Origin of the sequence: Secundilactobacillus pentosiphilus (assembly GCF_002217985.1) — a bacterium.
GTDB lineage: Bacteria > Bacillota > Bacilli > Lactobacillales > Lactobacillaceae > Secundilactobacillus > Secundilactobacillus pentosiphilus.
In genome coordinates, this window is record NZ_BCMI01000006.1 from 1 (window position 1) to 57,671 (window position 57,671).

The window sequence follows — 57,671 nt, forward strand, 5'->3', positions numbered from 1 at the left end:
TGAGCCGTTAGCTCAGTTGGTAGAGCATCTGACTTTTAATCAGAGGGTCGACAGTTCGAGACTGTCACGGCTCATTGGGCCGATATCATATTGACAATAAAAGTCAGATTTGATACTATGTTTATTGTGTTGCCGACTTAGCTCAGTTGGTAGAGCACCTGTCTTGTAAACAGGGGGTCGGAAGTTCGAATCTTCTAGTCGGCATTTTCAATTTAATATGCGGAAGTAGTTCAGTGGTAGAACATCACCTTGCCATGGTGGGGGTCGCGGGTTCGAATCCCGTCTTCCGCTTATGCCATATACGCCGGGGTGGCGGAATTGGCAGACGCACAGGACTTAAAATCCTGCGGTCAGTGATGACCGTACCGGTTCGATCCCGGTCCTCGGCATTTAGTTTTAAATAATATTTTGCACCCATAGCGCAATTGGATAGAGTGTCTGACTACGAATCAGAAGGTTGTAGGTTCGACTCCTACTGGGTGCATTTAAACGGGAAGTAGCTCAGCTTGGTAGAGCACCTGGTTTGGGACCAGGGGGTCGCAGGTTCGAATCCTGTCTTCCCGATTTAAATAAAGTTTCTAACAGTTTTATTTAAACACCATCGCGGTGTAGCTCAGCTGGCTAGAGCGTCCGGTTCATACCCGGGAGGTCGAGGGTTCGATCCCCCCCGCCGCGATTTGATCTTTGACTCGGACCTTTAGCTCAGTTGGTTAGAGCAGACGGCTCATAACCGTCCGGTCGTAGGTTCGAGTCCTACAAGGTCCATATGGTCCTTAGTTGTTGATCATTAATTGAGTTTCATTATGGAGGATTACCCAAGTCTGGCTGAAGGGAACGGTCTTGAAAACCGTCAGGTGGGTCAAACCACGCGAGAGTTCGAATCTCTCATCCTCCTTATTATCGCGGGGTGGAGCAGTCTGGTAGCTCGTCGGGCTCATAACCCGAAGGTCGTTGGTTCAAATCCAGCCCCCGCAATTGTATGGTCCGTTGGTCTAGCTGGTTAGGACGCCTGCCTGTCACGCAGGAGATCACGAGTTCGAGTCTCGTACGGACCGTTTATATGGCTCGGTAGCTCAGTCGGTAGAGCAACGGATTGAAGCTCCGTGTGTCGGCGGTTCGATTCCGTCCCGCGCCATTTGCTCAAAAGATCCATGCGGGTATAGTTTAGTGGTAAAACCACAGCCTTCCAAGCTGTTGTCGCGAGTTCGATTCTCGTTACCCGCTTTTTGGGCCTATAGCTCAGCTGGTTAGAGCGCACGCCTGATAAGCGTGAGGTCGATGGTTCGAGTCCATTTAGGCCCATTGGAGAAATACTCAAGTGGCTGAAGAGGCGCCCCTGCTAAGGGTGTAGGTCGCGTAAGCGGCGCGAGAGTTCGAATCTCTCTTTCTCCGTTGGTTTTTGTATTTTAAGTTTTGTATTCATAAAGCTATGACCCGTTGGTCAAGTGGTTAAGACACTGCCCTTTCACGGCAGTAACATGGGTTCGAATCCCGTACGGGTCATCATCATAACTTTTATATTATCGCGGGGTGGAGCAGTCTGGTAGCTCGTTGGGCTCATAACCCAAAGGTCGTTGGTTCAAATCCAGCCCCCGCAATTCGAATGGTCCGTTGGTCTAGTTGGTTAGGACGCCTGCCTGTCACGCAGGAGATCACGAGTCCGAGTCTCGTACGGACCGTCCATTTTGTTAATCGCCATTAAGGCGATTTTTTTGTTTCTCAAGGTTTACAGGCTGATGTGAAAGGACGGGCCAGTAACTTAAGTCTATCTCGATAAGGATTTCGGTTGATTTTTTGACTAAAGCACAACGTAAGATTCACTCCTTTAATGTAGTCTTAACCCGCTTCATCGCTCAGATTCCGACCACTTGACACCCAAAAGCGCTCTCCCAATCAAAACCATTGGAAGAACGCTTTTGGGTGTTAAATTCTGCTTTGTCTTTTCGGCTAGTTTTGCTGATTAAAACGACCGTATTCTTGAGATAATTTTTGACGTAAAGCTGGGTCGTGAGCAAAAAGATAAAGTCCCATTACGCCGCGTTTCATTAAGACATTAATGGCGTTTAAGGTAAGCTGTACTTTAGCTGCCAAGACTGTTTGGGAATTGACCATATCAGCACGATACTTAAAGGATTCACTATCAGTAATTTTGCTGGTATCAATCGTAATTTTTTGACCATCCGCAGACAGTTTAACTGGCGGTCCCAGAATTAAGCCAACGTAATTTAAATCAAATCCTTGGCAGGTGTATATCGATCCTACTTCATTAATTGTTTCGGGAATTTCGGCCCAGGGAGTTGCTGTATAGTTATATTGATCCCAAGGGAGCCTAAAATTGCCTTCAGTGATAAAGTGGCGACCACCGTCTAAAGTGGAGGGATAACCAGTTGTTGAAACAATTCGGGAAAGGCCGACGCGCTTATTCTGACTGACAATTGCCTGGCGCATTTTTTCAGCATCTGAAAAGATACGAAAATCATAGTGGTGCCGAAAACTAGCTTGCAGCGGTAACAGCGTTCTATCACCGGTAAAGTGATCGATCCAGTCAATGAGGCTGTCATCAGCCTGCATCCGAAATTGATGATCAAGGTGAACCCATTTTTGCGTGTAGGGAGCTAGCAACCTTTTTAGACGGTCTTGTGTCCAATAAGTCTTCAATCGCAGTACTTGGTGTGCATCGAAAACAATCACTAGTACGTGGCATAGTTTTAATAATGATAGTAGATGATTGTGGCCATAATAATTATTGTAGTGATCCGGCTGAGAAAGCAGCAGGTGCGACTCATCTATCACGCCCACGTCGAACGTTTCGTGACGTTTATTCATTCGGTTAATTAATGAAGTGGGCCGTTGAAAACTTTTCTTCAGCAAACCTGGCAACTCACCGGCGATATTGCGGTAGACCTTCAGCAGTTCTGGATGATTAACCATAAAATAATTCTGAGTATTTGCCATCACACTGGTACGATGATTTGCTGCTTGTTGAAGGTCGTAAAAGAGCTGACTTAAAACGACACTCTTGCCCGTACCAGCATCCCCGGTAATTACAAATACGGCTGGTGTCGTATCGTGAAGGTGTGCGCGGACGAAGTCTTTGGCCTGGTCAATTAATGCAGCTTGTTGGCTAGTCGGCTTTTTAAAGGGTGATAATTTTTTTGCTGCTTGGTTTTGCAAATTGATCCGCCTCTTATTTCAATAAAAATAAAATAATCCATACGGTTAATGGCCATATGGATCATGCTGAAAATAGCTGGTTACTTCTCTTCAGGTGTGTAGAAATGATAGCTGGCTTCGTGATAGTTGTTCTGTCCAGAAAGAAAGTAGTTAAAGGGTTTAAACGAACTGCTGCGCTTCCAGATAGAGAAATTATCTGAGTTTTCCCAAGTGGATAACAAAATATTGTTTGACCGGTTCTTTTCGTCCTTCATAAAATAGATTGATCGCATTCCATCTGGCATGGGATCAGTTGTTACAAAATGATTAGCCTTTGAATTAAAGGTTTTTTGGTCGTCAGGAGATAGATTATCAATGTAGATAAAGTTGATAAATCCCTGCCAATCGGTTGTCCCACGGTGGAGTTTGATGTCATAATGAATGGGTGAGCTAAACACGGATTCTTCTCCGGAAACATCCAGCAGTGCAAGCTGCTCGCCAGAGGTGGAAGAATCCAGCATTAACAATTGTCGGTCTGGATAACGGGTCTGGAGCTTTGATAAGACTTGCTTGGTGCCATAGGTAATGCTAATTCGAGTAATCATAGTTCATTCCTCCTGACTTATCACTATTATTATACAATTTGCCAGACTAAAATGGCAATTTAAGGGGCCTGTTTACCCTGAATAAAAATAGATTTGAAGGGAAGTATTAGTATGAAAGTAACGGTTTTGGGGTACTATGGCGGTTACCCGGCAAATGGAATTGGAACGAGTAGCTATTTGATTGAATCAGGAAGTTACCATTTATTAATGGATTGCGGTAGCGGCGCACTCTTGAGCTTAGAGAAGGTCTTGGATCCACTGCAGTTGGATGCGGTAATCCTGTCCCATTATCACCATGATCATATCGCTGATGTGGGGGTATTACAATATTACTGGCAGTTGCACGAACAACGGCCTAATCAAAAGACGCTGCCAATCTATGGGAATACTGCTGACCCGTTAATGGTGGGGAGTCTGACTTGGCCGCACGCTTCTGAAGGGAAGGGGTATGCGCCTGCTGACACGTTGCACCTTGGGCCGCTGACCATTTCCTTTTTACCGATGAAACACCCGGTACCAGCGTTTGGAATGCGCATTGTGGAGAACACGACTGGCGAAACCCTTGTCTTTACCGCTGATACGGCCTATATTCCAGAGTTAGTACCGTTTGCTGATCAAGCAGATCTGTTGATGACGGATACCAACTTCTTTAATGATAAAACTGGTACAAAGTGGCATATGACTGCTGGGGAATCCGGTCGGTTAGCTGCTGATGCCCACGTTGGTCAGCTGATGCTGACTCATCTGCCCCAAATTGGAGATTTGGCAGTGTTGAAACAAGAAGCCCAGGTTGCAGCCGGGGACATACCGGTTGCGTTAGCAGAGCTCCGAAAAACCTTTAGGGTTAAATTGTGACGAATAACTGATATGTTCGTGATGTTTTAGTGAATTTCATTCTCAGTGTACGGGGAATTTGTTATAGTTAAGATAGTAAATAAATTGATGATAACTATCCCCCAGGTCGCATAAGTTTGGAGGCAATTCCTATGACAGTCACGCTATTTACATCACCGAGTTGTACATCATGCCGCAAAGCTAAAAAATGGCTTAAAACACACGAGGTCGACTTTGCGGAACAAAATATTTTTGTGCAAGCACCAAGCATCAAACAGCTTAAGTTGATCCTCCAACTGACTGAGAATGGGACTGAAGACATTATTTCGAAGCGGTCTAAGGAATATAAAAAATTGACCGTAGAAATCGATACCCTTCCAGTGAGCGAACTGCTCAACTTGATCACCCAGCATCCGGGCCTGCTGAGACGGCCGATATTATTTGATGAAAAACGGCTGCAGGTTGGTTTTAACGAGGATGAGATTCGCCGATTTTTGCCACGGCACATCCGCGTGCTTGAACTGGAGAAAGCGATTGAAGCTGCGGATGCCGGCTAAACCGGTAATGACCGGGCCAGTGTTTTGGTGCAAAGGAAACGCGACTTTTCAGGCTACCGTTAAATTCATAATATTTTAAAAAAATTAAGCCAGATACTTTACAAACTGCAAAAATTCTTTAGTATGGAGATAGGTAAATCTTGGTGCGGGCAGGAAGAGGTGTTGGGTCATGGAAATGGAAAGAATTAATGAGAACACAATTCGCGTTTTAATTGGAAACGATGATTTAACCCAACGGGGCATTACCGTCCTTGATCTGCTTGGTAACCACAAGCAAATTGAAAGCTTCTTTTACAGTATTTTGGAAGAAGTCGACGTTGATCACCAATTTCAGGAAACCGATGCCGTTACCTTTCAAGTTCTACCTAACCGGAACGGACTTGAGCTATTTATTAGCAAGGGTGGTGCGGATGAAGAGTCAACGGACGTGGATGATGAAAATGGTGCAGGTTCGCCAGATATCGAAATGGTTAACGAAGACGAAGTGCCAGACTTCTTAAAGAAGCAGCTGATGCAGACTGATAGTGACGCAGTTCAAGACAAGTCGTCGACCGAGTCAGCAGATCACGAATCGTCTCCCGTGACCAAAACATCACCACTCCATACAACGGTTGTCCGTCTCCATAATTTCGAGGATATGATTTCGATTGCGGAAGCACTGAAATTATCTGACGCGACTTCTAATTTGTATCACTATAAAAATGCTTATTACTTAGAACTGATTTTTCGGGTTAACGAAACTTCACCGGAGAGTATTAAAGATGAGTTAGCGATTGCTTACGAATATGCAGAAAAAACGAAGATTACCGCCGATGTTCTTGATGAACATGGGAAAAAGATTATGGCGCAAAGCGCGCTGCAACTAACCCGCCGTTACTTTACTGCAGACTAGTTAATGGGTTATCAGAATAAAAACGTTAAGTTGAATTTATCAGCTTAACGTTTTTTTTGTTTTTCCTAAAAGTGGGAATCATTCAAGATAGTAAAAATTACCGCCGCTTTTTTGACGTAGGTAACTTTAACCTCCTAAGAGAGCAGGGAATCGTATGTTAACCGCACAGACCGAACAAAATCAGCGCGTGGCCGCCAGTGACGCCCAGCGCGGAATGCCTTATTTTTGTCCCAGTTGTCGAGAACAGGTCATTTTAAAGCGTGGCACCCGGATGATGGCCCACTTTGCTCACCGTCCCAATTCGAACTGCCGGCCGTTCAGTGAGTCTGAAAGTCAAAAGCACTTAACGGGTAAGTGGCAGTTAGCCGCTTATTTTGGCCGGAAACACGTTGAATTGGAGCCTTATCTTCAGTTGCTGGCACAGCGGCCAGATTTACTGGTGAAACGGGAAGCTCACCAATTGGCGGTTGAGTACCAGTGCTCGCCGATCTCTGCTGGCAAATTGCGGCAGCGTAATCAGGGATACCATGCCTATGGCCTGGAGGTCATCTGGATCTTAGGTGAGGCTTATTTACAAACGATCACGTCGGTTCGTCACGCCGAAAAATGGCTCCAATACTCCGATAAGTTAGGGTGGTACCTCATTTTTTGGGAGACTCGTCAACAGTGTTTGATCGTTTGGCACCACTTAACTATCGATGGTTTAGGCGGTTTGCAGGGGTGGGCTAGAACTAGCACTGGCAATCAAGTGGGGAAAAGAACCCCCAAAACTTTAGCGTCAGTTCAGAAACTGATTCAACGGCGGATTCAAATGGGATTGCACTACAAAAATGCTAAGTGGCTAAAACTGCAGCAGTTCTGTTATGAACACCAACGTTTATTGCAGGCCATTCCACCGGTGTGTTATCAATTCACTAATGCTGAGCCGTTAGTTTGCGAATCCCCCATTATTTGGGCGGCACTGATGACTGTTTTGTTAAGTGAAGTACCTGTGGGGTCGCTGATTCGCCAACTTGATCTAGAAAAGTGGGCGGCTAAAATCAGCACGTTATTTGATGGTGCGCAGTTAATTCAGTGCACGACACAACAGCTTGCTAATAGCTGGGGAAGACAACTGCAACGGTATGCTGATCTTTTAGAACAGCACGGGATTTTAAAGGAACTGGCTAAAAAGTCGTGGCAATTGATTGCTTCACCATACTAGGCATGTGGTAAGCTATGAACAGTATCAAATTTCGATGAGAAGGAAGTGCTGTCGTTGGCAGATATCAAACAATTACCAACCCGTGAACAGGTCGATTCAAGCTTAACCTGGGATTTGACCCCCATTTATCAAGATCGTCAGGCTTTTAATCAAGCTTTTGATCAGGTGGCGAAACAAATTGAAGCTTTACCAGAGTTACAGGGTAAACTGGCACGCAGTTCAAAAGACTTGGTGCAGGTGATCGATGCCATGATGGCGGCCATTCGGCCAGCAGAGAAGCTGTATGTTTACGCTTCTTTGAAGCATGATCAGGATACAACCGATGCCGACAACCAAGCCTTAAGCGGCCGGACCCAAAGCTTACTGACAAAGTTAGAAAGCAACCTGGCCTGGTTTGAGCCTGAGTTATTGGCAGTTGAATCCAAGACACTGGATCAATGGATACAGACCGATTCAGGATTAAAACCATATGAACACTACCTGCGGACCATTACGGATGAACGTGAACACGTGTTGACGCCCGCTGCAGAAAAGCTGTTGGCGCAGGCAGGAGATGCTTTAAATGCTTCCAGCAACACGTTTGACGTTTTAAACGATGCCGATTTGGAATTCCCGGTTGTCGAAGATGATGATGGTGGCACGGTGCAGTTGTCGCAAGGGATCTATGATCAGCTGATTCAATCCACTAAGCCTGAAGTCCGCAAAATGGCGTTTAAACAGCTTTATGCGGTGTATCATCAGTTTAGGCATACGTTAGCCGCCACGCTGTCTGGGAACGTTAAAACCCACAATTTTGAAGCGTCCGTTCACCACTATCAGGATGCCCGGCAAGCTGCCATGAATGCTAATCACATTCCTGAAAGTGTGTTTGATTCACTAGTAACGAGTGTTAACGACCATTTACCGCTACTGCACCGTTACGTTGCTTTGCGAAAGCAGATTTTAAAACTGCCAGAATTGCATATGTATGATCTGTACACGCCGATAACCGGCGAGCCAAAATTATCCTATACGTTTGATGAAGCTAAGGCTGAGGCGTTAAGGGCACTGGCAGTCTTAGGTCCGGACTATTTAAGCCACGTTCAAGAAGCGTTTGATTCCCGCTGGATCGACGTGGTTGAAAATAAGGGGAAGCGCTCGGGTGCTTATTCTTCCGGTATGTACGACACGGCACCATACATTTTACTGAATTGGCAAGACAACCTTGAGAGCTTGTTTACGCTGGTACATGAAATGGGTCACAGTATGCACAGTTACTACACCACCCACAACCAGCCGTATCAGTATGGTGACTACTCCATTTTTGTGGCTGAGATCGCATCGACGACTAATGAAACCCTGTTAACGGATTATTTACTGAACAAGTATGATGACAAACAAGTTCAGGCGTTTGTTTTAAATCATTACCTGGATGGTTTTAAGGGAACGGTGTTCCGTCAGACGCAGTTTGCTGAATTTGAGCACTTCATTCATCAGCAGGATGCTGCCGGACAACCCCTAACGGCTGATTATTTGAGTCAGTATTATTTGGAGCTGAATAAGAAGTATTACGGCAAGGACGTTATTTCAGACCCAGAGATTGCCGACGAATGGGCTCGAATCCCGCACTTCTATTACAACTATTACGTGTATCAGTATGCCACCGGTTTCGCGGCTGCTAACATGTTGGCTCAGCGAATCAATAGTGGTGAGCCAGCCAAGCGGGAGGCTTATTTGAACTATTTGAAGTCCGGAAGTTCTGATTATCCGATTAACGTCATGCGTAAAGCTGGTGTTGATATGACGCAGACAGCTTACCTTGATCAGGCGTTTGCCGAATTTGAGAAGCGTTTAAATCAGTTTGAAACCTTAGCCAAAACCATGTAGGTTTCGGCCACCGTAAACAAAAAGCGACCTGCATTGAATGCAGATCGCTTTTTGAGTTTAACAACTCACATGCTTTAGAGAATATGTAAGTTAGGTGCTGACTTTTGGTGCGCCAGTGCTTGTTTGGCAATCAAGCCGTTGTTTTCGCAGATTTCGTACAGTGCCTGATAGGTGACGTCTGGCAGCATTAAGCCACAGTCCGAGACGTCAGCATTATATAAAATCGCCGTAGAAGGTGCGGCAACGTTCATTTCGGATGCTAACCGTTGATCCGCTTGAAAAGCGCGGCGGGCCAATTCGGATTGGCGATCCTCCTTAAACATAGCGAGGTCTAAGTGCACGTGTTTGGCAACTTCTAAGACGAGTTTCTCAGAATAAGGCTGGGCTTGTTTAACCAGTTGATTTTGCAGGTTCAACAAAAACAACCGTCCCTTTTTCTTTCCTTGAAAGAGGGCAGCCTTGTAGTCTAAAATGATACGATAATGCAGATTAAATTGTTTATTACGTAAATTTAAGTTATGGCAGTCTTGATTGGTCGCCTTTAAATGCTGATCAATCATTTGCGGATTAAGTAGCGGAATAAATTGATAGGAAATATCACCGAAAATTGGATCGGCGAGACGTAAGATACACTTTTCCGACTTCATACAGCGACTGCCTAATGGGTTGATAAATAGATATACTTCTAGCAAAGTAATTTCCTCCATTAATTAGTCGTTAATTAGTAAACGACCTTTCAGTTCAAAAGTAATCATAAAGCATTTTGAGTGAAATGCAAGGATTTAGGCTATGTAAATACCGTCGGATAAGGTAAAAACGGTTCCAAAGACCGTCGGAATAGGAATAATGTTTTCCGCTATTATACAGTAAATTGTGTTCTTTTAGGTTTCTGTCAATTAAGTTGGTCAATTCTTCTGTGTTCAAACAGCCCACCTAATCGAAAATATGCTAAAATGAAGTCTGTTTGTAAAACAAAATACAAGCAATTGAAACCATATCGAGGTGAACAGCTTGATTGAAAATTGGAATCATTTTTTGCTGCCGTATAATCAGGCAGTGGATGAATTAAAGGTAAAGCTACGGGGAATGCGCAAGCAATTTCAAAACAAAAATCAGCGTTCACCCATTGAGTTTGTGACTGGTAGGGTGAAACCAGTTGACAGTATTAAGGAAAAAATGAACCGCCGGCACGTATCGGAAGAACGGCTGGAACAGGATATGCAGGATATCGCAGGTTTGCGGATCATGTGTCAGTTTGTGGAGGACATTTATCAAGTTGTTGATCTGCTTAGGAAGCGTTCTGATATGACAATTCTTGAGGAACGTGACTATATCCATAATGAAAAGCCCAGCGGGTATCGTTCTTATCATATCGTAATCGAATATCCCGTTCAGATGGTTACCGGCGAAAAGAAAATTTTGGCTGAGATTCAAGTTCGGACACTTGCAATGAACTTTTGGGCAACGATTGAGCACTCTTTGAATTACAAGTATCAAGGGGAATTTCCCGAAGAACTCAGTGCCCGGCTGCAGCGGGCTGCAGAAGCAGCTTTCAAGCTGGATACCGAAATGTCTGAAATCAGAGAAGAAATCGAAGAAGCACAGCATTTATTTTCATACGGCAAGGGAGCCACTCCGCAGCCGCCTAATAAGAAGGATGATCAGTGATGAAAATTGGAATTTTTAGTAATCCAGGTTCAGATTCAACGCGGGTTTCGAACGCGTTGAAGTCAAAAATTAAGGCCGAACATCTCACTTTAGATAATGGCCATCCCGATATTCTGATCACTGTTGGGGGTGATGGTACTTTACTTTCGGCCTTTCATCACTATGAAGATCAGCTCGCCAGTATCCGTTTCGTTGGTATTCATACCGGCCACTTAGGCTTTTATACGGATTGGCGTGATTATGAGGTCGACGAGTTAATTGACAGCTTAGCACATGATAATGGTCAAAGTGTCAGTTATCCGCTGTTAGATATGCTCATTGAGTATAGTAATGGTGACCGCGAGTCACGGTTAGCCCTGAATGAGTCGACCCTTAAAAAGGTGACCGGCACCATGCTGGCCAACGTTTATATCAAGGATCAGCTATTTGAACTTTTTCGTGGAGATGGCCTATGCGTTTCAACCCCCACCGGTTCAACTGCCTATAATAAATCAGCTGGCGGTGCGGTCATCAGTTCCGAACTTAACGTTGTTCAGGTTTCAGAAATTGCTTCAATCAATAACCGGGTCTTTCGAACTTTAGGTTCACCGATCATTATTTCGCCGAGTGAATGGGTTCGCATCGAACCGGTTCAACTAGATAAAAGTCAGGTGAATGACATTTTAATGACCTGTGACCAGAATATGGTAGAAAATCACCGCATTAAGTCGGTGACTTACCGGATTTCAAAGCAGCGAATTGCATTTGCTGAGTATCGTCATACGCAATTCTGGAAACGGGTCTCCGAATCCTTTATTGGGGTGAAACCGATTGATTAAGTTTGACTGGCAGTATACTGGTGATGCGCCGATTTACGTTCGTACTTTTATGCGTCAGCAGGGTATCAGTAGAACCCTTTTAAAACAGATCAAGTTTTCTGGCGGTCGAATCTGCGTTGATGGGACGCCGGTTCGTGTGACGTATAAAATGCAGCGGGGCCAACGACTGGAAGTGACTCTGCCGCCCGAAGTTCCCAGCGACCATTTGCAAGCTTCCGAGACGCCGTTAGCGATCCTTTACGAAGATGACCATTTTCTGGTGGTTAATAAGCCAGCCAAAGTCGCCTCAGTGCCTTCCCACCTCTATGCCGATGATTCAATGGTCAACCGGGTGAGGGGTTACTTGATACGTACTCAAGCTGCCAGTCAGGTGACTCACATTGTGACCCGTTTGGATCGTGAGACCAGTGGTATCGTGATTTTTGCCAAACACCACTTTGCTCACACCGTGCTGGACACTCAACTGAAACAGCATCGCTTGAAGAAAACGTATTTTTGCGTGGTGACAGGGGTGGTCGACAGTAAGCACGGGGTCATTGACGCACCCATTGGCAGGGAGCCGGGTTCCTTCATTAAAAGGATGGTTCGTCAAGATGGCAGACCGGCTCAAACTGAGTATTGGTTAGCCAAGCGGATGCCCGCTTCAACGTTGTTGCGGGTTCGTTTGCATACTGGAAGAACACACCAGATCAGGGTCCATATGGCGAGTATCGGCCACCCATTAGTGGGGGACTTTCTGTACGGGCAGCAGACGAATCCATGGATTCACCGGCAGGCACTGCACTGTGCGTCAGTGAGTTTCTATAACCCGTTTGCACAACGGCAGATTACCTGTTACGCACCGATGCCAGCGGATTTTGCAGCGGTGATCGAACATGAAAGCAGCCTTTAAGAGGCAGCAAAAAAGAACCCGTTACTTTGCGTTGAAAACAAAGTAACGGGTTCTTTTATAGAACAAATGGTTTTAGAGTTCTTGAAGAAAGTAGGTTAAATCCAGCTGCTCGTTTAATTGCGTGCTTTTGGATTCATTAGGACTGAGGACGGTGAGCTGCAACCCAGCAGCCTGAGCAATGTTGTTTAGTTTGGATAACTGAGCAGTGTCGGCCTTGTCGGTTAAATGGGTCAAGACTTTTTCCACACCGTTATCAGCCAGCCACTTAAGTGAGCTGGCCTGTTGACTGTCGGCAAGTTCATCGATCGCCGTACCAAAGGTGATCGACATACCGCCAGCCGCTGCGATCAGGTTATTCATAGCCTCAATGTCTAGTTGGTGATCGGCCGTTAGGGCTGCAATAATCACACCGTCAGCTCCCAATTGCTGCGCTTCTAGAATATCGGCTTCCATAATTTTCAGCTCTGGATCGCTGTAACAGGCAGCACCAGTTCTCGGCCGTATGAGAACGGTCAGGGATAGATCGTGTTCGTGGGCGTATAGCGTTGCTTCAGCGATGGTTCCCTTGCTGGGGGTCGTTTGGTGATTGCCGATCGTGATTCGGGTCGTTTGGTCGTTAACGGCCTGCGTCAGTTGATTATAGTTATTAACAAGCGGTTCGATAAATTTCAAGGTCAGTCTCCTTTTTCTCTGTTTATAGTCTATGTGCCATTATAGCAATTTTTTCTTGGAATGTTGCTTTAGTTGATTGTATTTATCATAATTATTTTTAGGTAAACGAGCTGAGAGATTATAGTTCCAAACTAATCAGTAAGGTAAATGGGATCATTGCGGGCTAAAAGGTCAGCATTTAAATGCTATAGACCGATTTAGCAATCCCTTGCATTCTGTACTCATTCGCGGTATATTACTTGTTGAGAAATCATTCGGGAGTGGATGTCGAGCAATCGTCAGCCGCTGTCGAATTTGCACTTCATTAACGCAGTTCCTCGCCGTGCTGACACCGAGGGGTTGCGTTTTTTTATGTGATCAATTTTTTAAGACTAGCTAATGCATTTTGGGGGAATTGCCTATCGTCACGGTAACGAATATAATAAATTGGTAGCAAAAAAGCAGTTTGTCAGCGTTAGGCAGCACTGGCACGGAACGTGCCAAAGTAAACGGCCGTCACTTCGCGCCCAAATTTGCGTGTGAGTCAGCGGCGTTTCTAAAAGCTCGTGATGTTAATCATGAGCAGTTCACAATTTATAATTACGAGGAGTTTCATTATGTCCAATCATATTGTTTTATTTGAACCTTTAATGCCAGCTAATACTGGTAACATCGCCAGAACCTGTGCCGGGACTGATACGATTTTAGATTTAATCGAGCCTTTAGGCTTTTCAGTAGACGATGCACATTTGAAACGGGCCGGCTTAGATTACTGGGATAAAGTTGATATTCGCTATCACAAAAATCTGCAAGCGTTTATGAGTACGGTACCAGACGTTAAACGGCTGTTTTTAGTTTCTAAGTTCGCCGAATTTGCGTATACTCAACACGATTATACCGATGTTAAAAACGGTGACTACTACTTTATGTTCGGTAAAGAAACGACGGGATTACCGGAACCGTTTATGCGCCAGCATACAAAGCAAGCTATCCGGATCCCGCAGGACGATACCCATATTCGTGCTTTGAATCTCTCAAATTCTGCGGCCATCGTGATTTACGAAGTCCTTCGGCAGCAAAGCTTTCCTAAGTTGGAACTTAGTCATCGCTATGAGCATGATAAATTAAAGTAGTTTAAATCTATTATAGGAGGGGACATTTTGGCACAAAAGCGAAAGACCACGCGGCGTCGAACAACTAAGTCGACTAAACGGCGCAAAAAAGGACGTCAAAACAGCACGTCCTATACTGCCAATGCGGTGGGCCTCGTGATGCTGGCTTTGTGCCTTTTGGCGTTTTTTAAGGCCGGTTTTATCGGCAACCTGATGGCTAATCTGATTCGGTTTGTCGTCGGGGATACGTATCCACTTTTGAGTTTAGTTGGTATCGCCGTGGGACTAGCTTTATTGATCACGGGTCAACTGCCGCGAATTTCTCGCAGGTGGCTTTGGAGCTTGGGGACGATGTACTTGGGTGCGTTACTCTGGCTGCACGTTGACCTTTTTTTATCTGAAAATCAGCATACTGGTTTTTTGAGTTATACCTGGCAGCTGCTTAGCGGTGACTTAATGAATAACAGTGTTAGTACGGCCGTTGGCGGCGGTACGATCGGTGCTGTGCTGTTAGCAGTCACTCATTTTTTGGTGGCTTTTGTTGGCGCAAGGGTGATCGCTGTGTTACTGATATTGATCGGGTTGATGATTGCCTTTAACGTATCGGTTGCGCAGGTCCTAAAGTGGCTTCAAATGAGCGGTCACTGGCTTGGTGAAGGAATCAAAAAAACGAGTCAGTTATTAGTTAATGGTTTTACTAAACTTAAACGAACTCAGTTTAGTCCGCCTAAGCCTGCGGTAAAGGCTAAACCCAAAAAGGTGGTTTCGGCTGAAGAAGAGGATTTGCCGACCCCTGTATCCGAGCGGCATTCGGGCCCTGAAAAGGCAGCTGATAAAGCGCCAAATGCGATTCCCATCAGCGTAGCTACGCGGAAGGACGAACCGGCAACGACGCCTGAGCCAACGGGGGCAAAGCCTGATGAAGATGCCGAACCCACTATGATTTCGAATGTGGGCGACGATCCGAATTATCAGCTTCCTAAAACTGATTTGTTAACGCCCATTCCGCAAAAAGATCAGCAAGACGATTACAAAACGATTGAAAAGAATACGAAGATCCTCAAAAAAACGTTGGACAGTTTTGGCGTTGACGCTGAAATCAAACACGTTAATTTAGGGCCTTCTGTGACTGAATACGAACTTCATCCGGCGATTGGCGTCAAGGTTTCTCGGATTGTCAACTTAGCGGATGATTTAGCGCTTGCGCTAGCTGCCAAGGAAATTCGGATTGAAGCGCCGATTCCCGGTAAATCGTTAATTGGAATTGAAGTGCCCAATCGAGAAATTTCAACCGTTTCGTTTCGTGACGTTAGCGAGGCCGTTCCCCACGGACCTGCTCATCTATTGCAGGTACCGTTAGGGCGGGATGTCACCGGTAAAGTGATTACGATGGATCTCACCAAGATGCCCCACTTACTGATTGCTGGGTCAACGGGTAGTGGGAAATCAGTTGCAATCAACGGCATTATCACTAGCATTTTAATGAATGCTAAGCCGAGTCAAGTCAAGTTGATGCTGATCGACCCTAAAAAGGTGGAGTTAAGTGTCTATAATGGTATTCCGCACTTATTAACACCCGTTGTTTCAGACCCGAAAAAAGCGGCTAAGGCCCTGCATAAAGTGGTGCACGAAATGGAACAGCGTTATGATCTTTTTGCCAAGGTAGGCCAGCGTAAGATTGCCGGGTATAACCAGTTTGTTCAAACCCAGAATCAAACTGCTGATAAGCCGTTACCCACGTTGCCATACATTGTTGTGATCGTTGATGAATTAGCTGATTTGATGATGACGGTTTCTAACGAAGTTGAAGATGCCATTATCCGGCTGGCTCAAATGGGCCGGGCGGCTGGAATCCATATGATTCTGGCGACTCAGCGGCCTTCAGTTGACGTTATTACCGGTTTAATTAAAGCCAACGTGCCTTCCAGAATGGCGTTTGCCGTTTCCAGCGGGGTTGATTCACGAACGATACTGGATTCTAATGGTGCCGAAAAACTGTTAGGACGGGGTGATATGCTCTACATGCCAGTTGATCAAAACTCGCCAATTCGAATTCAAGGGGCCTATATTCCTGATAAAGACGTTCAGCACGTGACCGACTTCATTCGTCAGCAGCAAACGGCAGAGTACGATGAAAGCATGATGGTCACCGACGAGGAGATTTCTGAAGATGCCGCACAATCTGATGATGAGCTGTTCAACGATGCGTTGCAGTTTGTCGTTGATCAGCAAAAAGCCAGCACTTCACTACTGCAGCGGCACTTCCGAATTGGCTATAATCGGGCAGCTAGGTTGATTGATGACCTGGAACAGGGTGGCTTTATCGGTCCTCAAGACGGCAGTAAGCCGCGTAAAGTCTATAAGCAAAAGCATTCAGGTGCAAATTAACTACCAGCGAAAATCATATTAAATGCATACTAAAAGCTCCTGAAGCAAATGAGCTGCTTCAGGAGCTTTTTAGCATTTTATTAAGGGTTGAATCCCCACCGCTTATTTATCCGAACATGCCAATGGCCTGTAGGGCACTTGCAACGAGGGATCCCAAGGTTGCAATGATCATGATCCATACGAGGACCATTGTAATTTTTTGGAAGGTTGATTTTTTCTTTTTCTGCATGATAGCACCACTTTTCATCTGTTTACTTCAAATAGTTTAACGTGGACGATTAAGAAATGCAATCGGTTTGGAAACTTTCTTGATTTTAACGGGCCGAATGCGGTAGAATTTCGGTTGTGTATAATCAAAGGGAACCATAATGGCTTGAGGAAAGGACAGACGACGTTGAATCAAATTATTGTGCAAATTATTATCCTGATAGCGGTCCTGTTCATTTTAAGGCTGTTTAGGGGGTTCATTCCTAAGCGCAAACGACCCAAACTGCACCCAATAGACTGCTTGCCATTACTCAGCCTCTTTTTTATCTGGCAATTATCACGTACTTGGGCTAGTCCTTGGTTTGCCTTTATAATCTTTATTTGGATGATTATTTCGATTGGTTTGACGCTTTGGTGGGGGTTATCTAAAGGTGAACTGCTTTGGAATAAGTTCCTGCTTTTTTACTGGCGATTGACTGATATTTTACTGCTGATTGCTTACTTGATTACCGTCATAATTGCCTTACTTAAATAGAAATATATATGAAAGAATATGAAGTATCCCAACCTTTCCCCGTTCAAACATAGTTTGGACGGTTTTTTTTAAATTTGATAGATTAATATTTGGGGAGTTGTGGTAGAAAGTGGGGAGCTGTGGTAAACTTTAGTTAAATTAGTTGATTTTAGGAGGCGATTCGAATGTTCATGGGTGAATTTGAGCATTCGATCGATACTAAGGGGCGACTAATCATTCCAGCCAAATTTCGTGAGCAGCTGGGAGAAGAATTTGTGATCACTCGCGGCATGGATGGCTGCCTGTTTGGCTATCCGATGTCTCAGTGGGAGGTCATGCAAAAACGGTTAAGTGCATTACCATTAAATAAACGGGATGCACGGGCTTTTGTCCGGTTCTTCTACTCAGCTGCAACGACGTGTTCGTTTGATAAGCAGGGGCGGGTAAATCTCCCCCAAGCGTTGATCAAACATGCTGAACTGGATAAACAATGCGTCATTGTTGGCGTGTCAGAACGTTTTGAAATTTGGAGTCAGGAACGCTGGCAGACCTTTGCTGATAAAGCTGAGGAAAGCTTTGACGACATCGCGGAAAACTTAATTGATTTTGATATCTAAGACGAGGGAAATATTATGGCAGAGTTTCATCATCGAACAGTATTATTAAACGAAGCCGTTCACGAACTTAACGTTCAGCCGGATGGGACATATGTGGACTGTACACTTGGTGGCGGCGGCCATACGCATAAGATCCTAACCGAATTGACTACCGGTCATTTGTATTCGTTTGATCAGGATCAAACAGCCATTGACTTCAATAAAGAACAGTTAACTGATGAGATTGAGGCTGACCGACTAACACTGATTCACGCTAACTTTAGGGACTTAAAGCAGGCACTGGCAGAACAGCAAGTTGATCGAGTTGACGGTATCCTTTATGATTTGGGTGTTTCCTCACCCCAATTTGACGATGCTGATCGGGGTTTCAGCTATCGTTACGATGCGCCACTGGATATGCGTATGGATCAAAGCGCACCGCTGACTGCCCAAACGGTAGTTAACGAGTGGTCTTATCAAGATTTGGTTCGCATCTTCTACCGCTACGGTGAAGAAAAGTTTGCTAAATCGATTGCAAGACGAATCGAAGCTAGGCGGGCCGAAAAACCGATTGAAACGACCGGTGAACTGGTTGAATTGATCAAGGAAGCTATTCCAGCGGCTGCCCGGCGTCATGGCGGGCATCCCGCGAAGAAGGTTTTTCAGGCAATTCGCATTGCTGTAAACGATGAACTTTCGGCGCTTGAGGCGTCACTGGAACAGGCACTCACACTATTGAATCCAGGGGGTCGGATTTGTGTGATTACCTTTCAGTCTTTGGAGGACCGGTTGGTTAAAACCATGTTTAAGGAAAAGAGCAGTTTACCTGATTTACCTGCAGGCTTACCAGTTATTCCGGATAACATGCAACCAGATTTTAAACTCGTGACTCGTAAGCCCATTTTACCAGCTGAAGATGAGTTGGCAGCAAATCATCGTGCACACAGTGCAAAGCTACGGGTAATTGAGCAAAAATAACGATATGATGATTTAATATTTTAAGGGATAGGATGATGATTAAGTATGGCTCAGAATAATTTAGCGACTCAGTTTCAACCGCAAGCGCTTCCGAAACAACCAGCAGTACCACTACATAGTCATTCAAAACGGGTTGTTAGCACACCGAAAGCACTGCCGGTTTCTAAATTTGAAAAATGTCTGTTAGCAGTTGGGGGGCTGATGCTAGTCGGAATGATGCTGCTGTTAGTCAGCACTAAGATTGGTGTCTCAAATGCACAGCAGCATTTACAAGATGTTAATAGTCAGATAACTAGTCTTGAGAATAAGAACACCAGCGATCGTCAAACCATTAACGAATTAATGAACCGTTCTAGATTAGAAAAAGTTGCTAAGCAGAACGGCATGACACTTTCAAACAGTAAAGTAAGGAATGTGAATAAATGAAACAATCACCTAAACGAACGGTGACTAGCAAACAAGTGCGACGTAATCAGCGGGTTTTTGGACGAAGCCTGTTGGTCCTCTTCACCTTCGCACTCGTGCTATTCATTGGTCGTTTTTCTTATATTGCGATTGGCAAGAACGTCCAAGACGTGAATTTAAGTTCCCAAGCCAAAAAGCTGTACACGGCTAACCGTACCTTGAAGGCGCAGCGGGGCACGATTTACGATGCCTCAAATCAGCCAATTGCTGAGGATACCAGTACCTATTCGCTCTATGCAGTTTTAGACAAAAGTCAGCGAACGGTTGCTGGTAAACCGATGTACGTGACAAACAAGATCAAAACGGCGCGCGTCTTGTCCAAGTACCTGCCGATCAGTCAAAAAAGGGCTTTAGCTTATCTTACACCCAGTAATTCAAAGGCTTTCCAAGTTGAATTCGGAGCTGCGGGTCAAAACGTTTCCTTAACGACGAAACAAAAAATTGACCGGGCGCACTTGACCGGGTTAACGTTTGTTCAACGGCAAGCTCGTTTGTACCCTAATGGCGTATTTGCTTCTCACTTGATTGGTAATGTCACGTCTACCGCTAAGGGACAGTTAGTCGGTACAATGGGGATTGAAGGAGCTGATAACGACCTGCTGAAGGGGAATGACGGGTTTAAAAAAGTGAGTCAGGATAACAACGGCTACCAAATTCCCGGTGCTAATCAGGAAGCTAAAAAGCCGCGTAACGGCGATAACGTGTACACAACTCTGGATAGCAGACTGCAGACCTTACTAGAAACGCAAATGACGTCGTTGCAGAACAAGACGCACGCAAAGACCATGAATGCGGTGTTGATGAATGCTAAAACGGGGGCTATTGTAGCTGCAACTCAGCGGCCGACCTTTAATCCGCAAACGGGTGAAGGCTTAAATTCCGTTTGGCGAAATACGCTGATTCAGGATGCCTATGAACCTGGTTCGACCATGAAAGTCTTTACCATGGCGGCCTCTATTGACAGTGGCCACTATAACGGTAACGCAACTTATCAATCTGGCCGTTATGAAATTGGGGGTCGTACCGTACCGGACTGGAATCCTGGCGGCTGGGGGACAATCACCTACAATAAGGGGTTCGCACTTTCTAGTAACGTTGCTATGGCACACCTAGAACAGCAAATGGGTGCGGCGACGTGGAAAAAATATATTAAAAGATTTAAATTTTTACGGCCGACTAACTTCGGCTTACCCGGCGAGCAAGGTGGCAGTATTGCCTTTAATCATACGATTGAACAGGCAAATACGGCATTCGGACAAGGGATTCAGGTCACTGCAATTCAAATGATGCAGGGGTTATCTGCAATCGGGAATAATGGTAAAATGTTAAAGCCTTACCTTGTTCGCAAAGTCGTTGATCCAAACACCGGCAAAGTTGTCAAAGCGTACCGTCCGCAGGTGGTTGGTCACCCCATTTCAGCTGCCACGGCGAAATCAGTTCGCGGTCACATGGAAGATGTGGTGTACAAAAAGTACGGCATCGGGTCTGATTATAAGATCAAGGGGATCCGAATCGCGGCAAAGACTGGTACTGCACAAGTGAGTGATGGTAAATCGGGCTATTTAAACGGTGATAACAGTTACCTTTATTCAGTTGCTGGTATGGCACCAGCCAAACACCCGAAGTATATTATGTACATGACCATGAAGCAGCCCACGCTACCCGGGACAGAAACGCCTACGCAGTTGATGGCGGACGTTTTTAAACCCGTGATGAAGCGGGCCCTGCAGGAGGATACTTCTTCGGGTGCTGATCAGGCTTCGGATAAAATGCTGTCCTACGTTAACCGATCAGTTTCAGGAAGTAAGAGTGATCTGGTTTCTAAGGGGTATAAAGTAACCGTGATTGGTGACGGCAACCGGGTTTTAAAACAGTCGCCAATATCCGGACAAGTCTTAATGTCTCACCAACGGGTGATTTTAATGACTAGCGGTACCCCTAAGATGCCGAACTTAACCGGCTGGTCAGCCAGTGATGTTTTACGGCTGGGTAAAATGCTTGGATTGAACGTTTCAACGAAGGGTAATGGATTTGTGACAAAGCAAAGTATTACTGTTGGCAAGCAGGTGAGTCAATCTGATAAGCTAACGGTTCATTTAAAGTAACTCACTTTCGTGGGTATAAGAGGAGAAAGTCATGAGCTCGGTTTTATCGTTTCTAATTAGTTTTGTGATTACTGCGGCGTTTTTACCTGCATTGATCCGTTATTTTCGTGCTAAACACGAAGGCCAAATGATTCGTGAAGAGGGGCCTTCCTGGCACGAAAAAAAGTCAGGCACACCCACTATGGGGGGCTTGATGTTTATTTTGGCAATTATTGTGGCTACTCTGATTGCCGGTTTTATCTATGGCCAACTGAATCCAGTGGCGTTGATTTTATTGTTTATTTTGATTTTATACGGACTGTTAGGGATGTGGGACGATTCCATTAAACTTTTCCGGCGCCAAAATGAGGGGCTGAAAGCCTGGCAGAAATTACTGGGACAGATCATTGGCGGTGCGGTCTTCTTTGCGGTTTACCTGCATGAAGGGCTGCCGTTATTGCTGAAGTTACCGGGATTAGGCGCAGTTCATTTAGGTCTGTTTGGATACTTCTTGTTTATTTTGTTCTGGCTGGTTGGCTTCTCTAATGCGGTGAACTTAACCGATGGGTTAGACGGATTGGTAGCTGGAGTGGCTTCCATTTCGTTTATTGCTTACGGGATCATTGCCTACCACCAGCACCAAGATAACGTGGCAATGTTCTGCTTAGCAGTGGTCGGCGGTTTGCTGGCGTTCTTGATTTACAACCACAAGCCTGCCAAAATCTTTATGGGCGACATGGGGTCTCTAGCATTAGGCGGTGCCTTAGCTGCGGTCTCAATTTTGGTGCACCACGAAGTATCACTGTTATGGATCGGCTTGATTTACGTGATCGAAACGGCAAGTGTGATCCTACAGGTCCTGTCGTTTAAGACAACTGGGAAGCGAATCTTTTTAATGTCGCCAATTCATCATCATTTTGAGATGAAGGGCTGGAGCGAGTGGCGCATTGATATCACGTTCTGGTGTATTAGTGCGGTAACAGCAATTACCGGTATTTGGGTAATGTGGTAATTTTTTGGAGAACAATAGAAATTAAATAGGTGGCGGACAAGGTATGAAGCGAATCAAAACGTATGAGGGTAAACGAGTGATCGTTGTCGGTTTAGCTAAGAGTGGTTTGAATGCGGCACGACTGCTAAAAAAATTAGGTGCTGAGGTCACGGTCAGTGATCAGCAGCCCTTAGAAAAAAATTCGGAAGCGCAAGAATTGCAGGCTGAAGGCGGCTACACCATTTTGACGGGTGAACAGGATCCTTCCCAACTGGATGCCGGATTTGATTTAATGGTTAAAAATCCGGGCATCCCTTATGATGTCCCGTTGATAAAGGCGGCGACCGAAGCTAAGCTGCCAATTATTACCGAAATTGAACTTGCTAGTGAGATCGCGGATGCAGAATTAATTGCGGTCACGGGCAGTAACGGTAAAACGACAACGACGACCATGATCACCAAGATGATGAATCAGGAACGGCAAACAGGCAAGAGTGCGTACGCGGGTAACATCGGTGTGCCAGCCTCGCAGGTGGCCCAAAAGCTGACGGATCAGGATACCATGGTGATGGAAGTCTCCAGCTTCATGCTGCTGGGGACCACTCAGTTTCACCCGCATATTGCCGTTCTAACGAACATTTTCGCTAATCACCTTGATTATCACAAAACCCGTGAAAACTACGTTCGGGCTAAAATGCGGATTACCCAGAATCAAACGGCTGATGACTACTTTGTCGTTAACTTTGATTCGGAGGAACTCGTTGGCTTAAGCCAGCAAAGCAAGGCACAAGTGGTGCCATTTTCGCGTTTAGCGAAGAGTAAAGATGGCGCATACGAATCAGATGGTGTGCTTTATTACAAAGATGAGCCAATTATGGCTGCGGCAGACGTTAAGGTGCCGGGTGACCATAATATTGAAAACGCACTAGCGGCAATTGCAGTGGCCAAAATTGAGGGCCGTTCCAGCGAAGCGATTAAACACGTTTTAACAACGTTTAGCGGCGTTCGTCACCGGACACAGTACGTCCTGACAAGTGAAGGCCGGCAGTTTTATAACGACTCTAAAGCGACTGATATCGAAGCGACGGAGATGGCTTTAAAGGGCTTTAAGGTGCCGGTTGTGCTTTTAGCCGGTGGCTTGGACCGCGGTTACACCTTTGAACGGTTAGTGCCCTTCTTTAAAAAACACGTCAAGGCCGTTGTTTTGTTTGGCGAGACGAAGAATTTGCTGGCGGATGCTGCCAAGAAGGCTGGCATCAAGCAAATCAAGTTTGTTGAAAACGCCGAAGCCGGTGTTCCCGTTGCTTACCAGTTAAGTGCCGCTGGTGACATTATTCTCTTGTCGCCAGCCAACGCCAGTTGGGATCAGTACCCGAACTTTGAAGTCCGTGGTGACCGATTTATTAAAGCCGTTGAAGAATTAACCGGCAAAAAGGAGGAGAACTAATGCGATTGATGGTTTCTGGCGGCGGTACGGGTGGCCATATTTACCCCGCGCTTGCGGTGATTAATGAATTAAAACGACAGGATCCGGATGCGGAAGTGCTTTACGTTGGTTCTCATCGAGGAATCGAAAGTACGATTGTGCCGGACCTTGGGATTCCTTTTAAGGCAATGACGATTCAGGGTTTTAAACGCTCGTTGTCACTGGAAAATTTCAAAACCGTCTACTTGTTTTTAAAGAGCGTTCACCAGTCTAAAAAACTGATCCGTTCGTTTAAACCAGACGTGGTCTTGGGCACTGGCGGGTATGTATCTGGTGCCGTTTTGTATGCCGCAGCTAAGCTGCATGTGCCAACGGTGATTCACGAACAAAACAGCGTGGTGGGCATGACGAACAAGTTTTTGAGCCGCTACGTGAACAAAATTGCCATTAACTTTGAGGATGCCCGTTCACAGTTTCCGGCTGACAAAGTTGTGATGACGGGTAACCCGCGGGCACAAGAAGTGGCAAACATCGAAAGCCATTTCAGCTTATCGACGTTTAACTTAAAGGACGGCGTACCAACGATTATGGTCGTTGGCGGTAGTCAGGGGGCTTTAAAGCTGAATAAAGTGATGGTTAATTCGTTACCTGAACTAGCTAAGAAAGCCTATCAAGTTGTCTTTGTTACCGGCCCCAAGCGGTATGATGACGTTATGAGCCAAGTTCATCAGATGGCTTCCGCTGATAACATTTCGATTCAATCGTACATCAGCAATATGCCGGAGGTGCTGCCGAAGCTGGCTGGCGTCGTTGGCCGTTCCGGAGCAACGACGCTGGCAGAATTAACGGCCTTAGGTGTTCCTTCGATTCTGATCCCCAGTCCGTACGTGACTGCGGATCATCAGACCAAAAACGCCATGAGCTTGGTAAACGCCAATGCTGCGTTAATGATCAAGGAATCAGACTTAACGAGTCAAACGCTGGTTTCTGCGATGGACGAGCTGATGACCGATGATACTAAACGAGCAGCAATGGCTGCCGCTGCCAAGAAACTTGGTAAGCCGAAAGCTGCTACAGAAATGCTGGCACTTTTGAAAGAAGTCAGCCAGTCGTCGTTATAGGGGTGAGTGCAAGATGAAGTTTAAAATCAACCGGGGAAAATCAAAGCAGCACGTTGAGCGCACGCCATGGGAAAAATACCAGTCTGAAAAGCGGCAGCGTGCTGCTAAAAAGACCAACCGCGTTCAGCGAATTGGCGCTAAATTACCACGGTTGAAACAGCAAAAGCATCGTCGTCTTGCACAGCGAATGGGCCTTTTAATTGGAATTTTTGGCGTTATTTTACTTGTTTCGGGTTACTACGTTTCACCGTTAAGTCATATTGGCCGGATCAACGTGGTTGGCAATAAGGTGTTATCCAAACAACAGATGATCAGGGTTAGCGGGATTAACCGCGGCGACTCGATTTATCGCGTTGTGGGGAAGGAACAAAAGTTAGCAAAGCGGGTTAAAGCTAATACGCCGCGTGTTAAGCAAGTCTCGTTTTCCGTTGCCCATTTTAACCAGCTGACTATTCGGGTCAAAGAGCATGCCACTGCCGGTTTCGTACCGGCGAACGGGTACTACCGGGTGGCACTGTGCAGCGGCGTCATCTCAAAGGAACGTCAAAAGCAGCCAACGGGGAGTTACCCGGTTTATAATAAATTTAACTCGCGTCGGCAGCTTTCATTGATGATTCAGCAGTATGCTAAACTACCGACAAAGATTCAAACCGGGATTTCAGAAATTCAATTTTCACCTACCAAGGCGAATCCGCAGCGAGTTCACTTATACATGAACGATGGTAATGAAGTGTATGCGTCAATCCCAACCTTTGCCAGTAAAATGGCTTACTATCCTAGTATTGCCGCAAAGATGTCTCACAAGGGCGTCGTTAATTTAGAAGTCGGTGCTTATTCTTATTCGTTTTAAGGGGAATAAACCAGACTATTCCAGTGTTGGTGAAAACGTTTTAGTTTTTCGCCGTTGATTACCTAATATCGGTGTAAGTATGCCTTTTTTAACGAGTAGTGTTTGTGGTAAACTGAAAGGTAAATTAAGACTTTTTCAAGAGAATTCATCAAATCGAAATCAGAGGAGGTTCCTGCTACTATGGATATTTCAGGCATGTATGTAGGACTTGATATTGGAACAACCTCAATTAAAGTCATCGTGGCAGAATATTTAGAGGGACAACTGAACGTATTGGGTGTCGGTAATGAACGTGCAGCTGGACTGAGTCGTGGCGTGATTGTGGATATTGACAAGGCAAGTGAAGCAATCAAGCGTGCGGTAAAGGCAGCTGAAGAAAAAGCCAGCATTCAAATTCACGATGTGATTGTGGGTATTTCGGCAAATATGTTAAAAATCGAACCCGTAACAGGGATGATTGCTATTGGCGATCAGGCGCGTGAAATCACCGATCAAGACGTAAGGGACGTTGCATCGGCTGCTATCATTCAAAATTTACCGCCGGAACGAGAAATTGTTAACCTCGTACCAGACGAATTTATCGTCGATGGTTTCGATGGTATCAAGGACCCGAGATCAATGGTTGGTGTTCGTTTAGAAATGAATGGGATGCTCTTTACTGGGCCGAAGACAATCGTACATAACACTAAAAAAGCGGTTGAACAGGCTGGGTTGAATGCACAACTGGCAGTAGTCAGTCCAATTGCTCAAGGCTTAAGTATCTTAAGTGATGGTGAGCAGGACTTCGGGACCGTCCTTCTTGATTTGGGTGGCGGACAAAGTACTGCTGCTGTCATTCATGATCACCGTCTGAAGTTTGCAGAGGTTGATCCTGAAGGCGGCGATTACATTACCAAAGATATTTCGGTTGTTTTGAACACCTCGATCGAAAACGCGGAAAAATTAAAGCGGAATTACGGTTTTGCCGATTCATCACGTGCTTCTGAAGATAATCAATTTCCCGTTGACGTGGTTGGTCAAAGCAGACCCACTGATATTTCGGAGAAGTATTTAGCAGAAATTATTGAAGCTCGGTTAATGCAGATCTTCGGGAAACTGAAAAAACATTTAGATGCCACTAATGCTTTGTCATTGCCAGGTGGTATCGTATTGACCGGGGGCGTTGCTGCGCTTCCGGGAATCACCGACCTCGCACAGGATGTTTTCGATGTGCCGGTCAGAGTTTCAATACCTGATCAAATGGGTCTGCGTCATCCTTCGTTCACTCAGGCACTGTCACTGGTTAATTACCGGGGGCAAATGAGTGAAGTTGCTTTGCTGGTTCAGTCGGCTTTAGCTGGTAATAATCAACTTGCGTCACAAGTTAAATCACAGCCAGAACCGGAACAGTCAGTCGAAGTGAGTGACACCCAACATTCTAAAACGACTCAAAGTCGTAGTAATAAGCCGAAGAAACAACGTGGACAGGGAATCAAAAAGTTTTTCACTGACTTTTTTGATTAGCCCGAATACTGGAGGGATTTAAAAATGGAATTTTCTTTAGATTCAACACAAAACCGAGGCGCCAATATTAAAGTGATTGGTGTTGGCGGCGGTGGCGGTAACGCCGTTAACCGAATGATTACAGAAGACGTTAAGGGTGTCGAATACATTGTTGCTAATACTGATGTCCAAGCGCTAGAAGCTTCCAAGGCCGAGACTAAAATTCAATTAGGACCAAAATTAACCCGCGGATTAGGCGCTGGCTCTAATCCAGAAGTTGGTTCTAAAGCAGCTCAGGAAAGTGAAGACCAAATTAGCGAAGCGCTAGCTGGTGCTGATATGGTCTTTGTCACTGCCGGTATGGGCGGCGGAACCGGGAATGGTGCCGCACCGATCATTGCCAAACTGGCTAAGGAGCAGGGCGCATTGACTGTGGGTGTGGTTACGCGTCCATTTACCTTTGAAGGGCCTAAGCGTTCCCGTTACGCGGCTGAGGGCGTTGCGGCAATGAAGGAAAGCGTGGATACGCTGATCGTAATTGCCAACAACCGGCTCCTTGAAATTGTTGATAAGAAAACGCCAATGATGGAAGCCTTCCAAGAAGCCGATAACGTTCTTCGTCAAGGAGTTCAAGGAATTTCCGACTTGATCACCAGTCCCGGCTATGTCAACTTGGACTTTGCTGACGTGAAGACGGTCATGCAAGATCAAGGGGCCGCACTGATGGGTGTGGGTTCCGCAAACGGTGAAAACCGGACGGAAGATGCTACTAAGAAAGCCATTTCTTCGCCATTGCTTGAAGTTTCAATTGATGGTGCTGATCAAGTGCTGCTGAACATTACCGGTGGGCCTGACTTATCCTTATTTGAAGCCCAGTCAGCTTCTGAAATCGTTTCACAATCGGCTACCAGCGATGTCAACATTATTTTTGGGACATCAATTGACGAGAACCTCGGTGATGAAGTTCGCGTTACCGTAATTGCAACCGGAATCGACAAAAAGAAGCGGTCAGCTAAGACCCGTACAGCACGTCGTTTATCTGACGATTCTACACCAGTGAACGATTCGCATCGCAAAGAAAACGATAGCCAAATGGATAATTTTAATTCTGATCAAGGTGATCAAAGCCAAGGGTCAACGGAATCTCGGCGTCCAGATACCGGCGAATTTGACGGTGTTTCAAAACCGGATTTCAGTGTCTTTAATAACGACGATTCATCAAACGCAACCGATGATGACACTGGTTTGGACACCCCGCCATTCTTCAAGCACCGTCGTAAAAACGACTAGTGTTCCGGCAATTAATCCCGATAAATAGCGAAAGGAGCGTTTTTCATGGGAAAGTTTAGTATGAGTCGCTTTTTTGGCATGGATGATAATTACGAAGAAGATGCTGAAGCATCCCAAGACACTCAGCAACAGGCGGCTGATGAGTCAATTGCGCATGATCTGCATCAGCGACATAATGACAATAAAGTTGTGTCGTTAAATGCGCCTCGTGCAGCTGCTAGTCAATCCAGCAAGATTTCGTTGTTTGAACCTCGGCTTTATGCGGATGTTCAAGATATCGCTAAACAACTGCTGAATCAGCAGGCAGTGATTGTGAATTTTGGTCGGATTGATGATGACAATGCTCGGCGAATCGTTGATTTTTTGACGGGTACCGTGTTCGCTATTGATGGTGATATTGAACGTATTGGGGATGCCATTTTCCTGTGCACGCCCAAGAATTTTGAAATTACCGGGGATCTTTCAGCTACCTTAGGTAAGAAACTGAAGTAAGGAGTGAGTATTTGGTCGCTTTTGTGACGTTCGTTTTTTGGTTATTAAGTAAGGCAATTGACCTGTATATGATGGCGATTGTCGTCTATGCGTTATTGAGCTGGTTCCCAGGAGCTTATCAAACCAAGCTGGGGCAGTTTTTAGGTGCAATTGTTGAACCTTTTCAACGCTGGTTTAACTTTGCAACCATTGGTATGATTGGTTTTGCACCATTGGTAGCCATCTTTGTGCTTGGTATTGTCCGTAGCGGATTAGTGTACCTTGAACAAATTGTTTTTAGACTTATGGGAATGTAGTAGGAGGAGTTAGCTTTGGCTGATCGCATCGCGCAGCATTTTCGGGCAGAAGAAGCACCCTTTATTGAAAGTGCAACGGGTTGGATTCAACAGGCCAGTGATGAATATCGGCCAATTTTAACCCATTTTTTAAATCCGAGACAGCAGTATATTTTATCAACGTTAGTGAATAGTGATTCAGACCTGAAGCTTAAGTTCCAGGGGGGTTATTCTGGTGCAGAGATGTGCCGAGCCTTCATCTTTCCGGATTACGTTGATCCAGCTGGCCTTGACTTTGAAATCAACTTATTTGACATTGATTACCCAAGAAAGTTTACCCAACTTCAACATGGTCAGATTCTGGGCTCTGTATTGGGTGCGGGAATTGACCGTAACGTCCTCGGTGATATCATCACTGATGGTGATCACTGGCAGTTTTTTATCACTACCGATATGAGTCGCTACGTTGTTTCTCAAGTTGATCGAATGGGAAAAATCAAAGTTCGGTTGAATCAAATAGAACTGACAGATCACCTCGCACCGATAGATGCTTGGGAGGAGGAGAGTACAACACTTTCCTCGACGCGACTTGATAACGTTGTAGCAACCGGCTTTCATTTATCAAGACACCACGCCAAAGAGTTAATAGAAGCCGGTCGAGTTCAACTGAATTGGAACGATTTTGATCGACCAGACTACCAGCTGGAACATCAAGATATTATTTCAGTTCGCGGCTTCGGCCGTGTGAGATTAACCAGTGTTAACGGCGTGACTAAAAAGGATAAATTGAAGGTCACACTGGCAGTGCTGCATAAATAATTGCAATCGGGGAGGAACAAGTTATGGTACTTAGCCCATTAGACATTCATAATAAAGAGTTTTCAACAAAGTTACGGGGATACAATGTTGATGAAGTTAATGATTTTTTAGAGCAGATCATTAAGGATTATCAGATCACTTTGGATCAGAATAAGAAACTGACTGATCAATTATCTTCTGCTGAAGAAAAGCTGAAATACTTCAATGATTTGAAAGATTCTTTAAATCAATCGATCATTGTGGCTCAAGAGGCAGCTGATAAAGTGAAAGCCAATTCGCAAAAAGAAGCCGAGATCATCAATCAGGAAGCGCAAAAGCAAGCAACTGATACGGTGAGCGAAGCGACGGATAAAGCAAACCAGTTGATCTCTGAAGCTTCAAAGCGTGCTCAAAACCTTGCCGTTGAAACGGATGACTTGAAGAAGAGCACCCGCGTTTTCCGGCAACGGCTGCAAGTGATGCTTGAAAGCCAGTTGGCAGAAATCAAGAGTGACAGCTGGGATAATCTGCTTAAAGATGATGGTTCATCAACCTATGATGAAATTCAGGATGCCATTAAACGAAACAAGCTTGACAACGGGAATGATGATGGCGTAAACTCGACTTCACAGGCAGATGATCAAACTGATTCTTCAGATGAGATCTATGACGCTGACCAGCCAGTTGATCCAGATAAGGATCCCGAGGCTGAAACAGTGGTTATTTTCCCAGATGATGACTCTAAGCAATAGCCTGCAGTAAACTTTAAAGCGGTATGGAGAACAGAAAGCATAGCAGCAAGTTTCAGAGAGCCGGTGCAATGGTGGAAATCCGGTAACCCCTGCTGATATGCAGATCATCTTCTAGCTGTCTGACTGAAACGTAAGTCAGAACGGGTCGGCTCCGTTAACGGCTAAGATAAGAGCGTTATTGATTCTAAAATTGGGTGGTACCACGAAGACTTCGTCCCTTGGGTGAGGTCTTTTTTTATACCATCTAATAAATTTGAGGAGGGACCCTAATTGCGGGTAAAAGACACACTGAACTTGGGTAAAACTAAGTTTAAAATGCGCGGTAACTTACCAGTCAAAGAAGTTGAACGTCAAAAAGCTTGGGCTGATAATAAAGTATACCAATTAAGACAAAAATTAAACGAAGGTAAGCCGACGTTTATCTTACACGATGGCCCACCATACGCTAACGGTGACATTCACATGGGTCATGCGTTGAACAAGATTTCTAAAGATTTCATTGTTCGTTACAAGTCAATGAACGGTTTCCGGGCACCATACGTTCCCGGCTGGGATACTCACGGACTCCCAATCGAACAAAAGTTGACGCAACAGGGCTATGACCGCAAGAAGATGTCAACGGTTGAATTCCGAAAATTATGTCGGAAGTACGCTTTAGAACAAGTTGACCGTCAACGTGAAGAGTTCAAACGTTTAGGTGTCACTGGTGACTGGGATAACCCATATTTGACACTAAAGCCAGAATTTGAAGCACAAGAAGTTCGGGTCTTTGGTGCGTTTGCAAAGCGCGGCTTGATTTTCAAGGGTAAGAAACCGGTCTTTTGGTCATGGTCATCTGAGTCAGCAATGGCTGAAGCTGAAGTTGAATACCATGATGTGACTTCACCTTCAGCCTTCTTTGCCGAACAAGTTGTCGATGGTAAGGGCGTCTTAGAGAACGGCAATACATACATGGTTGTTTGGACAACGACGCCATGGACGATCCCAGCTTCAGAAGGGATTACAATTGACGCTACCTTTGATTATTCCGTGGTTCAACCTAAGGGTGAAGACCGGAAATTCGTTTTGGCAACTGAATTGGTTGACACCTGTGCCGAAAAATTCGGCTGGGAAGACGTTAAGACACTTAAAACGGTTAAGGGTAAGGATCTCGATCGCGTTTTGGCGCAACATCCCTTCTACCCTGACCGTAAATTAGTCACCATGCTGGGTAACTTTGTTACGCTGGATGCTGGTACTGGCCTTGTTCATACCGCTCCTGGTTTTGGTGAAGATGACTTTTACGTTGGTAAAGAATATGATCTGCCGATTTTAGTACCAGTTGATGATAAAGGCTACATGACAAGTGAAGCCGGTCCTGACTTTGAAGGCGTCTTCTATGATGATGCTAATAAGATCGCGCTGGATAAGTTAAAGGCAGCTAACCTGCTATTAGACTACATGCCATACGAACATAGCTACCCATTCGACTGGCGGACTAAAAAGCCGGTCATCTTCCGGGCAACGCCGCAATGGTTTGCTTCAGTGGATAAGATGCGTGATGAAATCCTTGATGCGATTGATGACGTGACGTTCTACCCGAGCTGGGGCAAGAAGCGTTTGCACAACATGATTGCCGACCGTGGTGACTGGGTCATTTCACGGCAGCGTGTCTGGGGTGTGCCGCTACCAATCTTCTACGGTGAAGATGGTGAAGCAATTATTACACCAGAAACGATCGAACACGTAGCGCAATTATTTGGGAAGTACGGTTCAGACGTTTGGTTTGCACGGGATGCCAAAGATTTGTTGCCCGAAGGCTTTACATCACCGCATTCACCAAACGGTAAGTTTACGAAGGAAACCGACATTATGGACGTCTGGTTTGATTCCGGTTCGACCCATCAGGGTGTGCTGGTTGAACGCCCAGAACTCGAGTATCCCGCTGACCTTTACCTTGAAGGTTCTGATCAATACCGTGGCTGGTTTAATTCTAGTGTTATCACTAGTGTTGCCGTTTCTGGACACGCACCATACAAGGCGGTACTGTCACAAGGCTTTACCCTCGATGGTCAAGGCCACAAGATGAGCAAGTCTTTGGGCAACACAATTGCACCTGCTGAAGTGATCAAAAAGATGGGAGCTGAAATTGTCCGCTTGTGGGTTGCTTCTGTTGATAGCAGTGCCGATGTACGGGTTTCAATGGACGCTTTCACGAAGACTTCTGATGCTTACAAGAAGATCAGAAACACCATGCGTTATATGCTGGCTAACACGACTGACTTTGATCCTAAGACTAATGCCGTGCCAGTAGAAGAGCTAGCCTCTGCAGATAAGTACATGCTGGCACAGTTTAACCGGTTTGTTGAAAGTATTAAAGGCCACTATGATAACTATGATTTCTTGGATATTTACAAGGAATTGATGAACTTCGTGATTTCGGACCTGTCTGCTTTCTACTTGGACTTTGCTAAGGATATCTTATACATTGATGCTAAGGACAGCCACTCACGCCGTTCGATGCAAACCGTACTTTACGATATCGCAGCGGGCATGACTAAACTGTTGACACCAATTCTGCCGCACACAGCAGAAGAGATTTGGCCATTCTTAAAGGAGCCTGAAGATTACGCTCAATTAGCTGAGATGCCAACTGTTCAACACTTTAATAACGAAGATCAGCTGGTTGCTGACTGGGATGCGTTCATGGAATTACGTTCTGACGTTTTGAAGGCGTTGGAAGAAGCCCGTGATCAAAAACTGATTGGTAAGGCTTCTGAAGCCAAACTGACATTATACTTGGATGACAAGCAGACTAAGCTCTTGTCTGACTTAGATACTGATGTGCGTCAGGTATTGTTAGTTTCTGGTTTAACGGTTGCGTCAATGGCTGATGCACCAGCCGATGCTGAAAACTTCAATGATGGTGTTGCCATCGTTGTTGCTAAAGCAGATGGTGAAGTTTGTGAACGTTGTCGGATGACCCGTGAAACGGTTGGTGACGACAAAGATTACCCTCATTTCTGTGACCGTTGCGCTAAGATAGTGCGCAAGGAATTCCCAGAAACTGTGGGTGTTACCTTCGACGAAAAATAAACTTGTTTTAGAATAGGAACGAGAATGAGACAAAACCGATTGTCTCTTTCCCGTTCTTTTTTTACTTCGGAGGCTTCAGGTTAGCCCTTTTTTCTGAATAGTTGGGCTATCCGGGTATCGTTACCTTGATTTAAATAGGTCTGGTAGTTTAGAATAATAAACGAGTTATTTCATAAATGTCACATTTTGGGTGGCATATTTACGGCAATATGTGATGGATTTGAATTGACGCTGCTTATTTTTCAAGAAAAATGATGCTGATAAGGTAATGATTAATGAACTTAACTTGAATGGAGTGGCAGTATGATTAAGGGAACAGTAGAACGTTACAACGAACAAAGTGGTTTTGGTTTCATTAAAAGTCAAGCTGGGGAATCAGTTTTCGTTCACTACACAGGAATTGAAATGGGCGGTTTCAAAAAACTGACACCGGGACAAGAAGTTGAATTTGTCATTGTTGAAGGGCAAAAGGGACCTCAAGCTGCGCGGGTACGTCCAGTTTCGAAAACCAATGAATCGGATTCACAAGAATAGCTCAGATATTGATTCATAAAGGATGATTACATGGATTTGGAAGAAAAAGTTGTCGCACATGAAGATATTTATGACGGTGCAATCATTAACGTTGAACGTCAAACGGTTGAATTGCCCAATGGTGAAAAGGCTCATCGTGAAATCGTTCATCATTCGGGTGCCGTGGCGATAATGGCAATTACAGCGGAAAACAAAATGATTTTGGTGCGTCAATGGCGCTCACCAATTGGGCGTACCACGCTGGAGATTCCGGCGGGAAAACTCGATTCACGTGATGGTGACGACCCGAAACACGCTGCTGTTAGGGAACTGAACGAAGAAATCCGCCTGCATCCCAGCCACTTAGAACGATTGACGGGTTTTTATTCCTCAGTGGGTTTTTCAGATGAATACATGACGCTATACTTAGCAACTGATCTCCAGCCCGTTCAATCAGAGCTGCCCCGTGATAAGGGTGAGAATTTAAATATTCGTGCTTATTCATTAGATGAACTAAAAACAATGGTGGCTAACGGGGAAATTGAAGATGCTAAAACAGTGATGGCCGTTTGGCGGTTTGAACTGATAGCGATGAAAAAGTAGGTGGAGCATATCGCATATCAAAATGATGAGCACCAGTCAGATAATGACGAGCAGCCTCTGAGTCGCAGTGCCTACCGAAAAGCACAACGCCAAAAGCAAGAGGCGTTTGACCGGCGCGACCGTGAACGGTTAAAAGCCGAAAAGCGTTACGCCAAAGAGCACAGTGAACCAGAGTATGCGCCTGAACAGCAAGAAGCGGTGGCAGCGGGTAAAATCAACCGGCTGAAACGCCGTTTAAATTGGGCCATTTTTTGGTTAATACTGGGGATTATCGCGGTCTTTTTGATCTTGTTTTTTGTTGAATTTTAACGCTAATAAAGTGAGGATAATATGATGAAATATGGTATCTTATGCGCCATGGACGAAGAAATTGAAACGTTGAAAAAAGCGCTGATCAACGAAAACGTCGTTGATATTTCCGGCGTGTCATTTTACGAAGGTACCATCAGTGACCAGGACGTTATTTTAGTTCGTTCTGGAATTGGTAAGGTTCAGGCTGGTCTAACAACTGCACTGCTGATTACTCAGTTTCACGTGGACGTTGTCATCAATTCAGGTTCAGCGGGCGGTATTGGTAAGGGTCTGCATGTTGGTGACGTGGTTTTGTCAACCCAAACGGCTTACCACGATGTTGATGCACGTGCTTTTGATTACGTTTATGGTCAATTGCCGCAACAGCCCGCTCGGTTTGACGCGGATAAAACGTGGGTTGCCCGGTTGGAAAAAGCTGCTGAATCGACAGGGCTCAACGTTAAAACGGGTCTGATCGTTTCTGGCGACCAATTTATTGCCAGCCATGAGGCGGTGGAACAGATCTTAAAACATTTTCCAGATGCTTTATCCAGTGAGATGGAAGGTGCCGCAGTGGGTCAGGTTGCCCATCAGTTCAACACACCTTACGTGGTCGTTCGGGCGATGTCTGACGTTGGTGATGAAAACGCCGGTGTCAGCTTTGACGACTTCATTGTTGAAGCTGGTAAACGCTCTGCTCAAATGTTATTGGCACTGTTTGCAGCTTAGAGTTTTAAAGGAGTTTTTAAAGTGAAAGAAATATACTTAGACAATGCAGCCACCACCCCGATTTCCGACGAAGTACTCGCCGAAATGACGGATAAGCTGCAAAACGTTTACGGAAATGCGTCAACATTGTATGGTTTGGGACGACAGGCACATACTGTACTAGAAAACAGCCGTCAAATTATTGCGGCCAGTATCAATGCAGATGAAGATGATATTATTTTCACCAGCGGCGGTACTGAAAGTGACAACACTGCCATTATCCAAACGGCGTACGCTCGTCAGTCGTTGGGGAAGCACATCATTACCACGGCAATTGAACACGAAGCAGTCTTAAAACCGTTGCACTATTTGGAACAACAGGGATTTGAAGTGACTTATTTACCGGTTGACGAAAACGGTCAGATCAGTTTGGACGACTTCAAGCATGCTTTGCGTGACGATACTATTCTGGTCACAATCATGACGGGCAATAACGAAGTGGGCTCCCATATGCCGATCCACGAAATCGGTGAACTGCTGAAGGATCACCAAGCGTGGTTCCATACGGATGCCGTTCAGGCCTATGGTTTACTGGATATTGACGTTAAGCGTGACCATATTGACATGTTATCTACGTCGGCTCACAAGATCAACGGCCCCAAAATGGTCGGCTTCCTGTACCGCAAAACGGGTATTAACTTCCCTAGCTTTGTTAAGGGTGGCGACCAGGAGGAAAAACGGCGTGCGGGTACCGAAAACGTCCCAGGGATCGCCGGCATGGCCGCAGCGGTCAAAACCCTTACGTCCGCAGAAAAGGCGCATCGGCAAGCTAAGTACTACCAGTTTAAGCAGGACATTGTTAAAGGATTAACGGATGCGGGGGTTGACTTTGAGGTTAACGGCTCACTGAGTAAAAACAACCTTCAGCACGTTCTTAACCTTTGGATCAAAGGGGTTTCAACCTACGTGATGCAAACCAACTTAGACTTAGCGGGTATCGCTATATCCGGCGGTTCCGCATGTACCGCCGGGTCAATTGAGCCGTCACACGTTTTGACAGCGATGTTTGGTTCTGATAGCCCCCGGATTTCAGAATCGATCCGGATCAGTTTTGGTCGTTATACGACTGAAGAAGATATTTCATCATTGGTAACAAATATTTCAAAAATTGTGTCTCGCGTAAAGGCACGCAGTGGGGTGAAGTAAGATGGCATTTGATAAAACAACTCAGTTACAAGGCGATGACCAAGCGTATACCATTAGTGACGGTATTAAGAAATTTTCACTAAGGGACGTGGGTTTTAACGAAAGTAAGAACGGCAGTTTTACGCTCAAACGCTCGCTGGATCCAACGTCACCTTACAGTGCGACCGTTGAGTTGAAAGTAACGGTTAATTCAGACCTAACGGGTTTTAAAATGGCAGCCGTCGCCGGTAATGGGTTACGGGAAGTTAATATTTTTAAAATGGAACGCAAAGATGCGTTTCTCGAGCAGTTTCACTACATTATGGAAAACTTGGCAGAGCGTGAGATCATTGTTCCTGTGGCGCACTAAACGCTTGCAATCACTGTGATTGGCGTGTATTATCATTTATACTGGATTTTTGCGACCTTCAACTCGTGGATTCTCCAGAATCTGTTATGAAGTGATGGTGATTTTATGCAAGACAACAGCCAAACGCGTGTGGTTGTCGGCATGAGCGGCGGGGTTGACTCGTCGGTTGTCGCACTGCGCCTAAAGCAGCAGGGCTATGACGTTGTCGGTGTGTTCATGAAAAACTGGGACGACACTGACGAAAACGGCGTCTGCACGGCTACTGAAGACTACAAAGACGTGGCTAAAGTTGCTGCTAAAATTGGAATTCCTTACTACTCAGTGAACTTCGAAAAGGAGTACTGGGACCGGGTCTTTACTTATTTCTTGGATGAGTACAAGAAGGGCCGGACCCCTAATCCTGATGTGATCTGTAATAAGGAAATCAAGTTTAAGGCGTTTTTAGACTATGCTTTGGATCTCGGTGCTGACTACATTGCAACTGGGCATTACGCTCAGTTAAACCGCGATGCTGATGGCCATATGCACTTAATGCGTTCGGTAGATACGAACAAGGATCAGACTTACTTCCTCAGTCAGCTTTCGACTGAACAGCTGGATCGCGTGATGTTTCCAATTGGCGACATTACTAAGCCAGAAGTTCGTCGAATCGCTGAAGAAGCTGGTCTGGCAACCGCTCACAAGAAGGATTCCGTTGGGATCTGTTTTATTGGTGAAAAGAACTTTAAGGGTTTTCTTGGCCACTATCTACCAGCTAAACCCGGCAAGATGATGACGGTTGACGGTGAAGTTAAGGGCGAACATGCCGGCTTGATGTACTATACCATCGGGCAGCGACGCGGTCTTGGTATCGGCGGTGACGGTGAGGATAACGAGCCTTGGTTTGTGATTGGCAAAGACTTAAAGAAAAACATTCTTTATGTCGGTAAGGGTTACCACAATCCGCACCTTTATGCCACCCACTTAGAAGCCTCAGATATTCACTGGGTCAATACCATTGATCGCGGTCAGGACTTCCGGGCAACCGCTAAGTTCCGTTACCGTCAGGTTGATACTGGCGTGACCGTTCATCTTTCTGATGACGGTCAAAAAGTAACCGTGGAATTTGATGATCCAGTTCGGGCAATCACACCCGGCCAAGCCGTCGTGTTTTACGACGGTCAGGAGTGCTTAGGAAGTGCCATTATTGACGCTGCCTACAGCAAGGAGCGTCAACTTCAATACGTCTAAACTGTGTCAAAACCAACTTGAGTTCGCCACTGAACTTGGGTTGGTTTTTTTGAGTTAACCTGTCATAATAGTACTGATTTAATTTTTCAAAACCATCGTCAGATAAGAGGGAAAAACATTGAGACTATTTTTTTTACGACATGGAAAAACCGAGTGGAACCTTGAATCCCGTTACCAGGGTGCTGGAGGTGATTCACCGCTCTTACCTGAAAGTTATGATGAAATCAAACAAGCAGGTGCTTATTTAAAACAGTTTAAATTTGCTCATATATATGCCAGTCCAATCAAGCGGGCACGGGATACGGCCAGTACCATCCGTCAGTATTTACCGGGAAGGCCAGCATTGAGTCTTTTAAGTCGGCTGGAAGAGTTTCACCTAGGTAAGATGGAAGGAATGCTCTTCAAAGAAGCACAATCCCGTTTTCCAGCAGAATTTGACGCGTTTCGCAACGCACCAGCTGACTACCGGCCAGTGGAAATCGGCGGGGAAAGTTTTCGGGAATTGATCGACCGGATGACACCAGCCATTCAAACCATTGTGAAAAATTATCCCAATGATGACCAAGACATACTGATCGTCAGTCACGGAGCCGCCTTAAACGCGGAGATCAACGCGCTGTTAGGGACACCTTTGGCTCATTTACGTGACCGCGGCGGCTTGAGCAATACCTCAACCACCATTTTGGAAACGCGTGATGCCGGTGCTCACTATCGTTTAGTGGCCTGGAATAAAACCGATTATTTAAAACGTAAACTTGATGCAACGGATACCATTTAGAGAGGCGACAACATGACTGAAACGGATAAGCAAGAAGCTGCGGCCCAAAAGGCTAAACGGGACGCAAAACAAAAAGAGTCAGAAAAATTGCTGCACCGGCTGATTCAAGAAATCGATGACGATCCCAACAACTATCATACCTACTATGATCTGGGCGCCTTATTGGTTGAACTTAAGAGCTACTCTCAGGCGGAAGAACTCATGATGAAGGCACTGGGGCTGTTCGCTGACAAGAGTCGCGCGGCCAAAGACACGTTAACGTATGGTCTGGGTAACGTGTACTACGAAGCTGGTGAATACCAAAAAGCCATTGAACAGTTCAATCAGGTTAAAGACTCGCAGCTGAAAAGCGATGCCTACATGATGCTGGCTCAAAGTTACATGGGTAATAACGACCATAAGACTGCGCTAGTATTTGCACTGACCGCGGCCGAGAATCATCAACAAGACCCCCAAGTCAATCAATTGATCGCGGATAACTTACTGGCAGTGGGCAGCTTTAAGGAAGCTGCAGAATATTATGATAAAGCTTTAGCCAGTGAACCTAAGAACGGCCACGCCCAGTTTGACCGGGGCATCGCTGCCGTGGTTATGGGCGAAGATGCTACCAAGTACTTTGAAAGAGCGAAGCAATTAGATCCTAAGTACTATGAAAAAGGGCAGGTGCGGTTAGCTGATATTCAAGCAGCCCTGACCAAAAAGAAAGATGATCAAAAGAAAGCGTAAGCTGAAAGTGGGATGAACGAAGTGGCCAGTGAAAAGATAAGTTTATTTGATGCGGAGCAACAACCACAGCAATCCTATATCGTGGGTACGGTAGCGGCTACCTTCTTTGAAAGTCCTGACAGTTTTTATAAGGTCTTGCTGGTAAAAGTGTCAGCCACCAACTTAAACTGGCACGGTGACGAAATCGTGGTGACGGGTAATTTTGCTGATGTAGCCGAAGAAATGCCGTACCGCTTTTTTGGTAAACTGGTCGATCATCCCAAGTACGGTCAGCAATTTCAGGCCGATAATTATCAAAATGAAGCCCCAACAACTAAGGAAGGCATCATTCAGTATCTTTCAGGGGATGACTTCCCGGGGTTAGGCAAGAAGACGGCCGAAAAAATCGTTGCTTTACTGGGTCTGACTGCAATCGATAAAATCAATCAAGATCCTTCAGTACTGGATCCGCTTAATTTAAAAACCGAAGTTAAACAGACTTTAATTGATAATTTAACCAGCAATAATGGTGTTGAACAAATTATTATTGGTCTCAACGGCTACGGCTTTGGCAGTCGGCTAGCCAGTGCCATTTTTGAACGGTATAAAGAAAAAACACTGCAGGTGATTCAGGAGAACCCGTATCAACTGGTTGAAGATATTAACGGTGTCAGTTTTAAACGTGCGGATCAAATTGCTGAACAGTTAGGCATTGGTACCCAGTCACCCCAACGAATTCAAGCTGGTTTGCTGCAAACGCTGAGTGAACTTGCGATGTCTGATGGCAATACGTTTACTAGCGCCGAGCCGTTGCTTAACGGGACCATTCGGCTGTTGCAGGAAAGCCGTAATGAAGCGGTCAATCCGCAGTTGATTGCTGATCAGCTGGTTGAACTGGGTAAAGAGCAAAAAGTTGTTGGCGAAGGTAACCGGATCTTCTTAAAGAGCCTTTATGATGCAGAATGGCAAGCGGCTGAACACCTCAACCGCATTTCACAAGCGTCTGACTTAGAGGCGTTTGATGACGCTGTCATTGAAAAACAAATGCGACTGGTTGAGCGAAACTTAGGGATCACCTACGATGAGTCGCAGGAGTCAGCGATTTTATCAGCTATTCAGTCCCACGTTTTCCTGCTGACTGGAGGACCAGGAACCGGTAAAACGACGATCATCAACGGCATCGTTAATTTGTACGCTAAGCTGCATGAGCTGTCGTTGGATATTAATCAGTATAAAGACAAACCCTTTCCAATCTTATTGGCGGCACCGACTGGCCGGGCTGCCAAACGGATGAGCGAGACGACCGGTTTGCCTGCCAGCACGATTCACCGCCTGTTAGGGTTAACCGGCCGGGAAAATAACGACGACGTTACGGCCAAAGACCTGGAAGGGGCTTTACTGATCGTAGATGAAATGTCGATGGTTGACATTTACCTGTTCCGGACGCTGCTTCGGGCAATTCCGGATACGATGCAGGTGGTTTTGGTCGGTGATAAAGATCAGCTGCCATCAGTTGGTCCCGGACAGGTTTTCTTTGACCTATTGAGCAGTCATCGTATAAAAGCGATGGAGCTGAATACGATTTACCGGCAAGATAATGATTCATCGATTATTCCGTTGGCTCACGATGTAAAAATGGGCCGTTTACCAGCTGATTTCACCCAAAATAAACCGGACAGATCGTTCATTCGCTGCAACGCCTACCAAATGCCTTCGGTGATTGAACAGATCGTTGGCAAAGCCAAAGAACGCGGATTCACAGCGGATGATTTTCAGGTATTAGCGCCGATGTATCGCGGTCCAGCCGGGGTAACGCGGTTAAATACGATTATTCAAGAAATCATGAATCCGCTAAGCGATACCCGCAAAAAGGAAGTTGAGTTTCGTGGCGAAAAATTCCGGATCGGCGATAAGGTCTTGCACCTGGTCAATAGTCCGGAAAACAACGTTTTTAATGGCGATATCGGCACCATCGTGGGGATCACCTTTGCTAAGGCGAAAGGGAATACGGATAAAGTCGATAAGCTCACGGTGGCCTTTGACCAAACGGAAGTCACGTATCCGCGAAACGAGTGGGATAAGCTGACGTTAGCGTACTGTACATCGATTCATAAGGCTCAGGGAAGTCAGTTTAAAATGGTGATCTTACCCATGGTCATGCAGTATTCACGCATGCTGCAGCGTAATTTACTATACACAGCGATTACCAGGGCTAAGTCGACGCTGATTTTACTGGGTGAACAGGGGGCGTTTGAACAAAGCGTTAAGCGCCAGTCAGTTAACCGTAATACAGCGTTAGTGGATCGGATCACGGCTACTATCAGTGATGTCCAGGAGTCTATTGCCGATCAGCAGGCGGCTGACAGACCAGCTCCCAAAAAGGCAGCCGATCAGTCAGCTAACGTACCGGCAGATTCAGCAGATCATGCCGAAACGCCGACTGATGATCAAGCACCAGCATTATTAAATGATGGCATCTTAACGATGTCGCTGGTTAGCAGCGGTCAAATCGATCCGATGATTGGAATGGGAAAAGTCACGCCAAAATCGTTTACTAACAAATAATGATAGTGTACTATTTGTTTAAGTCGTTTAGTTGATAATATCAAATCTGGAGGAAAAACATGCCAAATCAGAGTGAGACTACGCATCCATTAAAGATGTTTGCGTTAAATTCAAACAAGCCGCTGGCAGAAAAAATCGCTGCAGCAGCTGGCGTTGAGCTGGGGAAGGCAACAATTAAGCATTTTAGTGACGGTGAGATTTCAATTACCGTGGATGAAAGTATTCGTGGCGACGATATTTTCTTGATTCAATCGGTTTCGGATCCCGTTAATACTAATCTGATGGAATTAATGATCATGGTGGATGCTGTCCGTCGTGCCAGTGCCTATTCGATTACGGTGGTGATTCCTTACTACGGGTATTCCCGTGCCGATCGCAAAGCACGTTCCCGGGAACCCATTACAGCCAAGTTGATCGCGTCGTTATTAGAAGATGATGGGGTCGACCGGGTCGTGACCCTTGATCTGCATGCAGCCCAGCTGCAAGGCTTCTTTGATATTCCAATGGATCATTTGGAAGCCACGCCGTTATTAGCCGGTTACTTTATTGACCATGGTTTAACGGATAATTTAGTGGTGGTTTCCCCAGACCATGCCGGGGTATCAAAAGCCCGTCGAATGGCGGACTTGTTGCAGGCGCCGCTGGCAATTATTGATAATCGGGACCCTGACAAATCAACGACTTCCGCTGAGGCAGTCATTGGTTCAGTTAAGGGTAAAAACGCCATTTTAGTAGATGATATCATTGACACTGCCGTGCGCATCTCAATTTCAGCACAAACGTTGAAAAACGCCGGCGCTAACGATATTTACGCCGTGGCAACTCACCCGGTATTTAGTAAAAACGCCGTTACTCAGATGAAAAACTCACCGTTGAAAAAAGTGGTCGTGACCGATTCGATTCAAATGCCCGAAGCCAAAATGTTCGATAAACTTGAAATCATTTCAGTAGGTGATTTAATGGGTCAGGCCATTCGGCGAATTTATTCTGAGCAGAGTGTGGGACAGCTTTTCATTAATTAAAACCTTAATCGCCTGAGATCGATTACTGATGCATTGTCTGTTCACATTGAGAAGAGACAATGTTTTGTTTGTTTTAGACTAAAAATTTCAGACTAGAGACGGAGAATAAGTCACATGACATTAAAAAAAATCTTAATAGGTATTGGCGGTGCTGCTTTGGCTTTGACGTTGGCTGCTTGCGGTCAGTCAAAAACCAGCAGCAGTCAGCAAATGGCTAATAGTCAAGTGCTTAACCTCAGCACCACCGATACGATTTCAACATTAGATAATTCAGCAGCATCTGAATCAGTTAGCTTGACGGCGTTATATGCCACGAACGAAGGTTTATATCGTCTAGGGAATCATTCAAAAATTGAAAACGCGTTGGCCACCAAAACACAGGTGTCTAAGGACGGGTTAACCTATACGTTTAACCTGCGCCAAGACGACAAGTGGAGTGATGGCAAGCCCGTGACAGCACGGGACTTCGTTTATTCGTGGCGACGGACTGCTGATCCTAAAACAGCTGCTAATTACGCTTACCTCTTTAACGGCATTAAGAATTTCAGTGCCATTCAAAAAGGAAAGCTGAGTCCCAACCAGCTAGGCGTTGCTGCTCCAAGCAAGGATAAGCTGGTGGTGACTTTGAGTCGCCCAGTACCATACTTTAAACTGTTATTAGCTTTTCCAACGTTCTTCCCAGAGCAGCAGTCCGCTGTGAACAAGTACGGTAAACAGTATGGTAACAATAGCCAAGACGTTTCTAACAACGGGCCGTTCAAAGTGGCTGGCTGGAACGGAACGAATAATACTTGGCGTTTAAAGAAGAATCCCAATTACTGGGATAAAAAGCACGTTCATTTAAGCCAGATCAAATACCAAGTTGTGAAGAGCCCCAGCACTGGGCTTAACCTGTACAACCAAAACAAACTTGACGTGACGCCGTTGACGGGAACCCAAGTGGCCAACTATCAAAATAACAAGGGCTTCAAGAAGTTTGAAGGCGGCTCAATGATGTACCTGCAAATGAATCAAAAGCGGAACAAAGCACTGAGAAACGTCAAGGTTCGCCAGGCGCTTTCGCAGATCATCAATAAGCAGGCTTTGGCGACTAAGGTGTTACGTGACGGCTCTACCGCCCCGAAAGGGTTTGTCTCAACTAACCTCAGTAGAAATCCGAAGACGAACGCGGACTTTGCAACGGACGCTTACGTTAAATCTGGGGTTACCTATAATTCGAGCAACGCTAAAAAACTTTGGGTTCAAGGAATGAAAGAAGTCGGTCAAAAGAAGCTGACCTTAACGTTGCTGAGTGACGATACTGATCAGGCGAAGACGACTACCCAATACCTTCAGGATCAATTCGAGAAACTGCCGGGTCTGACCGTCCATATTGATAACGTGCCTTACAAGAATCGACTGGCGCGTTCTTCAAACGGTAACTTTGACTTAGTTGTTTCACTGTGGGGAGCTGATTTTGCGGACCCAATTAACTTCTTGAGCCTGCAAGAATCTAATAACCCGACTAATAATGGTAAGTGGTCCAACAAAGCATACGACAAGCTGATCAATGCTTCCCAGACAACGGATGCCAATCATCAGCAAGCCCGCTACCAAGATTTGGTCAATGCGGAAAAGGTTCTCATGAAGGATCAAGGTGTCATCCCGCTGTATCAGCCATCTACCACGGAACTATGGCGGCCAAATGTCCACGGCTATGTCTGGAACCCAGCCGGTATGAGCAAAGGGCTTAAAAGTATTTACTTAACTAAATAGCAATCACTTAAATGTGAAATGAGCAAAAGCTTAAAAACCAGTCGTGTACGATTGATTTTTAAGCTTTTTTGTTGGTTATTTCTACTGGGTTTCAAGCCTAGCAAAAATGTTATTGCTTACAAAAGGGTTTGCTTATTGACCTAATTTTTTCAAAAAAACGTGAAAAAACGGGCTTCAAAAGCGAATTGGTTTGAAATTTTCATTAAAACATGATATACCTGAATAATAGGAAATGAAAGCGATAACAATTAAAAAAGTTCCTTACAGTTCAGGGGCGTTTTATGAAAGTGGAGGATTTAAAATGAACTTTGAAGATTTATTAACCGAACAGCGTAACCGGCATTCTACCCATATCGATCAAGTTGATACCGATGAAATGGTGGCGATTATCAACCGTGAAGATCAGCGTGTGGCACGTTCAGTTCAAAAGCAGCTGCCGCAGATTTCAAAGGCCATCAAATTAGCAACGAAGCGGTTTGATGCTGGTGGCCGGTTAATCTACATCGGTGCTGGGACTTCCGGTCGATTGGGGGTCCTGGATGCCACTGAGCTGCGGCCGACTTACGGTCTGGAAGAATCGCAGACCTTCGGCATTATTGCGGGTGGGCCCGAAGCCATGTTTCATACTCTGGAAGGGGTGGAGGATTCTGCTGAATTAGCTGAAAATGATTTAAAAAAAGTGACCTTAAACGAAAAGGATATCGTTATCGGGATCGCAGCTAGTGGGGCAACGCCGTACACGGTAGCCGCCTTACGCTATGCTAAAAAGGTTGGGGCCTTAGCCATTGCAGTGGCGTGTGTTACCGATAGCCCGCTGCAGCAGAACGCAGACGTGGCCATTTGTCCGATCGTGGGGCCTGAAGTGATTACGGGTGCCACCCTCATGAAAGCCGGAACATCGCAAAAAATGGTACTGAACATGGTTTCCAGTGGAATCATGATTCGTTCTGGAAAAGTTTACCAAAACTTGATGATCAACGTGGTCCCAACTAATGAAAAGACCAACCGGCGGGCGAAACGCATCATTGCTTCTGCAACGCAGACTTCGACGTTAGCTGCAGAAAGAGCACTGGACAGGGCAGGCAATAACGTTCCCTTGGCTATTTTACTGATTGAAACTAAGGGGACGATTGCGGAAGCTAAGGCGTTATTAAAACAGGCTGGTGGTCATGTAAGTGACGCCGTCAAATTAAGTTTACAGTCGTAAATAGACGATGGCTTAAATACTTTTAGTAATGGGCATATTCACATGGTTTTCCCCTTGACCGGGTGTGGTTCTCCTTTTAAAATTGATATGTACCAATTACAAGAGAGGGAGAATTATTAATATGTATGCAGCGGATGAAAATCGTTACGACGGCCGGATGCCCGTTCGTCGTGCTGGCAACAAGGGTTTGCAGTTACCAGCAGTGTCGTTTGGCATGTGGCATAGTTTTGGCGACGAAGCTAATTATTCAGACAGTGAAAAGGTTATTTTAAAAGCGTTTGATAGTGGCATTTTCAGTTTTGACCTTGCCTACAATTACGGCCCTGGTTCAGGTGCTGCGGAGCGGTTATTTGGCCAAGTTTACCAGGCTAATTTAAAGCCCTACCGTGATGAACTGGTCATTACAACGAAGGCTGGTTACCACATGTGGCCGGGACCATACGGTGCCATGAGTTCCCGCAAGACGTTGATCAACGCGCTAGATGGCAGTTTGAAACGGATGGGCTTAGACTACGTGGATATCTTTTACAGTCACCGGTTTGATCCGAATACGGATCCTGAAGAAACGGCGGTTGCACTGGATGACATCGTGCGGTCTGGTAAGGCGCTTTACGTGGGTATTTCAAACTATAACAACGTTCAAACTAAGGCGATCCTGAAGATCTTTAAAGAGCTGCACACGCCGTTTGTGGTTAACCAGTTGTCTTACAACATGCTAAACCGGGAAGTTGAAGACGATGGCGTTTTGGATACCCTGAAGGAAAATAATCTTGGGATGGTTGCTTACGGGCCGTTAGCAGAAGGCTTATTAACTAACCGTTACTTAGGTGGGATTCCAGAAGATTTTCAGATCCATTGGAGCAGCACTGACGTGATGGATCAAGGACGTGCTAAATTAACGGAAAAGTTAAATCAGCTTAATGAGATTGCCCAGAATCGTAACCAGACCATGGCGCAAATGTCCCTCGCTTGGTTATTAAAAGACCCAGTGGTTGTGAGTGTTGTGACGGGTGCTTCAAAGGTGTCTCACTTGGAAGACAACTTACAAGCCGTTCAAAACATTCGCTTTACTGCTGACGAATTGGAAAAAATTGATGCAATCATCAAAGGCTAATTGAATAGCTTACCCCCATCTCAAGGTTGCTTGAAATGGGGGCTTTAGTACATAGAGATTCCAGGACGATCTGAATAAGCTTGGGGGACCGCTTTAATATAACCAGGTCGTAATGAGGAGGATATTGTGGCGCAAAAAGTGACAATTAGGGATTTGGCAGAAGCCGCAGGGGTTTCAGTCACAACGGTTTCGCAGATTCTAAATGGCAAAGGTGACCGGTTTAGTAACGATACCAGAGACCGGGTGCTCAAATTACAGGAAAAGTTAGGCTACGTACCTGACTACAACGCTCGCAATTTAATTATGGGCTCCACCCAAACGATTGGTGTTTTAGTCCCTAACTTGGCGAATCCCTTCTTTAGTATGTTTATTAAGGGTATTCAGCAGGTAGCACAGTCACACCACTTTGTACCGATTATTTTTGATGCCAATCAGAATCAAAAACTTCAAAGCATGTATCTTGAAGAGTTGATTAAACGGGCGGCAAATGGGTTAATTATTGCTAGTGCAACTTTAGACGCGAATGATATTGACCGCATCCTAACACGAAATGGGATCCCCTATCTGCTGTTTGACCAAAACGATGCTCAAATTGGCGACCGGGTTTGGGTGGATGATTATAAAGGCGGTCAAATGGCGGCTAATTATTTGCTGTCACAGGGCCACCGCCGAATCTCGCTGTTAGTCGGCCAAGACATCACCCACAATATTCAGCAGCGAATCAGCGGTTTTCGTGCCGGCATGGCCAAGTATCACTTGACCCTCGCTGATGAGATGGTGGTGCAAACTTCGATGACTAAGCTGGGCGGCTACCAGGCGACTGCCACGGTGTTAGCTAAGAAGCCGACCGCCGTTTTCTGCATTAACGATGAAATGGCCATTGGCTTATATCGTGGTGTCCAGGAACAGGGGATCAAGATTCCAGATGACTTGTCGATCATGGGTTATGATGATATTGACTTAGCTGACTTTGTGACACCAAAGCTGACAACGATCCACCAGCCGGCATTTGAAATGGGACAGGTAGCTACGGAACTGTTAATTGAACGGTTGAATAACCCGCGGCTGACTCACCAGGACAAACAGTTACCACTAGAATTAATCACCCGTGATAGCGTGAAATTAATACAGTCTGGCATACACTAAAAATGTGAAACAAATATGAATTTAGTTTGACTAAAGCACGAATAGTCCCGATATATTGGTAATATGTTCCTATACAAAATATTTAATTTAATTTTAATTTTCTAATAATATGCATTAAAAGGTGTATATTTAAGGCACAAGTCTTAAATATACACCTTTTTTTGCATATTTATTTTAAGTTATTGTTCGCCGCTTTAAAATGTGAAATTCTTGGCATTTTAACTGTGAAGGATTCGGTGAAACGAATTGTTATTGCGCTTATGATTAAGATGTCTAATAGAGATAGGAGGTAATGACCATGACTAAACCAATCCACGTGACATCAGAAATTGGTAAACTTGATGTTGTTATGTTGAAAAGACCAGGGACTGAAGTTGAAAATTTCACCCCGGAAATGATGCCACGGCTTTTATTTGATGATATTCCTTACCTACCCATTGCTCAAAAGGAACACGATAACTTCGCCGATACCCTAAGAGAAAACGGTGCTGAAGTGCTGTACCTCGAAAAATTAGTGGTGGAAGCTTTGGACGCTGACGGTTCTGAAGTCAAAACGGCATTCTTAGACAAAATGTTAACTGAATCCGGTTACGCAGCTGGGATGATTCATCATGAACTTAAAAACTATTTGTTAAGTATGCCAACCGCTGAAATGATCGTTAAGCTCATGGCCGGCGTGCGGAAAAACGAACTGGATCTCGTACCGCGAGACTTAGTGAGTGCAGCCGAAGAACGTGATTATCCATTCTTCCTGGACCCGATGCCGAACCTGTATTTTACCCGGGATCCTGCTGCGTCACTGGGGGACGGGCTCAGCATTAACAATATGACCTTCCCCGCTCGACAGCGTGAATCGTTCTTTATGGAAACAATCATTGACTACCACCCTAGGTTTGCAGACCACGGCTTGCACGTTTGGCGTGACCGTAACCAGCCTGGTCGAATCGAAGGCGGCGACGAGTTAGTTTTGAGCAGTACCGTGATTGCCATTGGTGTGTCTGAACGAACTTCAGCGCACGCCATTGAAGATATTGCCCGCCGATTGTTTGAACACGATAGCGGCTTCGAAAAAGTGCTGGCAATTCGGATTCCGCATAACCATGCTATGATGCATTTAGACACGGTCTTTACGATGATCAACCATGATCAATTTACGGTTCATCCGGGGATCTTGGGTGAAGGCGGTCAAATTGATACTTGGACCATTACGGAAGACCAGAATGGTGAGCTGCATGTGGATCATCATTTGAACCTCAAACAAGTTCTAAAAGACGTGCTAGGGCTTGATGAGATCGATTTAATTCCGACTGGTGGCGGTGACCCGCTTATCGCTGATCGTGAACAGTGGAATGACGGTTCCAACACGTTGGCGATTGCACCTGGCGTGGTAGTCACCTATAATAGAAACTACGTATCAAATCAGGTACTGCGTGAACATGGACTTAAAGTTCTAGAAGTTCTTTCCAGCGAACTTTCAAGGGGCCGTGGTGGTCCAAGATGCATGAGTATGCCACTGGTACGGGAAGATCTATAACCTAAAAAAAAGGAGCTATTACGATGACAGAATTTAAAAATAGCGTTTTTCAAGGACGGTCAGTGCTGGCCGAAAAAGATTTTAGTGCCGCTGAGTTGAACTATTTGGTTGATTTTGGATTACATTTAAAAGCGCTTAAAAAAGCGGGTATACCGCATCATTACCTGGAAGGTAAGAACATTGCCTTACTGTTCGAGAAAACCTCTACACGGACCCGTTCGGCATTCACGACTGCAGCAATTGATTTAGGTGCGCACCCAGAATTTTTAGGTGCTAACGATATTCAGCTGGGTAAAAAGGAATCAGTTGAAGATACAGCCAAGGTGCTTGGCAGTATGTTTGACGGGATTGAATTTCGTGGCTTTAGTCAAAAAGTGGTTGAACAGTTAGCTGAATTTTCAGGGGTCCCGGTTTGGAATGGATTAACGGATGAATGGCACCCGACTCAAATGCTGGCTGATTTCATGACGGTGAAGGAAAATTTTGGTCACTTAAAGGGCTTAACGTTGACTTATATGGGTGACGGTCGTAACAACATGGCCAACTCCTTATTGGTTACCGGCGCCATTCTTGGGGTGAACATTCACATTGTGGCACCAAAGGAATTACATCCCGCACAGGAGATTCAAGACCTGGCTAACGGTTTTGCCAAAGACTCAGGTGCTAAACTGCTGATTACCGATGACCTTGATGAAGGGATGAAAGGTTCAAATATCGTGTATACAGATGTTTGGGTTTCCATGGGTGAGCATAACTGGCAAGAACGCATTAATCTACTAAAGCCTTACCAAGTGAACATGGCGGCTTTGAAGAAGACGGGTACGCCGGATGATCAATTGATCGTGATGCACTGTCTGCCCGCGTTTCACGATACAACTACCGATTATGGTAAAGAAATTCAAGAAAAGTATGGCTTAACTGAGATGGAAATTACGGATGAAGTTTTCCGCAGCAAGTATGCACGTCAGTTTGAGGAAGCTGAAAACAGAATGCATTCCATCAAAGCGATGATGGCAGCAACGTTGGGTAACTTGTTTATCCCAAGGGTCTAGCAAACTAAATTCTGCTTTAGGGGGCTTGGGCAAAATCCGACTGGTATTTTGCCCAGTGCCCCCTTTGTTTTTACCAGCAGGGACATTGACAGAAAGGATGATTTCCCATGACAGCACGAAAAATTGTGGTGGCACTTGGCGGTAACGCGATTTTAGCTAATGATGCCAGTGCAGCAGCGCAACAACGCGCGTTAAGAGAAACTGCTAAATACTTGGTCAAATTTATTCAGCAGGGTGATTCACTAATCATTTCCCATGGCAACGGCCCGCAGGTAGGGAACCTTTTATTACAGCAGGCGGCCGGCAGCACACCGGAGAATCCCGCAATGCCGTTAGACACCGCAGTCGCCATGACTCAAGGCAGTGTCGGTTATTGGCTGCAAAACGCGATGGCCGCGGAATTGACAGCTCTGGGATTAGAGATGGACGTTGCCACGGTGGTCACCCAGGTCGTTGTTGATGAAAATGACCCAGCGTTTGGGGCACCGACTAAGCCCATTGGTCCTTTTTATGACCATGAAGCAGTCACGGCCCTCAAAACAGCACATTCGGAATTTCACTTTGTGGAAGATGCTGGCCGGGGCTATCGCCGGGTCGTTGCTTCTCCGCGGCCAATCGACGTTGTTGAAGCGGGGGCAGTGAACCAGTTAGTCAACGCCGGTGTGATCCCGATTGCGGCTGGCGGCGGTGGCATCCCGGTGGTTCGTCGCGAGCACGAACTGGCAGGCGTAGAGGCCGTGATCGATAAGGACTTTGCGTCAGAAAAACTGGCTGAACGGGTAGGTGCAGATCAGTTGATCATCTTAACGGCCGTAGATCACGTGTACGTGAATTTCAATACACCGGCACAGCGGCGACTGAATACAGTTTCAATCAGTGAATTGCAACAGCACATTGCTGATGGCCAGTTTGCACCTGGCAGCATGCTGCCCAAGGTTGAAGCAGCGATTGAATTTGTGACGCATCGTCCGGAGGGGCAAGCTGTGATCACCTCATTAAGCAACCTGGGCGAATTTATCGAGAACGGGTCAGGGACGATTGTTTCAATGGTCAATGCTGAATCCAGCGTTTAAGTTAAAGTTGGTCACAGTGATCAAGAGGGTGTGATACAACTCGGTAGATTCCAGAATATAATGCCAAATGCACCATCCCAATGGTTTTTATTGGGATGGTGCATTTGGCATTATATGGCCGGAATCTGAGTTGTGGAGCAGGCTAAGGCTATATTTCAGTATTGAACCAGCGTACATTTTAAGCTGTGCTTTAGTCAAGAAATCAACTGGAATCCTTATCAATATAGACTTAAGTCACAGGCCCTTTTTGAGATCTTGAAGTTCAAACTTAAATTTAAAATCATTTGGCGTATAATAATAGCCAGATAAGAAGGGAGTCCAACTCATGCTGCACTCGGATGATACGTACCGCCATTATTTGCGTCAACTGCCTGAATTTTGTGATTTTACTGAGGAAGAGTTTACCAAATTGACCCATGATTTAAGTGTTAAAACTTATCCTAAAGGTCAAGTTCTATTCGACCACGGGGATCCAAGACAGTCTTTTTATTACGTGATCAAAGGTGTAGTACGTTTGGAACGGCAGGATGAAACGGGTAACTTTTCGTTCATTAATTACGTGAAAGCAATTAAGGGGTTCCCTTACCGCGGACTGTATACTGATGAAGATTTTCCCTATACGGCTACTGCATTAACGGCCATTACGATTGCTTCGGTACCGATGGCAAGCTTTGAAGCCATCGTTTCCTTAAATCCGTTGGTCACCCGGCAAGTTATCAGACAAATGAGTCAGTTACTTGACCGAATGGAAAATCGGCTGCAAAGATTAGTGACTTCTAGCGCTACAGCCAGAGTCATCCAAGCATTAAGTATCTTTGGCACCGATATGGGCGAAAAGGCCCCAGAAGGTGACGTGCTGATTCCTTATCCCATTACCCTGATTGAATTAGCGCGACTGAGCGGGACCACTCGTGAAACAGCTGGTCAGGTTGTGAATAAGTTAGAAGCGGCGGGCAAGCTGACTTATAACAAAAAACGGTTTCGCTTTGAGCCAAATGATCTCAGTATTTAGTGTCGAACACGGAATTGGGGTAAACTTGAAGCAATTATCAATGGAAAATTTGGGGGTTATGTGATGGCATTAACGATTAAAAAAATTGAAACGTTTCCAATTGCAGTACCGCTTAAATCGCCGTTCAAAACGGCGTTACGGACCGTGACAACAGCTAGCAGTCTGATTGTGCGTTTGACCGATTCTGATGGCTTTGTCGGGTTAGGGGAAGCTGCCCCAACAGCACCCATTACGGGCGACACTTCCGCCAGTATTCAATATGCAGTGGAAAAGGTGATCGCACCAAAATTGATTGGGAGCTCTTTAAATCAGCCAGAACGCGTTAAACGGGCTATTGATAACGCATTAGTTGGCAATCATAGCCCTAAAGCCGCCGTCAACATTGCGGTCAATGATCTATTGGCAAAGCATTATGGTGTCTCGCTATTGGAGCTGCTAGGCGGTTACCGGCAGACGATTTCGACCGATTACACGGTGAGTGTCGGCAGTGCCGATGAGATGGTCCGTCACGCTAGACAGTTGGTGGCAGACGGGTTCAGCACTTTAAAGGTTAAGGTTGGCAGTCAATCGCCATTTGAAGATCTAAAGCAGGTTCGCGCGATTCGAAAGGCGGTTGGCCCGGACGTGAAGATCCGGCTTGACGCTAATCAGGGCTGGCGTAAAAAACAGGCGGCTAAAATGATCAATCAGATGGCTGCAGAAGGCCTAGCAATCGAACTTGTGGAACAGCCAGTTCCGGCAGATGATTTTGAAGGACTAGCTTACGTGACGGCGAATACGGATACCCCGATCATGGCTGATGAAAGTATCTTTTCTGTCAAGGATGCGTTAAGACTACTGAAAATGGACGGTTGTGATATTATTAATCTCAAGCTAATGAAGGCGGGCGGGATTGATAATGCTTTGAAAATTAATGCAATTGCCGAAGCCTTTGGCGTTCCGTGCATGGTGGGCAGTATGATCGAATCACAGGTTTCGGTGACAGCAGCGGCTGAAATGGCAGCTGCCAAGGGTAACATTCAGTATTACGATTTGGATGCTGCCATGATGTTTGAGACCCAACCAACGACGGGGGGCATTACACACGACGGTTCGGCAATCAAAATTCCTGCCAAAGCGGGTTTAGGCATTGAGTTTCAAACCAAGTAAAGTGGGGGTGATCGGATGGAAAAAAGACGTGTGATAGTACCTGTAGCAACGCTGTGGACTAGCCCAACGGCGCCACGCGACATTGATCAGCTAGCACTCGATGGTGATACGAAGCAGTGGGTGGCTGGCATGACAGCAGCAGAGACGATTGATCTATGTGATTCGAAGCGGTTAGAAACACAAGCCGTCTTTAACGATGAAGTGATAATTGATCACGTCGAAAATGGCTGGGCCAAAGTATACCTGACCAGTCAAAAAGATGACGCGGATGAAAGGGGCTACGCTGGCTGGGTGCCGACTAAGCTGTTGTCAGCTCAAGGAGTAACCGATGCAAAGGGAATCGCTGACATTCACATCACGACACCATTTGCAAAGCTGTATGATGAACAGCAAAAACCAGTTTTTGAGATCGTCATGGGGACTGAATTAACCGAGCTGGCTGCGGAAGGTGACTGGCTGCGGGTGGCTACCCCACTAGGTGAGGGCTATGTACCCGCCAAGAGTACGACGATTGCTGTAAAGAAAATAACAGCAGGCGAACAAATGGTTGCCATGGCAAGGCAGTTTTTAGGTCTACGCTATTTATGGGCGGGAATTTCACCCTATGGCTTTGATTGTTCCGGTTTGATGTATACCCTGCACAGGGTGCTTGGCCTTGAGATTCCTAGGGATGCTGATGATCAGCGCAATAATGGTCAACCAGTGAAGCCGGAGAACCTGCAAGCTGGAGATTTACTGTTTTTTGCCTATGAGCATGGGAAGGGATTTGTCCACCACGTTGGCATGTATATCGGTGACGGCCAAATGATCCAATCACGCACACCGGGTAAACAAGTCGATATTGCTAAGCTGACTGAGATGCGTTATGCTCCGGAATTTGTGGCTGCAAGAAGGTATTGGCAATGAGCTTGCAAACAGACATTAACGAGATAATTGCCCCATACAAAGAATCAGTTTCAATCTGCATGTATCATACAGATAAGCCAGTTTACGGCTTTCAGGAGCATAAACAAATGCCAGCGGCTTCGCTGATCAAACTGGCAATTTTAGCAGCACAGTTTGAACACCATGAAGATTTAAATCGTTCCATCAGCACTTTTCGCACACCGATGGTTGGCGGTGCTGGGGTCTTGAAACAATTAAAACAATCGGATTGGACAATCAGCGATATTTTAGGATTAATGATATCAGTTTCGGATAACTACGCTGCCAATGTCATGATCGACCACTTGTCGAAGGCTTCGGTTAACCAGTGGCTAATTAAAAACGAGTACCAAGAGACCAAACTTCAGCGCAGGCTAATGGATACGGATGCTCAGGCGGCGGGCAATGAAAACTTGATTTCAGCCTTTGATGCGTTACGTCTTTTTAGGCAGTTAATGCAAAATTATCCGCAGACTCGCAAGTGGTTTTTAAATCAGCAATTTCGCGGTAAACTGCCCCTCATGATGGACGAAATCGCGACTGATGTGAAGATCTATAATAAAACCGGTGAAGGGCCTTTAATCGACCACGACGTTGCCCGCTTTTCAAAAAACGGCAACTTTATCGACGTGGCGGTTTTAACCTGGGGGATCCCCGACCGGTTGGCGGTGATAGCCATCATGGCAAAAATTGGCCGATTGATCTACCGGTCCTTATAACCTTATAAATCTGCCAAGATTGCTGAAGAGGTATTCAGCTTTTTATTAGACGTGCTACACTGAGGTTAATTTAGATGAAGTGAGGATTTCATGATGAAAAAAGCAGTTCGTATGAGTTTAATTAGTGGCGCTTTGCTGTTGTTACTGGGTGCCAGTGCACCAGTTTCGGCAGTCGCTGATACTACTAATGACGTGACGTCCAGTTCTGATTCAGCCAATGCGTCATCCGGGACAGCGGTCCAGACCAAGGCCTTGTCAAAGCCGTACGTGGTTTATGGTTCGGGATTGGCATCTGAAGATAAAGATGCCGTTTCAAAGGCTTTGGGGGCTCAGTCAAACTACCAGAGTTTAACCGTTACCGGCTCGGATTATGCGACTTACATTAATTCTGCCGGGACCAGTGATGCTAGTATGATCAGTTCGGTGTCACTGGCACCAGCAGATCCTGGTACTGGGGTTAAAGTTAATATTGCCGATTTTGATGGCCAAAACAATATTACTCAGGTGACGTCACAACAATATGCCATGGTTGCAACGATGGCCGGGGTTAAAGATGTGATTATCACTGTGACGGCCGATAAGACGGTTTCTGGAGAATCGGCACTCACCGGTGTTTATAAAGCATTGGCCACGGATGGGTTAACTTTAAATCAGCAGAATACTCAAGCGGCAAATGGTGTTATGGATGCGACCCAGCCGGCGATTAACCAGAACAAAGGTGACAAGAAATATCCTGGTAAGCTGATGGCCGCAGTTGGTAGTGTATCCTCTGATTTAGCTAAGCAGCGCCAACAAAATAATCAGTACGCAACGAAGGATGAAATCAGGCAAATGCTTGACGATGCTTTAGCAAAGCAGGGCATTCAATCTCAAACGGCTTCAAACGTCACAAACAACATCGTAGTGGCTCTAAGCAACGTTCAAAAAGCACCAGTTTCCGGTACTTCCAGCTACGTGGATAATGCTAAACAAGTTGCAAG

The 57,671-nt window shown here is 45.5% G+C and carries 54 protein-coding genes and 18 tRNA genes (1 of these 72 running past the window's edge); 67 read left to right on the forward strand and 5 right to left on the reverse strand.

Annotation, left to right across the window (positions count from 1 at the left end; translation table 11 throughout):
* The first annotated feature begins 1 nt into the window (after position 1).
* The 18 genes from CES81_RS04180 to CES81_RS04265 all read left to right on the forward strand — a co-directional run bounded on the left by CES81_RS04180 (position 2) and on the right by CES81_RS04265 (position 1,679).
* A tRNA-Lys gene (locus CES81_RS04180) sits at positions 2-74 on the forward strand.
* Between the two features lie 57 nt (positions 75-131).
* A tRNA-Thr gene (locus tag CES81_RS04185) sits at positions 132-204 on the forward strand.
* Between the two features lie 15 nt (positions 205-219).
* Positions 220-291, forward strand: a tRNA-Gly gene (locus CES81_RS04190).
* Between the two features lie 12 nt (positions 292-303).
* Positions 304-389 (forward strand) — tRNA-Leu (locus CES81_RS04195).
* Between the two features lie 21 nt (positions 390-410).
* Positions 411-484 (forward strand) — tRNA-Arg (locus CES81_RS04200).
* 6 nt (positions 485-490) lie between these two features.
* A tRNA-Pro gene (locus CES81_RS04205) sits at positions 491-564 on the forward strand.
* Between the two features lie 38 nt (positions 565-602).
* A tRNA-Met gene (locus CES81_RS04210) sits at positions 603-676 on the forward strand.
* 15 nt (positions 677-691) lie between these two features.
* Positions 692-765 (forward strand) — tRNA-Ile (locus CES81_RS04215).
* Between the two features lie 40 nt (positions 766-805).
* A tRNA-Ser gene (locus CES81_RS04220) sits at positions 806-895 on the forward strand.
* Between the two features lie 6 nt (positions 896-901).
* Positions 902-975, forward strand: a tRNA-Met gene (locus CES81_RS04225).
* Positions 976-981: 6 nt separating this feature from the next.
* Positions 982-1,055 (forward strand) — tRNA-Asp (locus CES81_RS04230).
* Positions 1,056-1,062: 7 nt separating this feature from the next.
* Positions 1,063-1,135, forward strand: a tRNA-Phe gene (locus tag CES81_RS04235).
* An 18-nt stretch (positions 1,136-1,153) separates the two neighbouring features.
* Positions 1,154-1,224, forward strand: a tRNA-Gly gene (locus tag CES81_RS04240).
* A 4-nt stretch (positions 1,225-1,228) separates the two neighbouring features.
* Positions 1,229-1,302, forward strand: a tRNA-Ile gene (locus CES81_RS04245).
* 2 nt (positions 1,303-1,304) lie between these two features.
* Positions 1,305-1,392 (forward strand) — tRNA-Ser (locus tag CES81_RS04250).
* A gap of 39 nt (positions 1,393-1,431) precedes the next feature.
* A tRNA-Glu gene (locus CES81_RS04255) sits at positions 1,432-1,503 on the forward strand.
* Between the two features lie 21 nt (positions 1,504-1,524).
* Positions 1,525-1,598, forward strand: a tRNA-Met gene (locus tag CES81_RS04260).
* Between the two features lie 7 nt (positions 1,599-1,605).
* Positions 1,606-1,679 (forward strand) — tRNA-Asp (locus CES81_RS04265).
* A gap of 268 nt (positions 1,680-1,947) precedes the next feature.
* On the opposite strand, the gene CES81_RS04270 is transcribed toward CES81_RS04265, so the two are convergent.
* Together CES81_RS04270 and CES81_RS04275 are read right to left on the reverse strand one after the other, a co-directional pair.
* A complete protein-coding gene (locus CES81_RS04270) occupies positions 1,948-3,174 on the reverse strand; it encodes a DUF2075 domain-containing protein (protein ID WP_089120826.1) in 1,227 nt (408 codons plus the stop codon).
* Between the two features lie 80 nt (positions 3,175-3,254).
* Positions 3,255-3,758 carry a monooxygenase gene (locus tag CES81_RS04275; RefSeq protein ID WP_089088594.1) on the reverse strand — a complete coding sequence of 168 codons (504 nt, stop codon included), beginning with the start codon at positions 3,756-3,758 and terminating at the stop codon, positions 3,255-3,257.
* A 111-nt stretch (positions 3,759-3,869) separates the two neighbouring features.
* On the opposite strand from CES81_RS04275, the gene CES81_RS04280 reads away from it, so the two are divergent.
* The 5 genes from CES81_RS04280 to pepF all read left to right on the forward strand — a co-directional run bounded on the left by CES81_RS04280 (position 3,870) and on the right by pepF (position 9,111).
* On the forward strand, positions 3,870-4,613 hold the full coding sequence (locus CES81_RS04280; RefSeq protein ID WP_089120827.1) for an MBL fold metallo-hydrolase: 744 nt from the start codon (positions 3,870-3,872) through the stop codon (positions 4,611-4,613).
* A 131-nt stretch (positions 4,614-4,744) separates the two neighbouring features.
* Entirely contained in the window at positions 4,745-5,149 is a 405-nt protein-coding gene (spx, locus tag CES81_RS04285; protein ID WP_089088592.1) for a transcriptional regulator Spx, read from the forward strand.
* 169 nt (positions 5,150-5,318) lie between these two features.
* Positions 5,319-6,041 carry an adaptor protein MecA gene (locus CES81_RS04290; protein ID WP_089120828.1) on the forward strand — a complete coding sequence of 241 codons (723 nt, stop codon included), beginning with the start codon at positions 5,319-5,321 and terminating at the stop codon, positions 6,039-6,041.
* A 154-nt stretch (positions 6,042-6,195) separates the two neighbouring features.
* Positions 6,196-7,245: a competence protein CoiA gene (locus CES81_RS04295; RefSeq protein WP_089120829.1), complete on the forward strand. Its 1,050-nt coding sequence runs from the start codon at positions 6,196-6,198 to the stop codon at positions 7,243-7,245.
* Positions 7,246-7,299: 54 nt separating this feature from the next.
* A complete protein-coding gene (gene pepF / locus CES81_RS04300) occupies positions 7,300-9,111 on the forward strand; it encodes an oligoendopeptidase F (protein WP_180949724.1) in 1,812 nt (603 codons plus the stop codon).
* Between the two features lie 74 nt (positions 9,112-9,185).
* On the opposite strand, the gene CES81_RS04305 is transcribed toward pepF, so the two are convergent.
* On the reverse strand, positions 9,186-9,803 hold the full coding sequence (locus tag CES81_RS04305) for a DsbA family protein (protein ID WP_180949725.1): 618 nt from the start codon (positions 9,801-9,803) through the stop codon (positions 9,186-9,188).
* 319 nt (positions 9,804-10,122) lie between these two features.
* Between CES81_RS04305 and yjbM the strand changes: the two genes are divergently transcribed.
* From yjbM to CES81_RS04320, 3 genes are read left to right on the forward strand one after another with little or no spacing between them, the layout of a single operon-like run.
* Positions 10,123-10,779, forward strand: a complete 657-nt coding sequence (gene yjbM / locus CES81_RS04310) for a GTP diphosphokinase (protein ID WP_179211637.1) — start codon at positions 10,123-10,125, stop codon at positions 10,777-10,779.
* A complete protein-coding gene (locus CES81_RS04315; protein WP_089088588.1) occupies positions 10,779-11,597 on the forward strand; it encodes an NAD kinase in 819 nt (272 codons plus the stop codon). The genes yjbM and CES81_RS04315 overlap by 1 nt, the downstream gene beginning before the upstream one ends.
* Entirely contained in the window at positions 11,590-12,489 is a 900-nt protein-coding gene (locus tag CES81_RS04320; protein WP_089120831.1) for an RluA family pseudouridine synthase, read from the forward strand. The genes CES81_RS04315 and CES81_RS04320 overlap by 8 nt, the downstream gene beginning before the upstream one ends.
* A gap of 72 nt (positions 12,490-12,561) precedes the next feature.
* On the opposite strand, the gene CES81_RS04325 is transcribed toward CES81_RS04320, so the two are convergent.
* Positions 12,562-13,161, reverse strand: coding sequence for a copper homeostasis protein CutC (locus CES81_RS04325; protein ID WP_179211636.1), 600 nt, complete (start codon positions 13,159-13,161; stop codon positions 12,562-12,564).
* A 596-nt stretch (positions 13,162-13,757) separates the two neighbouring features.
* On the opposite strand from CES81_RS04325, the gene CES81_RS04330 reads away from it, so the two are divergent.
* The gene (locus tag CES81_RS04330; protein WP_089088585.1) at positions 13,758-14,273 is read left to right on the forward strand and encodes a tRNA (cytidine(34)-2'-O)-methyltransferase; all 516 of its coding nucleotides are present in this window, start codon (positions 13,758-13,760) and stop codon (positions 14,271-14,273) included.
* Positions 14,274-14,300: 27 nt separating this feature from the next.
* Complete coding sequence (locus CES81_RS04335; protein ID WP_089120833.1) at positions 14,301-16,640, forward strand: FtsK/SpoIIIE family DNA translocase; 2,340 nt, start codon at positions 14,301-14,303, stop codon at positions 16,638-16,640.
* Between the two features lie 106 nt (positions 16,641-16,746).
* Here the strand turns inward: CES81_RS04335 and CES81_RS04340 are convergent, their stop codons facing one another.
* Complete coding sequence (locus CES81_RS04340) at positions 16,747-16,869, reverse strand: DUF4044 domain-containing protein (RefSeq protein WP_089088599.1); 123 nt, start codon at positions 16,867-16,869, stop codon at positions 16,747-16,749.
* Between the two features lie 165 nt (positions 16,870-17,034).
* Between CES81_RS04340 and CES81_RS04345 the strand changes: the two genes are divergently transcribed.
* From CES81_RS04345 to CES81_RS04535, 39 genes are all read left to right on the forward strand, one after another.
* Positions 17,035-17,382, forward strand: coding sequence for a DUF3397 family protein (locus CES81_RS04345; protein WP_180949726.1), 348 nt, complete (start codon positions 17,035-17,037; stop codon positions 17,380-17,382).
* 164 nt (positions 17,383-17,546) lie between these two features.
* Positions 17,547-17,978 (forward strand): division/cell wall cluster transcriptional repressor MraZ, encoded by a 432-nt coding sequence (mraZ, locus tag CES81_RS04350; protein ID WP_089120835.1) that lies wholly within the window; start codon positions 17,547-17,549, stop codon positions 17,976-17,978.
* Positions 17,979-17,993: 15 nt separating this feature from the next.
* Complete coding sequence (rsmH, locus tag CES81_RS04355) at positions 17,994-18,935, forward strand: 16S rRNA (cytosine(1402)-N(4))-methyltransferase RsmH (RefSeq protein ID WP_089120836.1); 942 nt, start codon at positions 17,994-17,996, stop codon at positions 18,933-18,935.
* Between the two features lie 45 nt (positions 18,936-18,980).
* A complete protein-coding gene (gene ftsL, locus CES81_RS04360; RefSeq protein WP_089088580.1) occupies positions 18,981-19,361 on the forward strand; it encodes a cell division protein FtsL in 381 nt (126 codons plus the stop codon).
* Positions 19,358-21,505, forward strand: a complete 2,148-nt coding sequence (locus CES81_RS04365; RefSeq protein ID WP_089088579.1) for a penicillin-binding transpeptidase domain-containing protein — start codon at positions 19,358-19,360, stop codon at positions 21,503-21,505. The genes ftsL and CES81_RS04365 overlap by 4 nt, the downstream gene beginning before the upstream one ends.
* A 31-nt stretch (positions 21,506-21,536) precedes the next feature.
* Positions 21,537-22,496 (forward strand): phospho-N-acetylmuramoyl-pentapeptide-transferase, encoded by a 960-nt coding sequence (gene mraY, locus CES81_RS04370; protein WP_089120837.1) that lies wholly within the window; start codon positions 21,537-21,539, stop codon positions 22,494-22,496.
* A 43-nt stretch (positions 22,497-22,539) separates the two neighbouring features.
* Entirely contained in the window at positions 22,540-23,922 is a 1,383-nt protein-coding gene (gene murD / locus CES81_RS04375) for a UDP-N-acetylmuramoyl-L-alanine--D-glutamate ligase (protein WP_089088577.1), read from the forward strand.
* Positions 23,922-25,022: an undecaprenyldiphospho-muramoylpentapeptide beta-N-acetylglucosaminyltransferase gene (gene murG, locus CES81_RS04380; protein WP_089120838.1), complete on the forward strand. Its 1,101-nt coding sequence runs from the start codon at positions 23,922-23,924 to the stop codon at positions 25,020-25,022. The genes murD and murG overlap by 1 nt, the downstream gene beginning before the upstream one ends.
* A gap of 13 nt (positions 25,023-25,035) precedes the next feature.
* Positions 25,036-25,872 (forward strand): cell division protein FtsQ/DivIB, encoded by an 837-nt coding sequence (locus CES81_RS04385; protein WP_089120839.1) that lies wholly within the window; start codon positions 25,036-25,038, stop codon positions 25,870-25,872.
* A gap of 180 nt (positions 25,873-26,052) precedes the next feature.
* Positions 26,053-27,375, forward strand: a complete 1,323-nt coding sequence (gene ftsA / locus CES81_RS04390) for a cell division protein FtsA (protein WP_089120840.1) — start codon at positions 26,053-26,055, stop codon at positions 27,373-27,375.
* A 24-nt stretch (positions 27,376-27,399) separates the two neighbouring features.
* Positions 27,400-28,644, forward strand: coding sequence for a cell division protein FtsZ (gene ftsZ / locus CES81_RS04395; RefSeq protein WP_089120841.1), 1,245 nt, complete (start codon positions 27,400-27,402; stop codon positions 28,642-28,644).
* Between the two features lie 45 nt (positions 28,645-28,689).
* Positions 28,690-29,136 (forward strand): cell division protein SepF, encoded by a 447-nt coding sequence (locus CES81_RS04400; protein WP_089088572.1) that lies wholly within the window; start codon positions 28,690-28,692, stop codon positions 29,134-29,136.
* Between the two features lie 11 nt (positions 29,137-29,147).
* Entirely contained in the window at positions 29,148-29,432 is a 285-nt protein-coding gene (locus CES81_RS04405) for a YggT family protein (protein ID WP_263849967.1), read from the forward strand.
* Positions 29,433-29,447: 15 nt separating this feature from the next.
* Positions 29,448-30,230, forward strand: coding sequence for a YlmH family RNA-binding protein (locus CES81_RS04410; protein ID WP_089120842.1), 783 nt, complete (start codon positions 29,448-29,450; stop codon positions 30,228-30,230).
* Positions 30,231-30,253: 23 nt separating this feature from the next.
* A complete protein-coding gene (locus tag CES81_RS04415; protein ID WP_089120843.1) occupies positions 30,254-30,961 on the forward strand; it encodes a DivIVA domain-containing protein in 708 nt (235 codons plus the stop codon).
* 270 nt (positions 30,962-31,231) lie between these two features.
* Positions 31,232-34,036, forward strand: a complete 2,805-nt coding sequence (ileS, locus tag CES81_RS04420) for an isoleucine--tRNA ligase (RefSeq protein ID WP_089120844.1) — start codon at positions 31,232-31,234, stop codon at positions 34,034-34,036.
* Positions 34,037-34,339: 303 nt separating this feature from the next.
* On the forward strand, positions 34,340-34,570 hold the full coding sequence (locus tag CES81_RS04425; RefSeq protein ID WP_089120845.1) for a cold-shock protein: 231 nt from the start codon (positions 34,340-34,342) through the stop codon (positions 34,568-34,570).
* A 30-nt stretch (positions 34,571-34,600) separates the two neighbouring features.
* Positions 34,601-35,152, forward strand: coding sequence for an NUDIX hydrolase (locus CES81_RS04430; RefSeq protein WP_089088567.1), 552 nt, complete (start codon positions 34,601-34,603; stop codon positions 35,150-35,152).
* Positions 35,153-35,461 carry a hypothetical protein gene (locus tag CES81_RS04435; protein ID WP_089120846.1) on the forward strand — a complete coding sequence of 103 codons (309 nt, stop codon included), beginning with the start codon at positions 35,153-35,155 and terminating at the stop codon, positions 35,459-35,461.
* Between the two features lie 24 nt (positions 35,462-35,485).
* Complete coding sequence (locus CES81_RS04440) at positions 35,486-36,172, forward strand: 5'-methylthioadenosine/adenosylhomocysteine nucleosidase (protein ID WP_089120847.1); 687 nt, start codon at positions 35,486-35,488, stop codon at positions 36,170-36,172.
* Positions 36,173-36,193: 21 nt separating this feature from the next.
* On the forward strand, positions 36,194-37,357 hold the full coding sequence (locus tag CES81_RS04445; RefSeq protein WP_089088564.1) for a cysteine desulfurase family protein: 1,164 nt from the start codon (positions 36,194-36,196) through the stop codon (positions 37,355-37,357).
* Position 37,358: 1 nt separating this feature from the next.
* Positions 37,359-37,706, forward strand: a complete 348-nt coding sequence (locus tag CES81_RS04450) for a DUF1831 domain-containing protein (RefSeq protein WP_089088563.1) — start codon at positions 37,359-37,361, stop codon at positions 37,704-37,706.
* 105 nt (positions 37,707-37,811) lie between these two features.
* Positions 37,812-38,936, forward strand: a complete 1,125-nt coding sequence (gene mnmA, locus CES81_RS04455) for a tRNA 2-thiouridine(34) synthase MnmA (RefSeq protein WP_089120848.1) — start codon at positions 37,812-37,814, stop codon at positions 38,934-38,936.
* A 118-nt stretch (positions 38,937-39,054) separates the two neighbouring features.
* Positions 39,055-39,714, forward strand: a complete 660-nt coding sequence (locus tag CES81_RS04460) for a histidine phosphatase family protein (RefSeq protein ID WP_089120849.1) — start codon at positions 39,055-39,057, stop codon at positions 39,712-39,714.
* Positions 39,715-39,726: 12 nt separating this feature from the next.
* Positions 39,727-40,440, forward strand: a complete 714-nt coding sequence (locus CES81_RS04465; RefSeq protein WP_089120850.1) for a tetratricopeptide repeat protein — start codon at positions 39,727-39,729, stop codon at positions 40,438-40,440.
* A 21-nt stretch (positions 40,441-40,461) separates the two neighbouring features.
* Complete coding sequence (recD2, locus tag CES81_RS04470; protein WP_225356345.1) at positions 40,462-42,984, forward strand: SF1B family DNA helicase RecD2; 2,523 nt, start codon at positions 40,462-40,464, stop codon at positions 42,982-42,984.
* A 59-nt stretch (positions 42,985-43,043) separates the two neighbouring features.
* Entirely contained in the window at positions 43,044-44,006 is a 963-nt protein-coding gene (locus CES81_RS04475) for a ribose-phosphate diphosphokinase (protein ID WP_089088558.1), read from the forward strand.
* A gap of 114 nt (positions 44,007-44,120) precedes the next feature.
* Entirely contained in the window at positions 44,121-45,761 is a 1,641-nt protein-coding gene (locus CES81_RS04480) for a peptide ABC transporter substrate-binding protein (protein WP_089120852.1), read from the forward strand.
* Positions 45,762-46,062: 301 nt separating this feature from the next.
* Entirely contained in the window at positions 46,063-46,968 is a 906-nt protein-coding gene (murQ, locus tag CES81_RS04485) for an N-acetylmuramic acid 6-phosphate etherase (RefSeq protein WP_089120853.1), read from the forward strand.
* A gap of 121 nt (positions 46,969-47,089) precedes the next feature.
* A complete protein-coding gene (locus tag CES81_RS04490) occupies positions 47,090-48,082 on the forward strand; it encodes an aldo/keto reductase (RefSeq protein WP_089120854.1) in 993 nt (330 codons plus the stop codon).
* A gap of 126 nt (positions 48,083-48,208) precedes the next feature.
* A complete protein-coding gene (rbsR, locus tag CES81_RS04495) occupies positions 48,209-49,228 on the forward strand; it encodes a ribose utilization transcriptional repressor RbsR (protein WP_089120855.1) in 1,020 nt (339 codons plus the stop codon).
* A 298-nt stretch (positions 49,229-49,526) separates the two neighbouring features.
* Positions 49,527-50,762, forward strand: coding sequence for an arginine deiminase (arcA, locus tag CES81_RS04500; protein ID WP_089120856.1), 1,236 nt, complete (start codon positions 49,527-49,529; stop codon positions 50,760-50,762).
* A gap of 23 nt (positions 50,763-50,785) precedes the next feature.
* Positions 50,786-51,814: an ornithine carbamoyltransferase gene (gene argF / locus CES81_RS04505; protein ID WP_089088552.1), complete on the forward strand. Its 1,029-nt coding sequence runs from the start codon at positions 50,786-50,788 to the stop codon at positions 51,812-51,814.
* Between the two features lie 107 nt (positions 51,815-51,921).
* Positions 51,922-52,887, forward strand: coding sequence for a carbamate kinase (gene arcC, locus CES81_RS04510; protein ID WP_089120857.1), 966 nt, complete (start codon positions 51,922-51,924; stop codon positions 52,885-52,887).
* Positions 52,888-53,212: 325 nt separating this feature from the next.
* Positions 53,213-53,899, forward strand: coding sequence for a Crp/Fnr family transcriptional regulator (locus CES81_RS04515; protein WP_089120858.1), 687 nt, complete (start codon positions 53,213-53,215; stop codon positions 53,897-53,899).
* 63 nt (positions 53,900-53,962) lie between these two features.
* On the forward strand, positions 53,963-55,048 hold the full coding sequence (locus tag CES81_RS04520; protein WP_089120859.1) for a mandelate racemase/muconate lactonizing enzyme family protein: 1,086 nt from the start codon (positions 53,963-53,965) through the stop codon (positions 55,046-55,048).
* A 15-nt stretch (positions 55,049-55,063) separates the two neighbouring features.
* Entirely contained in the window at positions 55,064-55,954 is an 891-nt protein-coding gene (locus CES81_RS04525; RefSeq protein ID WP_089120860.1) for a C40 family peptidase, read from the forward strand.
* Positions 55,951-56,691: a serine hydrolase gene (locus tag CES81_RS04530; RefSeq protein WP_089120861.1), complete on the forward strand. Its 741-nt coding sequence runs from the start codon at positions 55,951-55,953 to the stop codon at positions 56,689-56,691. The genes CES81_RS04525 and CES81_RS04530 overlap by 4 nt, the downstream gene beginning before the upstream one ends.
* A gap of 90 nt (positions 56,692-56,781) precedes the next feature.
* Positions 56,782-57,671, forward strand: the 5' portion of a protein-coding gene (locus CES81_RS04535; RefSeq protein ID WP_089120862.1) for a DUF1002 domain-containing protein. Its footprint extends 136 nt past the window's final position; only the first 890 of its 1,026 coding nucleotides appear in the window; its start codon is at positions 56,782-56,784; its stop codon lies off the right edge, out of view.

Bases quoted from the DNA above. Each gene is read 5' to 3' on its own strand.
- CES81_RS04430 (WP_089088567.1), top strand. From the start codon at position 34,601: ATGGATTTGGAAGAAAAAGTTGTCGCACATGAAGATATTTATGACGGT.
- murG (WP_089120838.1), top strand. From the start codon at position 23,922: ATGCGATTGATGGTTTCTGGCGGCGGTACGGGTGGCCATATTTACCCC.
- CES81_RS04450 (WP_089088563.1), top strand. From the start codon at position 37,359: ATGGCATTTGATAAAACAACTCAGTTACAAGGCGATGACCAAGCGTAT.
- CES81_RS04275 (WP_089088594.1), bottom strand. From the start codon at position 3,758: ATGATTACTCGAATTAGCATTACCTATGGCACCAAGCAAGTCTTATCA.
- CES81_RS04385 (WP_089120839.1), top strand. From the start codon at position 25,036: ATGAAGTTTAAAATCAACCGGGGAAAATCAAAGCAGCACGTTGAGCGC.
- ftsZ (WP_089120841.1), top strand. From the start codon at position 27,400: ATGGAATTTTCTTTAGATTCAACACAAAACCGAGGCGCCAATATTAAA.
- CES81_RS04465 (WP_089120850.1), top strand. From the start codon at position 39,727: ATGACTGAAACGGATAAGCAAGAAGCTGCGGCCCAAAAGGCTAAACGG.
- rsmH (WP_089120836.1), top strand. From the start codon at position 17,994: ATGGCAGAGTTTCATCATCGAACAGTATTATTAAACGAAGCCGTTCAC.
- CES81_RS04530 (WP_089120861.1), top strand. From the start codon at position 55,951: ATGAGCTTGCAAACAGACATTAACGAGATAATTGCCCCATACAAAGAA.
- CES81_RS04415 (WP_089120843.1), top strand. From the start codon at position 30,254: ATGGTACTTAGCCCATTAGACATTCATAATAAAGAGTTTTCAACAAAG.
- ftsA (WP_089120840.1), top strand. From the start codon at position 26,053: ATGGATATTTCAGGCATGTATGTAGGACTTGATATTGGAACAACCTCA.
- CES81_RS04425 (WP_089120845.1), top strand. From the start codon at position 34,340: ATGATTAAGGGAACAGTAGAACGTTACAACGAACAAAGTGGTTTTGGT.
- murQ (WP_089120853.1), top strand. From the start codon at position 46,063: ATGAACTTTGAAGATTTATTAACCGAACAGCGTAACCGGCATTCTACC.
- CES81_RS04520 (WP_089120859.1), top strand. From the start codon at position 53,963: ATGGCATTAACGATTAAAAAAATTGAAACGTTTCCAATTGCAGTACCG.
- ftsL (WP_089088580.1), top strand. From the start codon at position 18,981: ATGGCTCAGAATAATTTAGCGACTCAGTTTCAACCGCAAGCGCTTCCG.
- mraZ (WP_089120835.1), top strand. From the start codon at position 17,547: ATGTTCATGGGTGAATTTGAGCATTCGATCGATACTAAGGGGCGACTA.
- arcA (WP_089120856.1), top strand. From the start codon at position 49,527: ATGACTAAACCAATCCACGTGACATCAGAAATTGGTAAACTTGATGTT.
- CES81_RS04340 (WP_089088599.1), bottom strand. From the start codon at position 16,869: ATGCAGAAAAAGAAAAAATCAACCTTCCAAAAAATTACAATGGTCCTC.
- CES81_RS04315 (WP_089088588.1), top strand. From the start codon at position 10,779: ATGAAAATTGGAATTTTTAGTAATCCAGGTTCAGATTCAACGCGGGTT.
- CES81_RS04515 (WP_089120858.1), top strand. From the start codon at position 53,213: ATGCTGCACTCGGATGATACGTACCGCCATTATTTGCGTCAACTGCCT.
- CES81_RS04480 (WP_089120852.1), top strand. From the start codon at position 44,121: ATGACATTAAAAAAAATCTTAATAGGTATTGGCGGTGCTGCTTTGGCT.
- CES81_RS04475 (WP_089088558.1), top strand. From the start codon at position 43,044: ATGCCAAATCAGAGTGAGACTACGCATCCATTAAAGATGTTTGCGTTA.
- CES81_RS04440 (WP_089120847.1), top strand. From the start codon at position 35,486: ATGAAATATGGTATCTTATGCGCCATGGACGAAGAAATTGAAACGTTG.
- CES81_RS04330 (WP_089088585.1), top strand. From the start codon at position 13,758: ATGTCCAATCATATTGTTTTATTTGAACCTTTAATGCCAGCTAATACT.
- mraY (WP_089120837.1), top strand. From the start codon at position 21,537: ATGAGCTCGGTTTTATCGTTTCTAATTAGTTTTGTGATTACTGCGGCG.
- argF (WP_089088552.1), top strand. From the start codon at position 50,786: ATGACAGAATTTAAAAATAGCGTTTTTCAAGGACGGTCAGTGCTGGCC.
- arcC (WP_089120857.1), top strand. From the start codon at position 51,922: ATGACAGCACGAAAAATTGTGGTGGCACTTGGCGGTAACGCGATTTTA.
- CES81_RS04490 (WP_089120854.1), top strand. From the start codon at position 47,090: ATGTATGCAGCGGATGAAAATCGTTACGACGGCCGGATGCCCGTTCGT.
- murD (WP_089088577.1), top strand. From the start codon at position 22,540: ATGAAGCGAATCAAAACGTATGAGGGTAAACGAGTGATCGTTGTCGGT.
- CES81_RS04525 (WP_089120860.1), top strand. From the start codon at position 55,064: ATGGAAAAAAGACGTGTGATAGTACCTGTAGCAACGCTGTGGACTAGC.
- CES81_RS04365 (WP_089088579.1), top strand. From the start codon at position 19,358: ATGAAACAATCACCTAAACGAACGGTGACTAGCAAACAAGTGCGACGT.
- CES81_RS04280 (WP_089120827.1), top strand. From the start codon at position 3,870: ATGAAAGTAACGGTTTTGGGGTACTATGGCGGTTACCCGGCAAATGGA.
- CES81_RS04290 (WP_089120828.1), top strand. From the start codon at position 5,319: ATGGAAATGGAAAGAATTAATGAGAACACAATTCGCGTTTTAATTGGA.
- spx (WP_089088592.1), top strand. From the start codon at position 4,745: ATGACAGTCACGCTATTTACATCACCGAGTTGTACATCATGCCGCAAA.
- CES81_RS04295 (WP_089120829.1), top strand. From the start codon at position 6,196: ATGTTAACCGCACAGACCGAACAAAATCAGCGCGTGGCCGCCAGTGAC.
- CES81_RS04400 (WP_089088572.1), top strand. From the start codon at position 28,690: ATGGGAAAGTTTAGTATGAGTCGCTTTTTTGGCATGGATGATAATTAC.
- mnmA (WP_089120848.1), top strand. From the start codon at position 37,812: ATGCAAGACAACAGCCAAACGCGTGTGGTTGTCGGCATGAGCGGCGGG.